Source organism: Catenulispora rubra (assembly GCF_015356825.1).
GTDB lineage: Bacteria > Actinomycetota > Actinomycetes > Streptomycetales > Catenulisporaceae > Catenulispora > Catenulispora rubra.
On record NZ_JAACYW010000058.1, the window covers coordinates 1 to 49356 of the forward strand.

Here is a 49356-nt window from a genome sequence, read left to right on the forward strand (position 1 = left end):
GGATCCAAACCCTCAACCTCAAAGTCGAGAAAACAACCCCCACCACCACAACCCTCCGCCTCCCCTGGAGCCAGAACCTCGCCCGCGAAGGCGGCACCCTCTGCGGCCAAGCACTGATGGCAGCAGCCGACACAGCAACGGTCCTGGCCATCGCTGCGGCCCGCGGCGCCTTCTGCCCGATGACGACCGTCCAGCAGAACACCACCTTCCAGCGCCCGATCAAGGAAGCGGACGTCCTCATCACGGCCCACGTGACGAAACTCGGGCGCACGCTGGCGTTCACGGACATCACGATGACGCCGGCGCCGCCGGTCGGCGGGGGAGCGGGGACGGAGGCGGAGCAGCCAGCGGGGGAGGCGTCGGCAGAGACACAGCTGGCCCCGCCGGCAGCGCACGCCACAACCGTGTACGCGCTTCTCGGCTGACCACCCAGCCCCGCCGCACCCACCAAAACGGTGGCGCAACCCCCACCGCGGACCTGATATCGTCTCTACGTCCCGAGCCCCCGTAGCTCAGGGGATAGAGCACCGCCCTCCGGAGGCGGGTGCGTAGGTTCGAATCCTACCGGGGGCACATATGATGATCAGCTAATCCGAATGACGACGTCCGGCGTGATCGTCGGAGGCTTGTTGAATCTGCGTCGCGGGGTGCGAGCGACTGGCATGTGCGCTGCCCGAGGGCTGAGGTATGAGGCCCGAGCGACCTAGGACCGGACGCTGCCGTCCTGGAGCGTGATGTCGATTCGGTAGCTGAGCAGTGCGGGCATGTCGGGGGCGCACGTGGTCGGGTAGGGGGTCACCTTGTCCACAGCCTCGAGCAGGTCCCGCTTGGTCCACGTCGGTGGGCGTACCGGCGGGCACGGCGACGACTACGGTGCCGATGGCCGGGTTGACCATCTCGATCACCGGGCCGTCGACGGGCACCGCGCGGACGTCGATCCGGTGCGTGGGGGCGGGGAATCTGATCTCGTTGATGTCCATGCCCACCAGCGTCAACGGGACCGGCGGCCGCATCCAGGGACAAGTGATCCGGTGACAGCAGACACGCACCTTGCGTGCGGGATACAGGTCCAGCCTCAACGAAGCGGAGTGGACGCATGAACCGTGCCGAACTTGCCGACTTCCTGCGCACTCGTCGCCAGGCGCTGAAACCAGAGGATCTCGGGCTGCCCCGCACTCGCCGACGCCGCACGAGCGGCCTGCGTCGCGAGGAGGTCGCCGAGCTGAGCAACATCTCGACGCGATTACTGCAGTCGCATCGAGCAGCAGCGCTGCCCTGGGCCTGGCGAACAGATACTCACCGCCGTCGCCCGCACTCTGCGCCTGGCCCCGGGAGCGCGACCACTTGTTCCGCCTCGCCGGCTACCCGAGGCCGCAGCGCGTCGCACGGACCGACCACGTGAACCCGGGCATGTCAGCGATCTTCCACAGCATGTAGGAAGCTGCGGCGATGATCTTCAATCAGCTCGGTGAAACCCTCGCGCAGAACCACTTCGCCACAGTGCTGTTCGGAGATCAGACCACGTATACCGACGTGCGCCGTGCCCTGGCCTACCGGTGGTTCATCGACCCGGTCGAACGGGCCCTGTTCCCCGAGCAGGACCACGCCCGGCACGGACGCACCATCGCGGCGCAACTGCGTGGAGCCCAGGAGCGCGACTCCACTGGTCCTCGCGTCCAGGCGCTCGTCGACACGCTACGACGCGCGAGCCAGGAATCCGCGCAGATCTGGAGCGACCACCCGGTTGCAGGCCTGCACCGCGCGCCCAAGCGCATCGAACACCCCCGGCTCGGCGTCCTCGATCTTCATGGACAGAGCCTGCTTGACCCCGACCAGTCCCAACTGCTGACCGTCTTCACCGCCCCGGTCGGCAGCGGGAGCCTCGGCAAGCTCCTGCACCTCGTTGGGCAACCGGCCTGATCGAGGCAGCCAACAGGGATGACCCGAAGCGGTGGTCTTGACGCGGGGGAGTAAGTTATAGAGCGACCACTAACCTAGGAGCGAACGTGACAGTGAACATGACAGCCAAGGACGACGGCGCCGACACCCGGACTGCTGCGCAGCACGCGGTGGCCGAGCACCTGCGCCTCACCGCCGCGGGGAACACTGCCGAGTGGGTGGCGCTGTTCGCCCCGGACGGGGTGCTCGAGTTTCCGTACGCGCCGGTCGGCGTGCCTCGGCAGGTGAAGGGACGGGAGGCGTTGTTCGAGCACATGAGCCACTTTCCTGAGACGTTCGACGTCGAGTTCGTCGACCTGGTGTTCCACGACACGGTCGACCCGAGTCTGGCGATCGCTGAATTCCGCTCGAAGGGCACTGCGCTGGCGACCGGCAAGCCGTACCGGCAGACGTGCATCTCCGTCGTCCGCACCGATGGCGACGGGCTCATCACGCACTACCTGGACTACTGGAACCCGCTGGTGGCGATCGAGGCCCTGACGCCGGACGACGCCGCGGCGGTCCCGGAGCCCGCCGTGACTTTTGGAGGCTGAAGAACGGCCGTGTTTAACTGATGCCCATGCCCGCCGCCGGCAGCAGTTCCAAGAGCGACGAACGACGCCAGGCCATCGTGGCCGCCGTAGTCGGTTGCTTCGCGCAAAAGGGCTTCTACGGCACGACGACGCACGAGATCGCCGATTGGGTCGGCGTCTCACAGCCGTATCTCTACCGCCTGTACGCGAACAAGGAAGCGTTGTTCGCCGCGGCTGTCGACCACGTGTCCGTCGTGATGACCGAAACCCTGCTCGCGCACTCCCCGGCTCCGGGCGGCGGGGCCGAGCCGGGATCCGAGGCCGCGCTGGACGCGGCGCGCGGCGGCTACGCCGCCCTCGTCGCGGACCCGGCAATCCTGCGTTTCCTCATGCACGCGAACTGCGCAGTCGGGGAGCCGCTGGTGGCGCAGGCCGTGCGCCGGTGCTACGCCAAGCAGGTCGACACCGTCCGGTACATGCTCGGCGGCGACGACGAAGCCGTGCGGCGCTGGTTCGGCGCCGGAATGCTCGACAATGTGGTCACGGTGCTGGGTCTGGCCGATATCGACGAGCCGTGGGCGCACGTCCTGAGGGCCGACTGACTCGACAGCGGGGTCGGCGTCAGCTCCAAAGATGCTGTTCAAGCATCGCGCCTCATCGCGTCCGGAGGAAGGGCAAGCGTCGTGGCCCGCTCTTTAAGCCTGTGGCAGTGGTTCGTCGCCTTGCGTCATTCGAGCTTGTACGTGTCGAGCCGGCCGCACATGCCCAGGGCCCGACTCGCGGCCTCCGGCGGCTGTTCGCAGCGCAGCGCGGCCTGCAGGAGGTGGTCGGTGCGCCCAGCTCGCAGAGTTCTGAGCTGCTCGGCAGTCTGCTGGGCGGCCGCGAGCGGCCCCGAGCGCCATACCGTCTCCCAACGGTCCAGTCGGTCGGTGCGCAGCGCCACGGCCTGCCGGTAGAAGTGTTCGAGCGAGGCGGTGCGTCCTGCGGCCAGGTCGGCGCCGAGCGCGGAGTAGCCCTCGATCGCGAGGTCCCGGCGGCGGTGGGCGTCCGCTTCGGTGTGCACCTGGGCCGCGCGCTGGTAGGCCTCCGGGTCGGCCAGGATGTCCGGGGGGAAGGCGAGTACGGCGTCGCCGGCCTCCGGCAGGCCGCTGTTCTGCATCACCACCACGACTTGCAGTGCTCCGTCGAGGTTGATGGCGCGGTGGATCGTTCCGGGACCGAACCAGACGACGGTCCCGGGCCGCAGCTCGGTTCGAGCCGGGCCCGCAGCGGTCAGCGTGTGCAGTTCCCCGCGGCCGCCGACGACTACGTACGCCTCCGTACAGGCGAGGTGGACGTGGGGGGAGCCGCCGCACAGCCCGTCCGCGGCGTCCCAGTCGTAGACGTGCAGCCGGGAGACCGCGGTCCCGCCGGGAAACGTCGACGTCATGTGCTGAGCTCCGCGGCGATTCGCTGTGCCGCGCGAACGGCGAGAGCGACGCTGGTGATGGTCGGGTTGCAGGCGGTCGATGTGGGGATCACGTTGTTGCCGCCGATGACGAGGTTCTCGATGCCCCAGACCCGGCCGTAGGTGTCGCAGACGGACTCGCCGTCGTCGGCCGGGCCCATCCGCGTGCTTCCCTGGTAGTGCAGCGACGATCCGCCCGGCATGAACGCCGGTTCGCCGAGGACGAACTCACCCACCAGGCGCCCGGCTCTGACTGCCTCCTCGCGCAGACGCTCGACTGTCTCCGCGTCGCGCGAGGTGAGCGTGTAGTGGATGGTCATCGCGGGCATTCCGAATGCGTCGGTCTCGGTGTCGCTGAACTCGATCGCGTCGCTGAACTGAAGTTCCTTCGCGCCGTACCAGGCCAGGCCCGCGTTCGGCACACGCGCTCCGTCCACTCCGGTGTCGTATCGTCCGGTCGGTGCGACACCTGCCGCAAGGATCATCGGGCTGCGTGAACCGGGGTGGACCTGGCCCTGCATGGGGCGGATTCCCTCGACGTAGGGAATCAGGACCGCGCCGACCGGGCGGACGCCGTCGGCCAGCGGCTCGACTTTCCCCGACAGCGCGTCATGCAGCCTGATCGCGCCGATCACTTTGAGATGGTCGTTGAGGTAGCGGCCCAGCGCGCGGGGCCGGATCTGCGAGGCGAACAGCAGTTGCGGCGTCCGCAGAGCGTCGGCGGCCACGACGACGCGCGTGGCATGTACTTCGTAGATCTCGCCGGAGCTCCGGTCCATCAGCTCGACCCCGACGGCCTTCCGGCCATGAAGGACGATCCGGCGGGCCAGGGTATCCGGCCGGAGCTCGAAGGCCCCGTCACCGCGTGCGTCGTCGAGCAGGTCGCCGAGAATCACGTTCGTGCCCGAGATGCGTGTTCCGTCCGCGTCGTTGGTGACCGCGAACGGTGTGAGCTGGACCGGCGGAGCATCGGGCGCGGTGCCGTCGAACGCGTCCCCGAGCAGCGATACGAGCTTCGCCAGGAGCGGGTCCCCGCCGTCGAGGTCGCGCGATACGTGGAGCAGCCGGTCGGCCTCGGCGTAGGCGGCTTCCAACTCGTCTTCGGGAATGAAGTCGATCCGTTCGGATCCGCTGGGCCGGGGCACCGACGCCGTCCAGTGCACGCCCATGCCTCCCACGCCACTCGACATGCCGGCGGCGGGCAATCCGAACTCGCCGGGCAGGCGCGATCGCGGTCCGGCCAGGAAGAGTGCCGGACGCAGAAGCAGCGCCGGGTCCGAGTCCGGCTCGACGGCCCGTCCGGCCTCGTAGAACGGTGCCTCCACGTGCGGACGCCCTGAATCAGGCCCCTGTGCCGACTGCTGAGCGGCGCTTCGCTCGGCCGCGGACAGGTTCTGCACGTGCTCGCCGATGCGGGCGTTGAGGACGGGGCCGGCTTCGACCATGAGGACTCTGGCATGCGGCGCGCTGTCGGCGATCACCCTCGCGAAGGTGGAACCGACGGGTCCGCTTCCGACGATGAGGACGTCGACATCGTTCCCTGATATCCGCTTCGACTCACTCACCTGCGACACGTCCGTTCGTGAAAGAGGTGACGCTGAGCCCCGTCGGATCGCCTTCGAAGGCGACGCGGACCGGCTCACCTGGCCGCAGGTCGAGGTAGTTTCCAGAGAACGTCGCATCGGGTGCCTCGATGCACGTGAAGTAGCTGTACCCGTCCGCGGTGAGCGTGATCTCGTTCGACCCGGTCACGGTCGCCTCCACCTTCGAGGCGGGGAACGCGATCTCCTTGAGACGTCCGAAGAAGCACCGGTTCGAGGGCAGGCCGTCGAAGGACACCCAGGCGACCCGATCCGGTCCCGTCCCGAGGTCGGCGAGGTCGGCCGACCAGACGGGCACGGAAGCACCGGGTCCGAGGCGGGCTTCGACCGACGCGCGGACGAGGGCGCCGCCGTCGATGGTCGAGACGTCGACGGCGAGCGTCGAGGCGAAGTCGGCGACGCCGCTGTTGGTGACCCACAGCTCCAGGCCCCGGACGGACTTGAGGAAGGTCGCGATGACCGGGGCGAACGCCCGCTGCACGAAGAAGTACGCGGCCTTGGGCGTCAGCTCGTGGTCGATGATCGACCAGCTCATGCCCGGCCAGGAGTCGTTGAACTGCCAGATCAGCGCACCGCTGTTGTGCGGTTGGCGTCGGCGGTAGTGCTCGATCCCGTATTTGAGGCCTTCGGCCTGGGTCGCCATCGTGAAGTCGACGTAGCTGTCGAGGTCGGTCGGCAGCCCGGTCTCCACCGCGAGCAGGTCGTCGGCTTTGCGTTTCGGCGTGTCCTTGATGTGGGCGTCGAACGCCGGGCTGTGAAGCGTGAGCTGTCCAGGAGAGATCCAGCGCTCGAGGGTTGATCGCGCCGGAGAGGCGTGCAGTCCGAACTCGCTGATGAACTTCCCGGTGTCGTACTTGTAGCGCTCGAAGTGCATCGCCTCGCCTCGGCTCGCGTACGTCTCCGGCGACGTGGCTCCGACGTTGACGCCGTGCCACACCTCCCACGCGTGACGGTCACCGTCCAGGACGCCGTTCGTGCGCCCGGGGTCGTTCTCGCCGTACGGGCTTCCCGGCCAGTACGGAATCTCGGGTGAGTGCTCTGCGATGAGCGCCGGGAACAGCTCGTGGAAGAACCCGTATCCCCAGTTGCCCGGTGCGAAGTCCCCGTAGACCAGCTGGTGCTTGGGGTGGACCTCGTTGTTGCCGGCCCACAGCGCGAGGCTTGGATGATTGCGCAGGCGCTTCACCTGGAAGTCCGCCTCGAGCGCCACTTCGCGGGCGAAACCGGGCTCTTCGCTGGGATAGTCCATGCAGGCGAAGAGGAAGTCCTGCCAGATGAGGATGCCGAGTTCGTCGGCGGCCCTGTAGAAGGCGTCGTCCTCGTAGATCCCGCCGCCCCAGACCCGCAGCATGTTCATGTTGCCGTTCTTCGCCAGGCCCACCAGCTCGCGGTAGGTCTGCGCGGTCGTGGTGCCGAGCATCATCGTCGTCGGAACGGTGCACGCGCCGCGCGCGTAGACGGGGAATCCGTTGAGCACGAACCGGAAGAGCCGGCCGCCGTCGGGATCGTCGGACCGGTCGAGCTCGATCGTCCGGATCCCGACGCGGGCCGTGACTTCGTCCCCTGACGTCGCGACGCGTAGGTCGTACAGCGCGGGAGTCCCGAGATCGTGCGTCCACCACGGCTGGACGTCCTCAAGCGCGAAGCACACCCGGCCGTCGACGGTCACGCCTTCAACCACTGCACCGGTCGGGGAGGTGAGCGTGACGGAGGCCGGCCCGTCGGCGACCACTGACACGACGACGGTCGCCGTTCGCGCCTCCAGGTCGACGGCGGAGGTCGAGAAGTGCCACTCCTCGATGACCGGGCCGGACGTGCTGACCAGCTCGACCGGCATCCAGATGCCGACGGACGGCAGCCGGGGTGCGAAATCCCAGCCCCAGGAATACGTCGGCTTGCGCCGCATCGTGTAGGCGAGGTCGTTGAAGTTGGCACCGGTGCCGTCCTTCTGCGCCTCCTCGACGGCCTCGGGGGCGATGGCGGCGAACGCGATCGTCGAGCGTCGGGCCGTCTCAAGGATGTTCTCCGGCACCTCGATGCCTTCCAGCGGCGGCGTGAACATCAGCACGAGCTCGTTCTCGGCCCGGACCGCGTCGGTGATGTCGAACCGCGCGGGCCGGAACATGTTCTCGTGGTGTCCCAGCACCTTGCCGTTGAGCCACACCGTCACCACGGTGTCGAGGCCGTGGAAGTCCAAGCGCAGGCGGCCGTCCTCGGCGACGGGCGGCGAGGCGAACCTGGTCCGGTACCACCAGGTCTTCTCCGCCACCCAGCCGGCGAGCCGTTCGTTATCGTCGAGGTAGGGATGCGGCAGCCGGCCTGCTTCGACGAGCGAGGCGTGGACTTCGCCCGGCACGGTCACCGGGAACCAGTCGAGGTCCGCGATGGCGGTCACCGGGACCGGCGCGTCGGTGAACGCCAGCTCGAACTCGCTCAAGGGCGTGTGTTCCGTCATCAGAAGAGCCTTCCGTAACCGAGTTCCACCAGGTTGCGCTGCGACAGCGCGACGCAGTCGAAGGGGTCGCGGCCCAGGAGGTCTTCCTGTTCGACGATGAGGTACCCGACGTTTGCGGCGAGGCTCGCCTCGATGATCCCGGCCATGTCGAGGGCGCCTTCGCCGACTTCGGCGTCGTGGACGAGCGCGGCCAGCGCCGCAAGCATGGCGGGGACATCACCCGACGCTGCTGAGGCGAAGGCATCCGGCGGAATGCGGTCGACCCGGTAGTCACGCAGGTGGACCAGGGCGACCCGGCTCGCGTGTTCGGCGATCAGGCGAGCCGGATCGACTCCGCCGCGGTAGGCCCAGTGCACGTCGATCTCGAACGTGAGCGACGGCGCGTGCTTCGCGATGAGATCGAACTGGCTGACACCGTCGAACCTCGCGAAGTCGAAGTGGTGGTTGTGATAGCAGAGCTCGATGTCGTGCCGGGCGAGGCGCCGCGCCATCGCGTCGGCTGCTTCGGCGAACTCGATGAGTCCCGCCGTGGACGTCATCGCTTCAAGCGGAGGCATCGGCATCCGCACCGTGGACGTCCCCAGGGACGCGGCGTCCTCGACGATCTTGTCGAAGTCCTTGGTGAGCGACGCCGCCGTCATGCCCGGTGGCGTCGTGAACAGGGCGGATATCGCGGCGACCGTCACTCCGAGTTCCGACCGCGCGCGGTTGAACTGCGCTACGTTTTCGGCGCTCAGCGGGATCTGGGAGATCTCGAAAACCGAGTAGCCGATCTCCGTCGCCTTCTTGAGCGTATCGAAGGCACCCACCTCGGAGACGCTCTCCTTCAGCATCATCGTTTGCAGACCGATTCTCGGCATCGGATTCAGCCTCTTTCTTCGAGATGGGCTCGTACGGCCGTGACGACGTCGTCCTGCCAACGCCGCGCTGTCGGGAGCAGCCCGGTGAGGATCTGCGAGCCGTGCACCAGGCCGGGATAGACGGTGAGCGAGACCGGGATTCCGGCCTCGACGAGGCGGTCGGCATAGCGGCGGCCGTCGTCGGCGACCGGGTCGTACTCGGCGACGGTGATGATCGCCGGCGGCAGGCCGGTCAGGTCTGCGGCGTGGAGCGGCGATGCGAGGGGGTCGGTGCGGTCGCGGTCGCCGAGGTACTGCTCGACGCACCAGCGGAGGTCTTGCTCGGTCTGCAGGAATCCCTTGCCGAAGGCGGCGACGGATGGCGAGGCCCAAGTGAGGTCGAGGGCGGGGATCTCCAGCAGTTGCAGGCGTGGAGCGGGCTCGCGGCGATCGCGCAGGAGCAGGCAGAGCGCTGCGGCGAGATTCGCGCCCGCGCTCTCGCCACCGACACCGATCCGGTCGGGGCCGATGCCGAGCCGTTCGGAGTTCTCGACCGCCCAGCGCAGCGCCGCGTGGACGTCATGGAGCGCGGTGGGAAACGGATGCTCGGGGGCAAGGCGGTACTCGACCGACACCACCACGATGCCGGCGCCGGCGGCCAGTACTCGGCAGCGGCGGTCGACGTCGCCGAGGCCACCCGACCACCAGCCGCCGCCGTGGAGATGCAGGAGCGCGCCCCTGGCGCCGGCGTCGGCCGGACCGTCCCGGTAGATCCGGAGGGTGATCTCCCCAGCCGGCTCTTCGACCGGGACCAGTTCTTCCCAGACCTCTGCGACGCCGACCGGAGCCGCTACGAAGCCCGCGTACAAAGCGGCACTGCCGTGTCCGCCTCGCACGCGTCGTCGATCGGCCGCATCGGTCCAGGCCGGTGTCGGCAACGAGTTGTAAACATCGAGCAGGGGAGCCAGCAGGGGGTCCAGAGGCATGTCGCACTCCAAGGTGGTGGCCGCACTCCAAGGTGGTGGCGGAGATCCGCCTACAGCGGTCACCGCCCGAAGCAGCGGTGCGCCAACACCTAGTGATACTAGCTTTTCGCGGAGCGCGCCAGTCCGCCCGTAATCTCGAACGAATTTCCTTAAATCAGTCGGTCGAGCCGCCGAGGGCCTCGTAGAGTCGCTTGAGATCCGCGACCATGTCCACCGACGACGGATCGCGCAGCCACTGGATGCCCAGGCCCTCCATGGCGGCCAGCATGACCCGCGCCTTCCAGGGCTCCTCGTCGCCGAGGTTCTTGCCGATCATCGCCAGCACCACCTCGGACCGTGCCTTCATGAAGTCGTGGGCCGCGTGCTCGGGCGACACCGAGGCCGTTGCCATGTCCAGCAACAGCTTCACCAGGCCGGGGGTCTCGGCGGCGTGTTCGAGCAGGGCCCAGGCGCCTTCGAGGGTGGTGAGGTCGAAGGCCGCGACGTCTGCGCGGTCGCGAGCGGCGAGGATTTCGACCAGGAGTTCGTCTTTGCTGTCGAAGTAGTGCAGGACGCCGGCTTCGGTGAGGCCCACGGTGTCGGCGATGCTGCGCAGTGACGGGCCTTGTGGTCCGGAGGAGGCGTAGGCGGCCAGGGCGGCGTCCAGGATCTGGGCCCGGCGGGCCAGGCCTTTGGCATAAGGGCCACGCTTCGCAGGAGCATCCATTTCGCCATCCTAACGAGCCTGCGCCCGGCAGGCTGTGGCCCTTTGGCGTCTGTGACGGCCGCCGGAGCCCTACCGGCAGCCCCCGGACCTGCCTGTTCACAAAAACCGAGTGAGCTTAATTTTTCCTGCCAGAAACCTAGTACTCCTGGGTTTTTGCGAGTACGGTCGCCAGACATCGGGTCGACCGGCAGCGGTCCCCGAGGTGAACCGCCCGCGAAGAGGAGCTCCGGATGCCCCAGCAACGCCCTACCGCGACCCGTCAGCCGGTCGTGCTGGACCGTTTCGAGCTGGCCGCGACGCCGGATGACGTCGCCGACCCGGCGGCGCTCGCGGCGGCGGACCCGCGGTGGATGCCCGCAGTCGTGCCGGGCGGAGTGCACGAGAGCCTGCTGGCAGCAGGGGAGATCGAGCACCCCTACCTCGACGGCAACGAGGAGGCGGTCGGTTGGGTGGAGCAGGGCGTCTGGTGGTACCGGACCTCGTTCGAGCTGGCGGACCCGGTACCGGCCGGGGACCGGCTGCGGCTGGTGTGCCACGGCCTGGACACCGTGGCGACACTGTGGCTCAACGGCGCCGGACTCGGCACCCACGAGACGATGTTCCGGCCCGCCGAGTTCGACGTCACCGACCTGGTGACCGCGCACAACACCCTGATCATCAGGTTCCGGCCCCCGCTGGACGGGCTCAGTGTGCCGCCGGCGATCGCCGAGACCGCCGCCCGGGTCCGCGTCGCGCTGAACTCCCTGACCGAGGTCGGGACGGAGTCGGACGAGAACGAGAACCCGCCCGGAATCCTCTCCGGGAACCTCGCGCTCACCCTGCGGCGCAAGGCCACCTTCTCCTGGGGCTGGGACTTCGCGCCGCGACTGCCTTCGATGGGCCTGTGGCAGCCGGTCGAACTCGTCCAGGACCACGGCGCCGTCATCACCGGCCACCACATCCGCGTCACGTCGCTCGACAAGCAAACCCGCGAAGTGCAGGTCGCCGTGTCGGTCGGTGTCGAAGCCCTCGCAGGGACTGGAGACCTCGACGCGTCGATCGTCCTGACCGCACCCGGCGGTGCGCGTACCGAACTGCGGCTCGAACTGCCCGCGACGCAGGGCGCCGACCGCGGTGCCGAGGGATGGGTGGTCATCCAGGAGGCCCAGCTGTGGTGGACGCACGACCTCGGCAGCCAGCCGCTCTACGACGTCGTCATCGAGATCGGCGACGCGAACGGACCGCTGGACCGGGCGACAGACCGGATCGGACTGCGCACGATCACCTTGGACCGCAGCCAGGACGCTGTCGAAGGCGGACGCCACTTCCGATTCGTCCTGAACGACACGCCGCTTTTCGCGCGCGGCGCGAACTGGGTCCCGGCGTCGATGCTGGTCGGTTCCGTCACCGCTGAGGACCACCGCTCGCTGGTGCGGACCGCGCGCCACGGCAACATGACGATGCTGCGGGTCTGGGGCGGCGGCGTCTATGAGCCCGACGCCTTCTACGAGGCCTGCGACGAGCAGGGAATCCTCGTCTGGCAGGACTTCATGTTCGCCTGCATCGACTACCCCAGCGACGACCCGCACCTGTACGCCGAGGTCGTCAAGGAGGCGGAGTTCCAGGTCAGCCGCCTGCGAAACCATGCCAGCCTCGCGCTGTGGTGCGGCAACAACGAGGTGCACGCCCTGCATGGCGTCGTCTACGGCAACCTCGATCCCGGCGGCTGGGGATGGTCGTTCTTCCACGAGGTCCTGCCCGACGCGGTCCAGCGGTTCAGTCCCGGAACGGTCTACTGGCCCGGCAGCCCGTGGGCTGATTCCGACCCGCGCGGCGTCAACGGCGTCGCCGACGGCGACCGGCACGCCTGGGAGGTCTGGCACGGCGTCGACGTCGGAGCCGGCGGCCCCACGGAGTTCGCCGGCAAGGGCGAGTCCGTGCACTTCGGCCGCTACACCCACGACCGAGGCAAGTTCATCAGCGAGTTCGGGATCCACGCCGCCCCGGAACTGCCGACACTCGAGCGCTGGACACCGGGGGAGGAGCTCAGCCTCAAGTCGGAGGCGTTCCTGCGCCGGATCAAGGACAAGCCGAAGAACAAGGGCGACGAGCTCATGGCCTTCGAGACCGGTCTGCCCCACGACCTCGGCGAGTACATCGACTTCTCCATGGCCTGCCAGGCCGAGGGGCTCAAGTTCGGGATCGAGCACTACCGCCGCCGCCAGCCCCACAACAGCGGCACCCTCGTCTGGCAGCTCAACGATGCCTGGCCCGGACTGAGCTGGTCGATCATCGACTTCGACCACGTACCGAAGGCCGGCTTCTACTTCACCCAGCGCGCCTATACCCCGCTGCTGGCCAGCTTCCTGCACCAGCCCGACGGCAGCCTCGAACTCTGGCTGACCAACAGCGGGATCCAGGCAGCGGCCGGTGAAGTGCGCATCGAGGTGGCGACCTTCGACGGCAAGCACGTCATCGACGAGCTGATCGCGGTGACCATCGACGCGCTCGACTCCGGGCCGGTGTGGCGGGCGGACGCCGAGCAGGTCGCGGCCGGCCCCGACCGGTTCGCCTGGGTCTCCAGCCCCGACGGCCTGATCGCGGACAACCGCCTGTTCTTCGCTCGGCTCAAGGACCTGGCCTTCGGCGAGCCCAGCCTGCAAGCGACGGTCACCCGCGTGGACGCCACCAGCGCGTCGGTGCGGATCCAGGCCCAGGGCTACAACTACCTCACCCGCGTCACCAGCCTGATCGCCGGCGCCTGCTTCAGCGCCAACTACTTCGATCTCCGGGACGGGGAGCATGCCGAGATCGCGGTGACCGGCCTGCCGTCCGGCTTCGACCTCGCAGCCCTGAGCATCGCCGCCTACGGCCCGCGACCCGCGACCACCACACGCATCGAGACCTGACCCGCATCACCCGCGCCGCCAGCACTGCACCAGCACTCTCGCATCGCCCACAGCACCAACGCTCACGACCGTGAGCCCCGACCTGGAGGACAACGATGGCCATCAGACGCGCAATCGCCTGGGCATGCACCGCAGCACTGACCACCGCCGCGCTCGCCGCGTGCGGCGGCACCTCCGGCACGAGCGCGGCGGGCGGATCCACCACAGCCGGGGCCGGAACGCTGTCCCTGGGCGGACTTTTCTCGGCGGTGAACTTCAACCCCTGGCTGTCCCCGAACGGGCCCAACGCCAGCTTGGACTACACGACCGCGGTCTACGACTCGCTCACCAGCCTCACCGGTCCGGACACCGTCGGGCCCGACCTGGCGACCGCCTGGACCTTCACCACGCCCACGACGCTGCGGATGACGCTGCGCACCGGCGTGACGTTCTCCGACGGCACCCCGCTGGACGCCGCAGCGGTCAAGGCCAACTTCGACTACGCCAAGACCGCCTCACCGCCGGGCCAGCTCAACGCCTACGTCGCCGGCCTGACCAGCACCGTGGCGGACCCCACGACCATCCAGTTCACCTCGCCCGTCCCCGAACCGGACCTGCCCTACGACTTCGCGACCGGAGCTGGGTTCATCGTCAGCCCCAAGGCCCTGGCCCAGCCTGCCGGCTTGGCCACCACGCCGGACGGCAGCGGCCCGTACACCCTGTCCGCCAGCGGAACGATCACCAACCAGAAGTACTCGTTCGTCCGCCGGACCGGGTACTGGAACACCGCGGCCTTCCCGTACGACAGCGTCGCGCTGAAGATCTTCAGCTCGACCCAGGCCATGGACGACGCGCTGCGGTCGGGACAGATCCAGGTACAGCAGGGCACCCCGACGACGGACAAGGCTGACAAGGCCGCCGGGCTCAACACACTGCTGGGACAGCAGAACACCGACGTCGGGATCTGGCTCAACGACCGGTCCGGCAGCATCCTGAAAGCCCTGGGCGACGTGCGGGTCCGCCAGGCGTTGAACTACGCGATCGACCGCAAGACCATCATGACCGCGGCGTTCGGCACGAACGGCACCGCCTCATCGCTGGTTGTCGCGTCCGGTGAGGACGGCTACGCCGCCAACGCGGCCGCCTCCTACCCATACGACCCGGCCAAGGCCAAAGCCTTGCTGGCGGAAGCCGGATACGGAGGCGGCTTCACGCTCCCGTTGCTCAGCACCCAAAGCGGCGACCTGCTGGCCCAAGCCGTCGCCGGCTATCTGAGCGCCGTCGGCGTCACGGTCAAGATCTCCGACCACAACACCGACTTTGTCCAGCAGGCATTCGCCGGCACCTGGCCGTCCATGGTCTTCGAATACAGCACACAGCCGGTCGCCCAGGCGATGGCCGGGCTGCTGTCGCCCAAGGGCTTCGCCAACCCGAACCACTCCACCGACCCGCAGATCGACGCCCAGATAGGCACGGCGCTCGCGGCCTCGGGCACGGACCGGACGACGGCGCTGAACTCCCTCATCGCCCGGGTCAACGACCAGGCCTGGTTCCTGATGGTCGGATCCTACGGGCTGCCCTACGCGACCGCGAAGGACGTCGCCTGCACCGATCTCGGTGCGCTGACCTGCACGCTGCCTTCGCTGCGGCCGGCCAAGTAGCCCGTTTCCGGCAACCGAGAACGGAGGACGTCATGTGGAAAGTCATCGCCCGCCGGCTGGCGCTGGCCATACCCCTGCTCTTGGTCGTGCTGACCGCGACGTTCCTGTTGCAGCAGCTGATTCCCGGCGACCCGGCGGCCTTCGTCCTGGGCAGCTCGTCGACCGCCGATCAGCGGACGCAGCTCGACGCGTCCTTCGGGCTGCACCGTCCACTGCCGGCGCAGTACTTCTCGACGTTCGGGCACGCGCTGAAAGGCGACCTGGGCAAGTCCTGGACGAGCGGAGAGTCCGTGGCGCACGCGGTGGCCACGGCGCTGCCGGTCACCTTGTCGCTCGCGGTCCTCGCGACGCTCCTCACGTTCGTCCTGGGCACGGCCTTGGGGATGCTGGCGGCGGTGCGCCAGGGCGGACGCGTGGACAGGGCCGTGCAGCTGGCCGCCGCTACCGCCAGCGCGATCCCCGGCTTCTGGGTCGCTATCGGGCTGGTGTTCCTGTTCGCCATCAAGGCCGGCGCCTTTCCGGCGACGGGATACGTCCCGCTGTCCCAGTCGCCGGGACTGTGGCTGCACTCGCTGGTCCTGCCGGTCGTCGCGCTGGCGCTGGCTCCCCTGGGACCGGTCGTGCTCCAGGCGCGCAGCGCGATGGTCGACGTGCTGGGCCGGGACTACATCAGATCACTGCGGGCCCTCGGCCTGCCGCCGTGGCGCATCGTCCTCAAGCATGCGCTGCGCAACGCGGCCGCTCCGGTGGTGACCACGATGGGGTTCAACCTGATCGGGCTTCTGGCCGGCACGGTCCTGATCGAGCAGGTGTTCAGCCTGCCGGGGCTCGGCAGTGTGCTGCTGACCGGAGTGCTGGGCCACGACGTCCCGGTCGTCCAGGGAGTCGTGGTGTTCTTCGCGGTCGCCGTGGTCGTCGTCAACCTCGCAGTCGACCTCCTGGTCGCGCTGCTCAACCCGAAGGCGCGGCAAGCATGAGCGCTTCTGTCTCACCGCCGAGCTCACCCGTGGTGAGTCAGGGCACACCGATGCAGGCCGCGCCTTCGAAGTCCGCGACGCCGTCCGCTCGCGCCGCTCGGGCACTGCGCAGTTCCCCGGCAGCGCTGCTCAGCCTCGCTTGGCTGGCCGTGCTGGTGATCGTCAGCGTGTTCGCCGGATATCTCGCACCGGAGAACCCGCTGACCCAGCACCTCACCAGCCTGCTCCAGACACCGTCCGGCGCGCACCTGCTCGGCACCGACAGTCTCGGGCGCGACATCCTGTCGCGGCTGATGCACGGCGGCGGCTCGATCCTGTGGGGCGCGGTCGAAGCGTCGGTGATCGCCGTCGCCATCGGCGTTCCCGCCGGATTGACCAGCGGATACCGCGGCGGGGTCGTGGACGCGGTCGTCTCCTGGTTCTGCGATCTCGCCTTCGCGGTGCCCGCCTTCGTCGTCCTGGTGGCCGCGGCGGTCATCTACCCCGACAACACGGCGCTGCTGATGGGCGTGCTCGGCGTGATCATGGCCGGATCGGTGACCAGACTGGTGCGCAACTCCACGCGGGTCATGCGCAACGAGTTGTTCGTCGACGCCGCACGGGTCTCGGGCCTGTCCCGACGCTCGATCATCCGTCGGCACATCCTGCCCGGGGTCCTCGCACCGATGGTCATGCTGTCGGCGACGAACACCGCGACCGGCGTGCTGGTGCTGGCGTCGCTGTCGTTCCTCGGTCTGGGCGGATCGCCGGAGTCGCCGTCGTGGGGTCAGATGATCTATGAGGCGTCGCAGAACATCGCCGTCGACCCCTGGCTGATGGTGGCGCCCGGGGCGGTCTTGGTCCTGACTGTCATGGCGTTCAACGTCATCGCGAACACGATGCGCGACTCGCTGCCCGGCAGCCGAAGCGCGATCGCCCCGGCGCGGGCCGTGCCGCGGGTCGGACGGCCCGCCACCGATGAGAGCTCCGCGCTCGACGTGTCGGGGGAGGCATCGGTTCTCGCTGTCGACGGGCTCGTGGTCGGCTTCCCGATCGGCGGTCGGCTACGGCCGGTGGTGGACGGTGTCAGCCTTCGGATCGCGCCCGGCCGGACGCTGGGTGTGGTCGGGGAGTCGGGCTCCGGCAAGACGGTCACCGCGCTCTCGGTTCCGGGTCTGCTGGCAGCGCCGGGGCAGATCATGGCGGGGACGGTCCGCTTCAACGGATCGCTGCTCACCGGCCGCACCGAGCGGCAGCTGCGACGGGTACGCGGACGCGGCATCGCCTACGTCGCGCAGGAGCCGATGGCCGCGCTCGACCCGTCGTTCACCATCGGCAGCCAGCTCGCCGAGGCCGTCCGGCATTTCGGGACCGCTCGCCGTGCGGCTCCCGCCCGCGTCCGGCAGTTGCTCGCCGAGGTCGGGATCAGCGATCCGGGCCGCGTCGCCAAGTGCTTCCCGCACCAGATCTCCGGCGGCATGGCGCAGCGGGTCGCGATAGCGCTCGCCCTGGCCGGCGACCCGTCCCTGATCATCGCCGACGAGCCCACGACCGCGCTGGACGTCACTGTGCAGGCAGCGATCCTCGACCTGTTCCGCGATCTGATCGGCGGCGGTCGGCGGAGCCTGCTGCTGGTCACGCACGATTTGGGTGTCGTCGCAGACCTTTGTGACACCGTCGCGGTGATGTACGCCGGCCAGATCGTCGAGCAGGGGTCCACCGCCGACGTGCTGAGCGCCCCGCGCCATCCGTACACCGCGGCGCTGCTGGCGTCGATGCCCGCTTCCGGTGGTGACGATCGGCTGCGCACGATCGACGGGACAGTGCCCGCGCCCGACATGTGGCCCGGCGGCTGCCGGTTCGCCGACCGCTGTCGGCTGGTCCAGGACTCGTGCCGCCAGGCGCCGGTTCCGCTGCGGGAACCGGTCCCGCTCGACGATCACGGCCTCGACCCCGACCCCACCGCCCGGCTCACCCGGTGCCTGCGCAGCGACGCCGTCGAAAAGGAGTTCACGCGATGACCGCATTGCTGGAAGTCGAGAACTTGTCGGTGCACTACGGACGATCCCGTCGACGGCCGGGACATGCTGCGGTCGACGGAGTCAGCCTCACCGTCGGACCGGGAGAGGCCGTCGGACTGGTCGGTGAGTCCGGGTCGGGGAAGACCACGATCGGCCGCGCCATCCTCGGACTGGCCGCCCCGACCGGCGGGAGTCTCCACTTCGACGGCGCCGACGTCACAGACGTCCCGGCCGAGAAACGCGCCGGCCAGGCTGCGGATCTGCAAGTGATCTTCCAGGATCCCTACGGATCACTCAATCCCTCCCGAACCATCCGCCAGATCCTCACCGAACCGCTCACCGCACGCGGAGCGCTGACCCGCGAGGCCGCGAACCAGCGGGTCGGGCGGCTTCTGCACCAGGTCGGCCTGCCCGCAGACGCGCTCGACCGCTATCCCGCCGCGTTCTCCGGCGGTCAGCGACAACGCATCGCGATCGCCCGCGCTCTGACCAGCGAACCCAAACTCGTCATCTGTGACGAGCCGGTCAGCGCGCTCGACGTGTCGACGCAGGCCCAAGTCCTCAACCTCCTCGCCGACCTGCGCTCGGAGCTGGGCCTGGCCTACCTCTTCATCGGCCACAACCTCGCAGTTGTGCGCAACGTCTGCGACCGCGTCGTCGTCCTCTATGAAGGACGCGTCATGGAGAGCGGACCTGCGGCCGAACTGATCGTGACTCCTCTGCACCCTTATACGCGCGCGTTGGTCGCAGCCGCACCGGTGGCGGACGTCGCCGCTCAGCGTCTGCGCCGTGAAGCTCGCCGGGCGACTCTTGCGGCGGCACCAGACCTTTCCGAACCCGTCGCGGGCTCGTCGTCCTGCCCCTTCGCGTCGCGTTGCCCCGACGCCGAGACCGTCTGCGGGCTGCGGCGACCCCGTGTCTTCACAGTCGGCGCTTTCACCGTGGCGTGCCACATGTACGACCGGGACTCCGGCCACACTCAGATCCGCGACTAGCGCGTCCCACCAGGAGGCATCGATGACCACCATCCACGGCTTCGCCGACGAAGGATTCGGACCGGTGGCCGACGCGTTCGCCGAGAACTTCCGCCTCGGTACCGAACTCGGCGCCGCCTGCGCGGTCTACCACCACGGCCGACTCGTCGTCGACCTGCACGCCGGCGTCGCCGACGACCGCACCGGCCGGCCCTGGACGGACGACACGCTCACCGTCGGCTTCTCGGTCACCAAAGGGCTGATGGCATTGTGCGGCCACCTTGCGAGGCAGCGCGGCCTGCTGGATTTCGACGCGCCGGTCGCCTCGGTCTGGCCGGAGTTCGCGGCCGGCGGCAAGCAGGACATCGCCATCCGTGATCTGTTCAGCCATCGGTCCGGCTTGATGGCCCTGGACGTCGATCTCACCATCGACGACGTGGCCTCGTGGTTCCCCGTCATCCACGCGATCGAAGAGCAGAAACCGCTCTGGGAGCCCGGGACGACCTTCGCATACCACGCACTCATGTTCGGCTGGCTGACCGGAGAGGTCCTGCGACGCGTCACGGGACTGCGGCCGGGCCCGCTCATCGCCGACTACCTCACCGGCCCGCTCGGCGCCGACGCCTGGATCGGACTGCCCGAGTCCGAAGCATCGCGCGTCGCTTACCTGGCTGCCCCGCCTGCGGCGCTCTCCTCGGCGTGGGTGGAAATGGCACTCGCGCTGCCGACTGTGGTCCGCTCAATGACGCTCGGCGGGGCCTTCCCGCCGCTTTTGATCGACGACCGGCATCCGTCGGACTTCAACTCCCGGGTCGTGCAGGCCGTCGAGGTGCCCGCCGCCAACGGCATCATGAGCGCTCGGGCCCTGGCGCGGATCTATTCGGCGGCGGTCTCCACCACCGATGGCCGCCCCAAACTGCTCGACGACGCGAGCATCATGGACGCCTTGACCGTCCGATCGATCGACAACCCGTGGCCCGGCGCACTCACCCCGCCGGGTATGCGGTTCTCCACTGGATTCCTGACCAATGGCATCCCGCACCGTCCGTTGCTTTCCGACGCGTCCTTCGGACACGACGGCGCCAGCGGCAGCCTGGGCTACGCCGACGCGGACCACGAGATCGGCTTCGGCTACGTCAACAACAGCCTCGCCGGTGCCGTCGACGGCCGTGCCAACCGGCTGACCGCCGCATTGCGCTCCAGCATGGGGCTTTAGTGGTTGTCGACACCAAGCGTGGTCCTTATGCCAAAGGCCTGGCCCGCCGGGCTCAGATCCTGGAAGCTGCCTTGGCCGCCTACGCCTCGTCCGGACCGCAAGGCCCGTCCCTGCGCAGCATCGCCGACACCGTCGGCCTCACCGAAGCCGGCGTCCTGCACTACTTCGACAGCAAAGACGAACTCCTCGTCGAAATCCTCGCCGCCCGCGACCGCGCAGACGTCGCGGCCTTCGACCTCACCACCCTCGAAGGCGCCTGGGCCCTGCTCGAACACGCCACGCACACCCCGGGCCTGGTGAAGCTGTTCCTCGACATGACCGTGGCCTCGGCGTCGGCCGACCATCCCGCGCGCGAGCTGATGCAGCGAAGAGCACACACCATCTTCGACATCATGGGCCGGTTCTACTCCGAGGACGAGCCGTGGAAGCCGAGAGTCATGCTGGCCGCGGCTGAGGGACTGCAGATCCAGTGGCTGCGCGATCCGTCCGTCGACATCGTCGCCGACCTCAGGCTGCTGCACGAACAGCTGCTCGGCTGTCCCCGCGAGCGTCCGTACACGAAAGGAGCGTGATGTGGCCGCGAGCCACTACCGCAGCAATCTGCGAGACATCCATTTCAACCTGTTCGAGGTGTTCGGGACTGGAGACAGTTTGGGCCGTGGGCCGTTCGCCGAGCTCGACGCCGCCACCGTACGCGACATCCTCAGCGAGGCCGAGCGCCTTGCCGTCGGACCGGTCGCGGCATCGTATGCCGAGTCGGACTGCAACCCTCCCGTCTACGACCCAGCGACGTGCAGCGTGTCGATGCCGGATGCGTTCAAGGCTTCTTACCAGGCATATATGGCAGCCGAGTGGTGGCGACTGGATATACCGGCCGCCCTGGGCGGCACCGGTGCGCCGCGCGCGTTGTGGTGGTCGATCGCGGAACTGATCCAGGGCGCCCAGGCCCCGGTCTTCATGTTCGGATCCGGACCGGGCATGGCCGGCCTGCTGTGGCGGTTGGGCACCCCGGCCCAGCGGCGCGTCGCCCAGATCATGATCGAGCGGCGCTGGGGCGCGACGATGGTGCTGACCGAGCCCGACGCGGGCTCCGACGTCGGGGCCGGGACCACGAAGGCGACGGCACAGCCCGACGGCAGCTGGCACATCCAGGGCGTCAAGCGGTTCATCACCTCCGGCGAGCACGACCTGGAGGAGAACATCGTCCACTTCGTCTTGGCCCGACCCGACGGCGCGGCCCCGGGTACCAAGGGCCTGTCGATGTTCGCGGTGCCCAAACACCGCAGTGTTCCCGCGTTCGAAGGAGATGTAGCCGCCCAGGAGATATGCCGTCCTTTCTATAGCCGGCCACTGCTCCGCTCTTCAGCAGGTCATCGCCTACTCGATGTATTGGGCCGCGCGCACTGCCGGCGCCTGCATCGGCCAGTGCGATGTTCAACTCTGCTCCCCGCCCTTGATGAGTTCTTTGCGGGATAGAACGCCGAGTTTCCGATAGGCCTTGTTCAGGTGGTAGCCGACTGTGCGGGGGCTGAGGAACAGGCGGGCCGCGATCTCCTTGTCGGAGAGGCCCTCGGCGGCCAGGCCGGTGATCTTGCTTTCCTGCGCGGTGAGGCCGCCGGCCGCGATGCTCTCGGGCGTCCTGCGGGGTTTCGTTGCTTCCAGTTCGGTGGCCGCCCGGTCCGCCCAGGGGCGGGCTCCGAGGGATTCGAACGCTCCAAGGGCGGCCGACAGATGGGTGCGGGCGTCGGCTTTGCGCCGGACGCGGCGCAGCCATTCACCGTAGAGGAGTTCGGTGCGGGCGTGTTCAAAGGGGCGTGAGTCGGTCCGATGGAGCTCGAGCGCCTCCAGATAGAGATGCTCGGGTTTCTCCGAGATCAGGGCTTTGCAACGGTTGACCAGCGCGTCGACAGACGGCTGTCGGATCTGCGCGGCCCAAAGCTCCAGACGCTTGGTGGCAGGAATCGCGTCGTCGTGACGGTCGAGGCGGACGAGGGCTTCTACGACGTCCGGCACACTGTGGATGGCCGGTGTGTCGAAGCTGCCGACGCCGTAGGCACGGAAGTCGAGGCGCCGCACGGCGGAGTCTGCGCGGCCGGCTGCCAGGTCCTGAACGGCGAGTGCCCATTGCGGCCAGCTGTTTCCCGGCATGGTGTGCTCGGTGACCGGGCTGCCGAGTGCCTCGCCGGCCGCCTCGAGGCAGCCGGCCTCATCGCCTTCGACTGCGGCCAGGTAGGCCAGCGTGCCTACGGCGTGCCGGAGCCATTTGCCCAAGCCGACATCGCGTGCCAGGTCCAGCGCCTCTGCGGCACAGGACCGGGCCGCCTTGTGTTCGCCGAGCAACAACTCGCAGCTCGACTGAAGGCACAGCATCGCGACGAGCCAACCGATCCGCCCGCTCAGCCGGCTCTCCTCGGCCATCGCGGCCACCACGTCCCGAGTCGGGCGTTCCTGGCCTGCGACAAGCCCGCCGACCGCGATGAACGACAGATCGTAGGGGCAACGCACCGAGGCCTGCCGAGCCTCGGCGATGGTCTGGCCGGGCGGCGGCATATCGGCGGTCGACCAGCCCGCGGCCAAGGCGGTCATCCAGACCAGAAAACGATGGACTGATGCCATCGGGTCGCGCTCCGGCAAACGCAACGCCGACAGTCGCTCGTTGGTGACGGCAAGCAGTTCGGGATCGCCGACGGACCACGCGGCGTTGGCCGCGGTCAGGTGCATCCGCAATTCCTGATGCGGATCCGTGCCTGCGATATGGACCGCGCCCTCGGTGAGCAGCGCATGGGCCGAACGTGGCCGGCCCTGCTTGAAATCGGCCGTCGCGCGGACTCGGGCGATCCTGGCGCGCAGTTCGGGCTCGCTGGGGAGTCGCGCGGCCTGCTCCGCCGCGGCCCGAGCGTCGTCGAGCCGAGCGGTCTCTGAGGCCATCTCGCCAGCCAGGGTGAGCCGTCGCGCCTTGTCCACCAGGACCGAGCTCAGCCGTGCGGCTTGGCTGTACGCTGCCGCGGCGGCCTCGTATCCACCGCGCTCGCGGGCACGTCTGGCGGTGTCTTCGAGCTCGGCCGCCACCCGGTCGTCGAGTCCTGTCGCGGCTTTTGCGCGGTGCCAGGCGCAACGATCCCGGTCTCCGGGGTCGGTGAGCGCGGCGGCGAGAGCGGTGTGCGCGGCGATCCGCGCCGACAGCGGTGCGGACTGGTAGACGGCGGCGTGCACGATGGGTTGACCGAACGCGATCCCGGTGCCGGTGAGCGTGATCAGGCCGGCGTGTTCCGCGATTTCCAGATCGGCGAGCGCGGCGCCGGATGCGCGCAGGACGACGCCGAGGTCTCCTGTGCCGTCCGCTGCGGCGATCAGTAGCAGTAGACGTGTTTTGTCGGGCAGCACGCGAAGACGTTCCTCGAACGCCGAACGGAGCCGGCGGGTCAATGGCATATCGGCTTCCTGCGGCTGGAGCTCGAGCAGAGCCAGAGGGTTGCCTGCGGAAGCCTTCAAGACTCGCAGGCGTGCCGCGCCTGCCAGATCGGGACGGTGCCGGGCCAGCAGCGAGGCGGCACCCTGTTCGCTGAGCGGTCCGACGTCGATGATCCGCACAGAGCACTCGCGCGGATCATCGTCCCGCGTGGCGATGAGCAGGACGATGCCTTCGGCGTCGAGCCGGCGGGCGGCGAAGTACAGCGCCTGCATGGAGGCGTCATCGAACCAGTGCGCATCGTCGAGCAGACACAGTAGCGGGCCGTCTTCGGCCGCAGCAGCCAGCAACGACAGAACCGCGAGACCGAGCAGGAACCGGCTGTCCGGATGGTCGATGCCGCCGGTGCCGAAGACCGATCCGAGCGCCGCTCGCTGTCGTTCTGGGAGTACGTCGAGATAGCCGAGCAGCGGTCGCATGAGCAGGTTCAGGCCTGCGTACGGCAGGTCGCGCTCGGCTTCGATGCCGTCTGCGCGTAGGATCCGTGCCCAGCCCGGCTGCTCCAGCGTGTATTCGAGCAGGGCGGTCTTGCCGATACCGGCCGGGCCGCGGACACAAAGCGCACCGCTGCGTCTTTCATGTGCCGCCGCGAGGAGCTCGTCGATCGCCGCCCGTTCGGCATCACGCTCGATCACCATGCGCTCGATCTTATGGAACTACCTAATGCATGACAGATTCCGCCCGCGTCCGTGGCTCGTAGCGTCGTGCCCGGCCCGAGCGCTCTCATCGACCTGATCGAGGGAACCGCGGCGGGATCCCAGAGCCCTGTGATTTCGAAGGACGAGAACGACTGAGAGGTTTCCCATGTCCAACAACACCTCCCCGCCGCGACGCTGGCGCCTCGTGCTGGCGGCGGCGGTGAGCGCGGGAGTGCTCGCCGTCGCCGTCGGTACCGGTGCCGCCGCCTCCGCCGAGCCGGTGAGCAGTCCACATACAGCGGGAACTCCTCTGGCCGGTTTCCATGACGGATACGTGACCAACGACGGGATCCGGATCCACTACGTCACCGGTGGTCACGGCCCCGCGCTCGTCCTCCTACATGGCTGGCCGGAGACCTGGTACGCATGGTCGGGTCTGATGCCGTCGCTAGCTCGGGACCACACAGTGATCGCTCTCGACCTACGAGGGCTCGGCAACTCGGACCCGGCTGGGTCCGACGCGGGCTCCTACGAGGCCCTGACGCTGGCCACCGACGTACACGCAGTCGTCCACCACCTCGGCTTCACCACCACACAGGTGGTCGGCCACGACTGGGGCGGCGCGGTCGGTCTCGCCTACGCGGTCGAATATCGGGCTGAGGTCGCCAAGCTAGCCGTGATAGAAGCACCGCCCACCACCGACTATCTCAACACCGTGAAGCAGAACCCGGGAATCCTTTGGTGGGACTGGTTCATCAATGGCCCGCAGGCCGGCGTCGCTGAGGAACTCGTCGAACCCGCCCCCGGGGTCTTCTATAACTCGATCTACCACGGCGCGCTACCCGCCGCGACCGTCGACCGCTACCTTGCCTCCTATAGTCGGCCCGCTGTCACCCACGCCGGGTTCGAGTACTTCCGGCAGCAAGACCAAGGCGAGACCGAAGTCGACCAGCTCATTGCCGAACACGGCAAGCTGACCATCCCCGTGCTCGGCGTCGGCGGCCAGCACAGCATGGGTGCGCAGATCGGCCGAGACATGGCCCGGGTCGCCGACTACACCGCCACCGCGGTCGTTCCCGGCGCCGACCACTGGGTCATGGAGGAGCAGCCTGACTATGTGCTGCAGCTCTTGAATAGCTTCTTCGACAGGTAGGGCCAACCGGGACTCGGCCTTCGTCGTCGGCCCGTTCAAGGGTCGCATCCTGGACGAAAAGCCCTGAGACCAACTGGCGTCTAGTACATAGAGAGGGCCTCCTGCGTAGTACCGGATATGTACCTGGTGATCCATCCCAGCTGAAAGGCCTGGCCAGGGCCCGTGACGTCGTGACCTCATGGCGTCACGAGCTCACGGTGTCGTCGGCCCACACCCCGATCTCGATCAGAGCGTTCTCGTCTCCGCATGGCCGAATCTACGCCGGCTGCTGGTCGCCGAGGGCGCGCTGATTGGAGATCTCGGCTCGTTGTTCAGCTGAGTCCGCCGGAGCCACGCGGATAAGCATGTGAACGCCCGGGGCCGTCGTAACTGGCCCCGGGCGTTCTGCTAGTCGGCGATGGTACGAAGGCCGGCGGCAGCGCTCTGGATGGTTTCGATCACCTCGTCAAGGCTGGCGACGGCGGCCCAGGCATCCCCGCTTGCCTCCTCCGCTTCATCTCCGTTAAGGGTGCTGATCCATCCAGCGGCGCTGTCAAGGAAGTCGCGGAGCGGAGCGAGGGGACCGTCAGAATCGGCAAGGGAGTCCAGGGTATTGGCGACGTAGTCCGCACGATCACTCAGCATGGATTCGCTGAGCCGCCGAAGAGCGGCGGTCGCGTCGGCGATGGGGCCGGCTGTGTCAGTCACGCGAGAATCCTTCCCGACCAAATGGCGGGGAATCTGGCGTAGGCCGCAGCGCAGGATTGTGCGCGGACACGCCTGCGTGCCGCTCGGCACGACGTGCCATGGTGACGCTTGGACGACCAGGCCCCAAACAGGCCACGCCATCGCAACGAAGGAGTTGATGGCGACGGACACTCCACTCGCCGACCAAGGAGCGTCCGAAGGAGTGTCCGACAGGCGTGAGCGTTCCTACCTGCCCGTTTCCATCATGCTGGGAGACAGTCCAATCCATATCGCCGGGTTGGGGTAGGTGCTTGCGCGCCAAGTTCATCAGGGTTCGAATGTACTTCTGACCTCGCCGGGGCGACATCCAGACAGCTTGGCAGGCTTTGACTGGGTTCTGTCAGGTTCGAATGCAATCAGCGTAGGGGTAGCCGGGTCAGCATGGCCCGATGGCCTGGACCTCTGTGTGAAGTGCTGGGAGACGGACAACCCGAGCGGAGGCGTCGGTGACGGCCCTGACGGTCCTCCTCGCCCGGAAGGGCCTGCGGGCCCGTGGCGATACGCGCCGCGGACCCGCAGGGTGGGGGGAGGGACGATCTAGCAGTTGTGGATGTCGCTCGTTGAGGAGGCGAGCACCACGTCGAGCAGACCGAGCGCCTGGATGTGCACGGCGTTGACGGTCAGCGACCCCGGGCCCTGGATCTGCTCGTTGAGGGTGATGGTGATCCCGAGGATCGAGATCTTGGTGTTCGGGCCCGGGTGCAGGTTGATGTTCAGCGGGATGCCGCCGACCGAGATCGACGCCACCGTGGCGTCACCGGTCGATCCGGTGCACATGGTCTTCGACGTCGATGTCACCGCCCCGATGTTGATGACCGGCAGTCCCAGCACGCCGATGTGCGCGTTCTGCGCCGAGGCCTTGGCTGTGGAGGCGCCCGGGTTCACCGCGGTGTCGACGCTCGCGCACAGCGTGCCGGCGCTGATCAGGCCGCTGATGGTGACGACGCAGGGCGGCGCCACGTGCTCGGCCGTCGCGGTCTGCACCGGTCCGGCCTCCGGCGTCTTGGAGATGCCCACGAGGCCGCTCGACGCGATCCCGTAGGCGTCACCGGTCATGTAGGTGAAGCCGACGGTGACCGTTGCCGCGGTGGCCGGGAGGTAGTAGGCGTCTCCGGCGAACACGGCCGAGGCCGGCACGCTGGTCGTCGAAGAGGGCTGGTTCACCGACGCGATGGTGCACGCCGCCGCGCCGGTGTTGTCGGTGGTGCCGGAGCAGCTCTGCGCCGAGGCGGAGCCTAGGGTGAACGTGACCGTCCGGTTGGCTATCGGCCCGGCGCCGTCCTCGGTCAGCGTGCCGGACATGGTGAAGGGCTGGCCGTTGGCGGCTTTCGTGCTGCCGGTGTAGACGAGTGACGTCTCCTCGTGGGTGACGGTGAAGGCGCCGCTCGCGGAGCTGGCGAGGTCGGACGCGTCACCGCCGAAGGAAGCCGTCAGCGTGTACGTCCCGGCGGCCTCGCCCGGGGTGATCGAGCAGCTCGCCGTGCCGGTCGCGTCGGTCGTGCCCGAGCACGTCTGGGCGCTGTTCAGCGTGAATGCGACGGTCTGGCCGGCGATCGGGCCCGAGCCGTCGGTCAACACCGCGGACACCGTGGCGGGGTCGTCGAAGTCGCTGGTCCCGGTTCCGGTGATGGTCACCGTCGACGCCCGCTTGACCCAGGTGACCGTCACGGTGTTGGAGGTGATGGTCCCCGCCGGGTTGGTCGTGGTGGCGACGACCGAGTCGGACCCGAGGACACTGCCGCTGTAACTGAACGACGCCACCCCGTTGATGTCGGTCGCTGCGTCACCCGAGGCCGAGTTCGCGCCCGAGGCCGCGAAGTGGATGGAGGCGCCCTGCAGCGCGGTGCCGCAGGTGTTGGTCAGCGTGGCCTGGACTGTTGCGGTCGAGCCGATTTCGGCGGTCTGGCTCGGCGGCGCCAGGCTCAGGATCGCACCCGGGCACGCCGTGCTGCCGATCGAAGTCCACTGGGTGGACTCGTTGCCCTGGCACGCCTTGTCGTAGCCGCCGGTGTTCAGGACCTGCCCGCTGTCCGTGAAGGTCTGCGCGACGCCGTCGATCGTGGCGCTCACCACCGGGATGATGCCGTCCTGGCTGGGACAGCCCGGGAGGAACCCGATATCGGAGCTGTCGAACGTGGTGCCCGAGGGGGTGCAGTTGTTGGCGAAGTTCGCGTCCAGCTGCGTGTAGATGAGCTGGCCGCCGTTCGCGGGTATCGAATGGTCGTGCCAGAGGCTGAAGGTGCAGGGGCCGACCTTGGCCGACACGGAGCCGACCGACACCGGCAGCGGGGAGTTGTTGACGATCCGGATCGCCCCGGAGTCGTAGGTGCACCCGGTGCACCCGTCAATGGTGACGCCCGGCGCTCCCGCCCACGGCGTCGGGAAGTTGGTCGGGTTCGCGCGCAGGTTGTCGGCGTACCCGACGAAGACCTGGACGCTGGAAGGGGCGTGGGTAGTGACGTTGGAAGCGGCGTTGGAAGCCGCGTCGGCCTTGACCGACGGTAGGAATACCGCCATCAGCACCAGCGCCAGCACGCCGAGCAGCGCCGTCGTCCGGCGCAGCCCGTGCCCGATGTTCGACATCCGCGTACTCCTTAGAAGGAGACTGTGAGGGACCCCGTGCGCGGGTGACTTTATGCGAACCCTGATTCACTGTCAGTGCTGGCGAAACGTGGCGTAACCTGGCACTTCGTTGCTGGACATACGTGCGATGACCCATCGCCGCTGCGGAATTCGCGAGCGCCGGCTACTATCCGCGGACGTAGTGCGGGCAGCAGTATCACCGCTACCCGCGTACCGACGAGGTGTGCAAGTCGTACGCCGTCTTACATCAAGCGACCGTCGGTGTCTCGGACGATCTGCGCAACCACCACGTCGCTGACGGCCGAGGAACCGCCGAACACCGAGACGGTGCCGTTCCACTCGAACAGGTGCCACTGTTCCAGCGGCAGGTCGCCGGACACCTGGTGCGGATCGGTGAGCGCCAGCGGCTGGCCGGCGTTGGCGGCGAAGGCGCCGCCGGCCAGCGCGTCCGGGAAGTTCACGGCCGAGGCCACCGCCGTCGAAGCTCACATCGCCGCCGGGGGTCCTGCCCGGCGGCACGAGGACCTGGGCTTTCTGGACGTCGATGTCCGGCACCTCGATCGAGGACGAGGACGACACCTTGAGCGCTTGGCTGGACGTGTTGAAGAAGTGGAGGCCCCGCAGCGCGACGTCGTGCCGTCCCGCGATGCCGGGTTGGACCATGGCCACGCCCACGCTTCCGCAGATGGCGGCGGCTACGACACGTCGTGCGTACACGATACGAGGTCCCTCGTGTCGCGGCAGCTGGAAGCGGGATCTTGCGGAGCGGGAAGATTCTTTCGATGCCGGGTGTTGCAGTCAACGAGTGGCATCCGTGGCCCGACCGGTGCTAGCGTCTAGGAAGCACCGAGATTCGCCGCAGAGTAGGCACTGGCCACTGTTGACTGCGGCGCTCGCTGCTTCTGACGCAGCAACCCAGTAATCCCGGTCTGCTTGTTCTTATCAGCGGTCCAAAACGCTGCGGGTTTTCCGAGCGCGCCGTGCGCTTTCATCGCCGGCCTGCCACCTCATCAACACTCTGGGATCAATGCCGCGCCGCTTCCTGCGGATCGCGAAGCCGCCGCCAAGGCGGATCCCCCCATGTGAAAGGACTTTTATGTCCGTCCCCACTCTTGAACGTCCCGTCTCCACCCGAGAACATCAGAAACAGGACCTCGTCCCGGTCACCGGGATCGTCGACCGGCAGGACCAAGGCGGTTTTCTGCGCGTCGGCGGCTATCTGCCGGGTCCGGGAGACCTCTACATCCCGCCGGCTTTGATCCGACAGTACGGGCTGCGGCCCGGCGACCTGATCGAAGGCGGTGCGTCGAACAAGCCGGATCGACCGGACAAGGCCGCCAAGGCCGATCCGCTGATGCGGGTCGACACCGTCAACGGCCTGCTCGCGCGGCCGGGCATGGTCCGGCCGCAGTTCGCCGCGCTGACCCCGGTGCATCCGCGGCAGCGGCTGCGGCTGGAGTCCGCGCCCGGGCCCGGGCAGCTGATCACCCGGGTCGTGGACCTGCTCACGCCGATCGGCAAGGGCCAGCGCGGCCTGATCGTCGCTCCGCCGAAGACCGGCAAGACGGTGCTGTTGCAGGCGCTGGCGAAGGCCGTCACGCGGAACCACCCCGAGTGCCATCTCATGGTCGTGCTCCTCGACGAGCGGCCCGAGGAGGTCACCGACATGCAACGCTCGGTCGACGCCGAGATCCTCGCCTCCACCTTCGACCGCCCGGCGCACCAGCACATCGCGATCGCCGAACTGGCCGTCGAGCGTGCGAAGCGCCTGGCCGAGCAGGGTCAGGACGTCGTCATCCTGCTCGACTCCATCACCCGGCTGTGCCGCGCGCACAACGCCAATGCCAAGTCCGGCGGCCGCACCCTGACCGGCGGTGTCGACGCGTCCTCAGTCGCCGCCCCCAAGCAACTCTTCGGTACCGCCCGCAACCTCGAAGAGGGCGGCTCGGTGACCATCATCGCCACCGCCCTGACCGACACCGGCTCCCGCGCCGACGACTACTACTTCGAAGAGCTGAAGGGCACCGGCAACATGGAGCTGCGGTTGGACCGCACTCTGGCCGACCGCCGTGTCTTCCCCGCCGTCGACATCGCCGGCTCCAGCACCCGCCGCGACGAGCTCCTGGTCCCGGCCGACGAACTGGATGCCATGTGGCGCCTGCGTCGGGTGCTGCGGGGGCAGAGCAACCAGCAGGGCATGGAAGTCCTGCTGGAACGTCTCAAGCAAACTTCCGGGAACAGCGAGTTCCTGCAGCGGATCCGACAGACGACGCCGTCAGGGTCCTGAGTTTCCGGAGGGCGCCGGATCTTTCTGAAGTCCAACCGCTCATCCTCAGGGAGAGTGCGCTCCGGGTTCTCGGCGTGGCCGATCGTTGCCACCATGCTCGCCCCCCCGACCCGGCGGACGGTGTGGCCGAAGTCCAGGGCCGGCAGCGGCGCCGGGGCTGGTCGAGCCGCCGGAGCCGTCCAGGCACATGCTGCGACCAGGTCAGTGATCCGGCTCCGGCCCTCGTGTCTCGGCCTCGGCGAGCCGGGCCTGGACGCGTCCGACGTCCCGTCGCATGCCCAGGCGCTGGTAGGTCTCCAAGGCCTGATTCAGGTACGCGACGCCCTGGGTGGGGTCGCCGGTGGCGAGGTGGTGGTCGGCGATGCCTTCCAGGGAGATGGCTTCGTCGTCGACTTTGTGGTGTTCCCGGTTCAGGGCCAGGGCCTGGTGGTAGAGCGTGAGTGCGTGGGGGCGGTCACCGAGCGCGGCGACGGTGGCAGCGTAGAAGTTCAGGGCCCAAGCCTCGTTGCCGCGGTTGCCGAGTTGGCGGAAGATCTCCAGGGCCTGGGTCTGGGCCTGTACCGCTCCCGGCAAGTCGCCGGACAGCTGCCGTGCGCGTCCCAGGTGGGTCAGTGCGCCGGCCTCGCCGAGGCGGTTGCCGAGCTGCTGGTAGATCTCCAAGGCCCGCGCCTGGCAGTCCGCCGCCCCGGGGACGTCACCGGACATGAACCGTACCCGCCCCAGGTCGATCAGGGCGGTGGCCTCACCGAGACGGCTACCGAGCAGCATCGGGGTGGCGGGCGGTCGATCCGCTCCTGTTGGACACCGCTGGACATTTCCGGACGCCTCTCAGCACGTCCCGCTGTCCGTCTTCGGTGAGTCCCCTGCTCCGGCAAATGGCCGGGGCCGCCAGGCACATGTGCCTGGCGGCCCCGAGGTGGGCGTTCCCCGCTACTGCGGCAGCGTTGCGGTGTAGAGGTTCTGCACTTGGGTGCTGTTCAGGGCGCTGGTGTAGAGGATGACGTCGCTGATGTCTCCGTTCAGGTAGTCGGTGGGGGTGCCCTGCCAGAGTGCGCCGCCACCGATGGTCATGTTCTGGGCGAAGTTGACTGTCGCGTGGAAGTTGGTGCTGGCAGTCAGGGTGCCGTCGACGTACAGGTAGATCTTCTGCGCCGTGGCGTCGTAGACGCCGACGAGGTGGTGCCAGGAGCCGTATTCGCTTCCGTTCATGACCGGGCCCCGGGCTTCCCAGTCGTTGCCGGTGGTGCCGTCGGCGGCTTGCATGCCGAATCTCCATTGCTGCGAGGAGCGCTGGAATGCGAGTTCGTAGCCGAACTCGTTGGTGCCGTTCTGCGCGACCAGGGATTCGGTGTCGGTACGCGGGCTGCTTGTGAGGTCGACCCATGCCGACACGGTGAAGCTCTGGGTGGTGTCCAGTGGTGCGTTGGTGGTCAGGCCGTTGGGGTCGGGGATGTTGATGGTGGAGTCGGTGCCGTTGAACCGGGCGGCGGTGCGGCTGCCGCGGTCGTTCGCGATGAAGTTCACCGTCGGCGATGGGATGCCGTTGTAGGTGCTGTTGAGGGCGTCGGTGCCGTCGGCGGTCAGGGTGAACCAGTCGCTGGCCCCTGACGGGACCGTCTTCCACGGGGTCGCCGCGGTGATGGTGGTGGCCAGCAGTTGCAGGCCGGCGTCGTTGGGCATCGCGTGGTCGGCGTTGTCGTAGGCGGCGGCCAGCTTGCGGGCGTCGGCGCTGTCGGACAGCACGCTGGTGGCCCCGCCGTCGGCGATGATCGCCCCGGGCAGGTTGCCCGCGGTGGTCCAGGCGCGGATGCCGTTCCAGTAGCCGGGCTCGCCGGTGGCGTTCCAGGTGCCGGCGGTGTCGAACGGGGTCACCGGCACGATCAGCGGGGTGGCGCCGCAGTGCTGGAGGATCTGGCTGATTCCCGACAGGCCGCCTGCGGCGTTGCCTTCTATCGCGACGTCGCTCTGCCCGTCGTGCAGGTCGTTGTCGCCCTCGGCGACCACGACGGTGTTCAGGTTCGGCAGGTCGCAGACGTCGCGGTCCAGCCGGCTCAGCGCCGACGGGCCGCCGGAGCCGAGAGCCTCGTCGGTGAGCAGCCGGTTTCCGGTGGAGGAGACGTTGACCACGCCGGCGGTGCCGGGCAGGGCTTTGGCGATGTAGTCGCTGATCCGGGCGTTGGCGTCGACGGCCGTCTGGTCGCCGTTGCCGATCTGGTCGCCCATGATCGCCAAGGTGCCCAACTGGTACTGGCCGGCGGCCGGGGTCACCTCCACGTCGTCGAGCAGGGCCCAGCCGGTGGCGGTAGTGGTGAAGCCGGTGGCGGCGGAGGCGCCGGTGGCGTTGCCGGCCGCGGTCCACACGGTGGCCCGGGTCGCGGCGTGCGCGGCCACGGTGGCCGCCGAAGGCAGGTCCAGACTGACCAGCAGCGTGGACCCCGAAGGCACGGTGAGACCGGCCGGGTCGGAGTAGACCTGCCCGCCCGGTGGGATCGTCACCGATCCGGAGCCGGCGAAGGTCAGCGCGGTCGGCGTCGCGCTGGTGCCGGCGCCGGTGGACTGCAGGCCGACGCCGGCCGCGCTGATCGTGATCGGCGCGGTGGCGTAGGGGTTGTCCAGGCGGATCCGGGTGCTGGTGCCGCCGATGCTGACGTGCACCGGCATTCGCAGAGTGCCGGCCGGGACGGCAGCGGTGGTGTCCAGTGACGTCGCCCACGAGGCGACATACGCCGAGCCCTTGGTCGCCGGCCGCATCCCGATGGAGAAGATCTTCAGTGAAGACGCGGCGCCTGCGACGCTCGGGCTGACCGCGGGCAGATCGATGCTGGCGACCGGCACGTTCTGGCAGTTCAGCGGGATGATGATGGAGTACAGGCGGTTGGACCGTGCCCCCCAGCCGGTGCTGCTGTTCCACGGCAGGCCGGAGACTGCGGCCCGGTCGGCGGCCGAGGCGCTGGTGTCGCCCCAGTCGGGGACCGGCGCGATGGTGTAGGCCTGCGTGGTGGCGCCGTTGCAGGTGCCGTTGTAGGTGATCTGGCCGGTGCCGCCGCGCGCGGTGTAGGACAGGGATCCGAGCAGTCCGATCGCCGACCCGGTGGCGTTGCCCATGCCGATGGTCTGCCCCGAGGCGACCATGTCGTCCGCCGTCCCGGCGGCCGCGGTGGGTATGGTGAACGGCACTCCGTCGATGGTGATCTTCTGGCCGGGGCCGTAGCCGGCGTTGGCCAGGCCGGTGGCGTCCAGGCTGTTGCCGGACCCGTCGAAGTCGCCGTTGGCGACCGTGGTGCTGTCGGTGATGCCGATGTTGTTGAACCCCGAGGCCAGGTTGGCGTTCGGGTCGGTGGAGCCGGTGTAGCGCACATGCAGGGGGATCAGCCGCAGCTGGTAGACCCCGATGTTGTAATACGGGGACACGGTCGAGCTGGTGCCGGACGCGGTGAACGTGAACCGGTACGCGGTGCCCTTGCTCAGGTTCGCGCCGCCGAAGTCGAACGTGGCCCGAGAGCAGCAGGAGCCTGAGTCGCCGTCAAAGATCTGCGGAAGTGTCTGGGTGGTGCCGGCGATCGGGTTGCCGCTGCCGTCGAGTTGCGTGACGGAGGCTTGGACCTTGCCGTAGTCGGTGGCCTTGGTCATGACGGCCTGTACCGCGTAGTTGCCGGAATCGGCCGGGGTGTCTTTCAGCCACAGCCCGGCGCCGTTGGGTGCGCCCCAGAGCAGGACCTGGTTGTAGGTGCCGTAGGCGTCGGTGACTTGTTGGGGCCCGGTGGCGACGGTGGTGTTGACCGAGGCGTTGGTCAGGCCGGTGGCGGCATCGGCCTGTGGGCTGTTCGGGGAGATGAAGAAGTAGTAGCGGGGCGAGAGGTTGGAGAGGTTCCCGGCCACCGAGACCGATTGGGCGGTCAGCCAGTGCAGGCCCGGGGTGGTGAACGGGTTGTAGGCGCAGCCGGAGCAGTTCAGGCCGAACCCGGACGCGGCGCCGTTGGTGGTGCCCTGGTCCCAGTAGCTGTTGGCGTTGCCGTCGGCGACGATGTGGTACTTGACGACGTGCCCGGAGTTCGCACCGGGGGTGACGTTGAAGGACCCGCCCTGGGTCAGGGTGTTGCCCCAGTCCTCGACCGGGAAGTCGAACGGGGACGTCACGGACGGACTGCCGGGGGTGACCGTGTCGACCTGGAAGGTGCACGCGGCCGAGGTCGCGGGCTGGTTGGCCAGATTGGTGGCGCTGACGGTGACGGTGATGGTGCTGCTGTCGGCCTGGAGCCAGCTCTCGTTGAACCCGGGGGAAGTCCACGGGACCGCGCTGCCGATGCCCGAGGTGTACACGTTCTGCGTCTGTGAAAGTGCCGCGTTGTTGTGGTTGTCGGTGACGTTCGTCCACACCTTGAGGAAGTCCCCGCCGGCGTCGCCGAACACGTTGGCGTGCACCAGCAGCGGGCTGGCGTTCAGGTCGGAGACCTTGCCGGCCCAGCCGCCGCACGGGACGGTGGTGTTGCCGAACGCGACCGAGGTGATCTGCGGGGCCACCGCCGGGGAGGTCCAGGTCACGATGAGATCCGGGGCGTATCCGGCCTTCACCGACTCGAAGATCTTCCACGAGGAGGAGTCGGACTCGTTGTCGGCGCGCAGACCCATCGTGATGTTCGCCCAGCCGCCGTTGGCGGCGTTGGTGACCTGCTGGATGGGGTTCATCGAGACCTGGGCGCCGGGGCAGGAGGAGGTGTATCCGTGGGCGAAGGTCTTGTCGTCCATCTTGTACGCCCAGCTCGGCTCGTTCCGCCAGGTGGTCGACGTGCTGATCGAGCCGGTGGCCCACAGCGACACCGCGGTCCCCGAGCACGACGCCGAGTAGCTGTCGAACAGCAGCAGTGAGGCGCTGCGCACCGTCTTGCCCGAGATCACCCCCAGGCCGTCGAAGTTCAGGAACGACCTGTTGGTCTGGTAGCGGGAGTTCGTCCCATCCCATACGTAGCCGGACCGCAGCGAGGAACCGTTGTTCAGGTAGTTGCTGTCGGGGGCGACGTCCCACACCGTGTCGTAGGCGGCCAGGTGCGTGAAGGAGGTGTCGGGGTCCAGGATCAGCGGGAACACCGCGGCGGGGTTGGCCAGCAGCGAGGCGTCCGGGGTGACGGTGACCGTGGTCGACGCGGCCTTGGCCGGGGCCTTCAAGCCCATCAGCGAGAAGCGGGCACCGCTGGGCGCCTGACCGGGCGCGGCCGCGGCCTCGGTCGCAGAGCCCGACGAGTCCCACATCGTCGGCGCGCCGCCGTGCAGCACCGGTGTGCCCGAAGCGTCCAGCACACTCAGCGATCCGTCGGCGTCGGTGGACATCGTGCCGCCGGACACGTTCACCGGGAAGTTCAGCGCGGCCAGCGCCGGGTTCGCGGCGGCGGCTTTGGTCTTGACCACCAGGACCTGCTGGACGCCGGTGACGGTCGCCGTCAGCTTGAGGTCGACCCCGGGCAGCACCTCCCCATAGGTGGCGGTGTCCCCGGCGATCGTGGGCTTGGGAAGCGTTCCCGGCCAGGAGGCGCGGTAGGTGGTCGAACCGCTGGCCTGGGTCACCATCGGCTGGTTGCCGCCGCCGGAGAACGTCACCGGCGCCGGGACGGCGGCCGGGGACAGGCTGCCGTCGGCCTGCACCTTCAGGCCGGTGTCAACCGGGATCCAGGCGCCGTTGCGCATTATCCGGGTCGGGACAGTGGTCGTCGATGTCGTGAACGAGCCGTCCGGGTTCGCCATTGTCGTCGAGGTCTGCGATGTCAAGGCGTCCACAGCCACCGGCTTGCCGGTCTGACCCGCCTGCGCTTTAGCCGCGGACAGCTTGGCAGGGGTCGTGGAATCCACGGTCGCGGTCTCCGGCCCGGCCGGGTCAGCCGCTGATGATGCAGACTTTGCGGACTGCGGCGCGGACGGTGCCGATGACGAAGTGCCGGGTGTCGGCTGCGTCGGCGACGAACTGGACGACGTGCTGGACGACGTGCTGACGGCCTCGGCCCAGGCCCGGTCAGCGGTTTGGCCGATGCCGACACCGCACGCGGTGGCGACGGCCACTGCTAAAGTGCCGGTTTTGGCTGCCAGCGACCGTATTCGTGTCTTTCTTGACATGACTACCCCCACGGCTCGGAAATGTGCCCGAGAAATGTAACCCCGTGATGCCGCCACATCCACCATCCACCCAGATTTTAGCTGTTCGACGGCGGGTATTTTATCAACGACTTGGCTTTATCTATCCAAGCCGACCTTTGCCGTGGTAGCTTCCTTCGCCGCATCTGGCTAACTCTGGGAGGGGGCGGTTATGGTCCGCTGGCTGGGCAGGCGCGTATCACCGGAAACCAACACCGCGAGGGCGAAAGTCGGTGTCGTCGGCCTTGTGGCAGTCGCGATGACCGCCACCCTCGGGGCTCAGGCTCCGCAGGCCGCGGCCGCGAAAGCAGTCGGCAAGCGCCCCGCCGTCCAGGTCGAGAAACCGGTGGCCGGGACCAGCTATGTGCCGAAGGCCGCCGTGCACTTGGGGGCCCTGCCCACAGCAGCCAAGGCCACCGCTGCGTCGAACCCTGCGTCGAACCTTGTGTCGGGGTCGGCGACGGTGGCCCTTCCGGCGGGGGGCGGCACCGTCCAGGCCGGATCATTGCCGGTGCGTGTTGGCGCCGCCGCCGGTTCGGCGGCGACCGGCAGCCAGGTGACGGTAGCCGTGGCAGACGGCCAGACCGCCCAGGCCGCGGGTGTCAATGGCCTGATGATCTCGCTGACCCCGGCGTCCGGCGCGGGCGGCGCGGTGAGCCTGGACGTCGACACCGCGGCGATCGCCGGCCGCTTCGGCGGGGACTACGCCTCCCGGTTGCACCTGGTGAAGCTTCCGTCGTGCGCCCTGACCACTCCGCAGATTGCCGCCTGCCGTGTCCAGACCCCGATGACCGGGACGAGCGCGCGCGTGGCCGCCCACACTTTGACCTCCACAGTCGCGCTTGCCGCCGCAACACAGAGCCCTGTCTCGTCGCGCGCCGCAGGAACCACTGCGATGACTGGCAGCGCAACCGCGGCGCCGGCGACGATGGTACTGGCCGCCACCGGCAGTGCCAGCGGGCCGACCAGCAACTTCACCGCTACCACGCTGTCGCCCAGTTCCCAATGGTCGTCCGGTTCGGAGAGCGGGGACTTCACCTGGTCCTACGCGATCGATACCCCGACGCCGTTCGCCGGTGCGGCTCCCAGCGTCGCGCTGAGCTACGACTCCGGAGCCGTGGACGGGCACACCGACTCCACCAACAACCAGACCTCCCCGATCGGCGAAGGCTTCGATCTGGCTACCGGCGGCTTCATCGAGCGCTCGTACCAGACCTGCTCGCAGTTCACAGACCTGCCCACCGCCGAGCAGACCGGCGATGACTGCTGGGCCGGCCAGATACTGAACATGTCGCTGGGCGGCAAGTCGACGGCGTTGGTGTGGGACCCGGTCACCGGTGACGTGCATCCGGCCGACGACAACGGCGAGCGTGTGCAGCTGCTGAAGAACGCCAGCAACGGCGCGTACAACGGCGAGTACTGGAAGATCACCACGACGGACGGGACCCAGTACTTCTTCGGCCGCAACCACGGCCCCGGCTACACCAACCAGGCCAACACCAACTCGGTGTGGACCGTGCCGGTTTACGGCGCGCACTCCGGTGACCCGTGCTACAACGCGACGTTCACTGCCGCCTCGTGCAATCAGGCATGGCGGTGGAACCTGGACTACGTCGAGGACGTCCACGGCAACGCCACGATGTACTACTACACCCCGGAGACCAACTACTACTTGCCGGACAACGGGAAGAACGGCACTACCACCGCCGCTTACACGCGCGGCGGGGTGCTGGACCACATCGAGTACGGGCTGCGTGACGACAACGGCACTGTCTACGCCAACCCGGCGGTCGACAAAGTCACGTTCACCGCCTCCGAGCGCTGCATACCGAACGAGAACAACGACGGCTTCAACTGCGACCCGTCGCAGTTCAACGCGACCAATGCCGCGCACTGGCACGACGTTCCGTTCGACCAGTCCTGCTCGTCGGGGGCGACCTGCTCCAACTACTCGCCCAGCTTCTGGTCTCGCAAGCGCGTTACCGCCATCACCACGCAGGTGTACAACGCGGGTGCATACCAGAATGTTGATACGTACAGCCTGGCCCAGTCCTATCCCGACACCGGCGACGGCACTCCGTTCGCCCTGGCCCTGGCTTCGGTCCAGCGTTGCGGTACCGACGGTGCCACGTGCACCCCTGCGGTGAAGTTCCTCGGTGGGATGATGCCCAACCGTGTCCCGGTCGCAGGCCAGGACTCCACCTACTACCCGGCGATCAACAAGTGGCGTCTGGTCGAGATCGACACCGAGACCGGCGAACAGATCCAAGCCGCCTACAACACGCCGGCCTGCTCCCCGACCAATCTGCCGGCCTCGGACTCGACCAACAGCCTGGACTGCTTCCCGGAGTACTGGACGCCGCTCGGCCAGCCCACGCCGATCAAGTCGTACTTCTACCACTACACCGTCAAGCAGGTCACCGAGACCGATCCCACCGGCGGTTCACCGAACAAGACCACGAACTACACCTACCTGGGTGGTGCTGCCTGGCACTTCGACGACTCCGAACTGTCCAAGGCCAGCCAGCGTACGTACTCCCAGTTCCGTGGATACGCCCATGTGCAGACCCGCGCCGGTGCCAATCCGGTCACCCTGGCCGACACTCTGTACTTCCGCGGTATGGATGGCGACATCCTGCCGTCGGGCAAGCGTTCGGTCACCGTGTCCGACACCGAGAACGACGACACGGTCGCCGACGCCAACGCTCTGGCCGGGCAGGTATTCGAATCAGACGTCTACACCGGTGACGGCGGCAGCATCGACCACGCCACCGTCACCGACTACACCACCACCGGGCCGACCGCGACTCGGCCCCGCACCGGCCTGAACTCCCTGCAGGCGCTGATGGTTCTGCCCACCCGGGCGCGCACCCGGCAGATGCTCGCTTCGGGCGCGTGGCGACGCACCGTGGCCAACACCGCCTACAACAACCTGGGCATGGCCACGCAGGGCGACGACGAGAGCGACGGAACCCGGCCCACCTGCACCCGCACCACGTACCTGAGCAACACCACCACGTGGCTGACCGTGCCGTCCCGGGTCACCGTCACCGGCGAGGTCTGCCCTACCGGCACCCAGGCCGGCAAGCTCGTCTCCGACACCGAGACCAGCTACGACAACCAGGCTTACGGAACCGTCCCCACCGTAGGCAACCCCACCAGCGTCATCTCCGCCTCCAGTTCTTCAGACGGCACCGCCACCGGCACCCTCACCTGGGCCCCGGCTACGACCGCCACGTTTGATTCCTACGGTCGTCCGCTCGTCTCGACCGACCCCATGGGCCGGCAGTCCGCCGTCGCCTACACCCCGTCCACGCTCGGCCCGGTGACCCAGACGGTCAAGACCACCTTGGCGTCCACCGATCCGCTGTCCCGCGCCACCACCACCGTCACCGACCCGCTGCGTGGCCTGACCACCGCCAGCGTCGACGTCGCCGGACTGCGTACCGACGCCACCTATGACGCCCTGGGCCGGCTCACCCAGCTGTGGCAACCCGGCCGCTCCAAGTCCGGCGGCCAGACCCCCAACTCGCAGTTCACCTACGCCGTGTCCACTACCGGCCCGTCGGTGGTCACCGCCCAGCGGCTGCTGGACGACAACAGCTACTCCTCGACCGTCACGCTCTACGACGCGCTGCTGCGCGCGCGGCAGACCCAGACCGACGCCGAAGGCGGCGGCCGGGTCATCACCGACTCCGTGTACGACAGCCACGGCTGGATGGTCAAGGCCAACAGCAACTACTTCGCCACCGGCGTCCCGACCGGCACCATCTACTCCGTCGGCGACTCCGCCGTCCCCGCTCAGAGCATCACCACCTTCGACGGCCTCGGGCGTGTAACCAAGGTCGCGCAGTACCACTACGCCAACTACACCTGGGAGACCGACACCGTCTACGGCGGCGACCGCACCACCAGCATCCCCCCGGCCGGCGGCACATCGTCGACCACGGTCACCGACGCCCGCGGCGCCACCACCGCCGCCTACCAGTACACTGCGACACCCGCCGTCGCCGGCAACACCGTCACCGGTCCGGTCAACGGCTCCGGCACCGTGTACGGGTACGACTTCGCCGGCCGCACGAGCTTGATCACCGACCCGAGCGGCAAGAACACCTGGACCTACGGCTACGACCTGCGGGGTCGGAAGACCAGCCAGACCGACCCGGACGCCGGTGCTTCGACGTACACCTACGACGACGACTCCGAGATGCTCACCTCCGCCGACGCCCGCGGCACCGCCGGCACGGTGGCCTACAAGTACGACAACCTCGGCCGCAAGACCGGTGAATACTCCGGGTCCGCCACCGGTCCGGCGATCGCGCGCTGGACCTACGACTCCGTGATGAAGGGGAAGCCGACCGCCTCGGCCGGCTACGCCAACGGCCTGGCCTACGTCTCCACCATCACCGGCTACACCAGCGCCGGCCTGCCGACCGGGACCAAGGTCACCATCCCGTCCGGTGAAGGCGCGCTGTACGGCAACTACACCACCAGCTACGGCTACACCCCCAACACCAACCAGGTCCAGAGCGTCACCGAGCCGGCCGCGGGGCCCTTCGCGGCCGAGACCGTGACCACCGCCTACACCCGACTCGGGCACCCGGTCAGCACCGAGGGCAACAACTACTACGTCTCCAACACCGCCTACAGCCCCTATGGCGAGCCGCTGCAGTACACCCAGGGGCCCTCGTCCAACCCGGTGTGGCAGACCCTCACCTACGATGACCAGACCCGCCAGCTGACCGAGGACCGCATCGACCAGCAGGCCGCGCCTCCTCAGGTCGACAAGGTCGACTACACCTACACCGCGGCCGGGCAGGTCACCCAGATCGCCGACACACGAGGCAGTGCCACCGACACCCAGTGCTTCGGCTACGACGGTCTCGGCCAGCTCACTCAGGCATGGACCGCCACCGACAACTGCGCCGCCAACCCGGCTTCCGCGGGCAACGGCACCGTCGGATCCGGCATCGCGCCCTACTGGACCAGCTGGACCTTCGACACCGTCGGCGACCGCCTCACCCAGGTACAGCACGCCCTGCCCGGCGCCACCGGCGGCGACACGACCACCGCCTACGCCTACCCGGCCGCCGGCTCGGCGCAGCCGCACACCCTGACGAGCACCACCGTCAACAACGCGCCCAGCCCGACCACCAGCTATCAGTACGACCCGGCCGGCAACACCACGACCCGGGCCACCCCTGCCAACGGCTCCCAGACCCTGAACTGGGACGCCGTCGGGCACCTGACATCGGTCGCCGGCACCGGCACCACCAGCTACGTCTACGACGCCAACGGCGCCCAGCTGATGCGCAAGGATCCCGGCAAGAACACGCTCTACCTCGGCGACACCGAGCTGTACCTCAACACTTCTACTGGTGCCGTCACCGGCACTCGCTACTACAAGCAGGGCGGTGCCACCGTCGCCGCCCTGGACTCCACCACGGGTCACGTCACCTACCAGATGCCCGACCGGCAGGGCACCGCCGACGTGTCCCTGGACTCCACCACCGGCAACGCGACGTTCCGCAACTACACCCCGTACGGCGACATCCGCGGCGCCGCCCCGGCGAGTTGGCCGGGTCAGAAGGGCTACCTCGGCGTCGGCACCGCTGACGCCGCGACCGGCCTGACCGATGTCGGAGCCCGCGAGTACGACCCCACGACCGGACGCTTCATCAGCGTCGACCCGGTATTCGAATCCGGCTCGGCCGCACAGATGGGCGGCTACACCTACTCCGGAAACGACCCGATCAGCAGCTCCGACCCCACCGGCCTGTTCTGCTGGGGATTCTGCTCCTTCGGCCACACCGTCGGAGGCTGGCTGCGTACTGGTTATGTCTCTGCGGACGAGACGGCGGGGAACATCGCCTTCGGTACAGCAGAATTCTGTTTCAAGGACGGATCGCAAACCCAGAACTGGCTGAAGAAGGAACACGCCGCATACAACGCCAGCGACGACGCCGCGCTCAGCACCGGACAGCAGCGCGTCGCTCACGACATGAGCAATGCGGAAGGCATTGCGCTGTTTGTTGATGGCGGGTGGAACTCCTTCAAGCTCGGAGGCAGCCTCTTCAGAGCCGGTGCTGAAGGTTTCAACACAGCGCCGGCGGCTGCGGCGGCGGCATCCGACCCGGCGGCGGCTCTCACCCCGGACCAGGCGTTGAAGAACGCGATCGATGACGGCCGTACCAAGGCCGGCGCCGACTACCGGCACCAGCATGCCGCGGCCGCCGAGGAGATGGGTTGGCAGGAATCCCTGGCCAAGGGCGAGATCGGCCTCATCGGCCCGTCGAAGGTGAACGGTCCCGGCCCCGACTGGGTCACCTATGATCCGACGACAGGTAAGATCAAGGTCTACGACTCGAACTGGTCGTCGAAGGGGGACTACAAGACGTTCCCGGACAACAAGATGGGCGGCCCAAAGGGCTGGATGGACAAGTGGGTCAAACCGGCAGTCGACAGCTACAGCGGGCCGTACGCGGCCGACATACAGCAGGCGTTGGTAAACAACGACGTTGAAGGCGTGGTTTACACCAGCGACATAACTGTTACCCTCACCACCGCAGATAGCGCGCCCCTTCCCCACGGCGCGGGACACTCGAGAGACATGGCGGAATGATGGGCAACGACATCCAGAAGCTGATCACGTTGCCGGCTTGGACGCCGCGCGCCGAGTTCTCACCTTCCCGGCTTCTCTCGGATGGCCGTCTCGTATCGATCTTCAGCTGCGACAACGGGCTGTATCTCATGACGAACCGGAACTTCGGCGACAATGACCCGGTGTGGGCCGTCGGCTGGGCTGAGAGTGACCACTGGGCGCTCCGCGTCTGGGGCAGCCCGACATATGCCGGCGACCTGAAAAGCCCACCGGCACAGTGGGCGCTGCCATCTTTGGTCGAAGTCGGGCGCCCCGGCGATCTGTCGTACGCCAGCGTGGTGGCGTACGAGAAAGGCCATCCAGAGGGCAAGGGAGCGGCTGGTCTGGTCACCGCAAAATTCCGGTTCACGGATGGTGAGATCCTGCATAGCGACGTCAACGGGTACGCCGGGGTGACGTACTGCTACGAGGCCGCAAAACCGAAGGCCGCTGATCTGCCGACTGCTATCGAGTTCCGGCTGCCCGGGTAGCCGGCGCCGACCTACGGGTCAGATGGGAGTCAGATCGTGGGTTTGTCGTTGGTGCCAGCCGATGATCCCGAAGGCGAGCTCAGGGCGGAAGGTTCCTACACCGCCTTCAACGACTTCCGGTTCCAGGTCGCGGCTGCCGACGGGATCGACCTGGCCGCGATGGACGGCTACGGCGGCGCCAGAGCCTGGGTGACGAGCAGCAGCCCTCTGGTGCCGCTGCTCGATCATGCCGATAGCGGTGGCGAACTTACCGCGGATGAGTGCGCGCGGATCATTCCTCGCCTTAGCGAAATCCTTGAGCTGTGGTGGGATACCGATCCGGAGCCGGCGGATCCGGCGTCGCCAAGGCCGCAGATGCACGTTCCTTATGGTCGCAGGCTCGTTGAGGTGATGCGGGCTTGTGTTGGACGGCAGGTTTCGTTGCTGTTCGCGTGATACGTGGGGGCCGACGCGCCCGAACCGCTGAAGCAACGACGGGCGCGACGCTGACGCCGGAGGTCAGCCTTTCGCGCCGATGGCACACAGGCTCAAGGTGAGGCCGTCGGTCCACAGTATCCAGGTCTCTCCGTCGGGTTTGACGTCAGCTCCCTGGCATCCTGTGGAGCCGCCTCCGTGGATGTCGGCCAGCCAGACTGCGCCGACTCGGTTGGCGATCACGGATCCGTTGACCAATTGGCCGCATTGGTCGCTGGGCTGGGTCGGCGGACCCGGGGGCCAGTCGGAGAGGCACGTTCCGATTGGATACATCCCGAGGACCAGGCGTGCTGGCGTCGGCAGGCAGGAGTTGATGTCGGCGACGGTGACGTCTTGGAGGCCCGGCTTCACGGCGATGCCGCTGCCGGCCTCAAGGCATTGGATGCTCGGGCTCGGTTCGGGCGATGCCGGTGTCGACTCCGTGGGTTGATCCGGTGGTGCGGATTGGGGATCGCGGGAGGTGGTGCCCGGCGACCAGGTGGTGGCTGGTTCTGTGGGCCGTGTCCATGGAGTGGTAGGCGCCGTCGGTGTGGCTGCCGGCGGCGGCGTGCCGTGCAGCGGCGAGGCCGCGGTACTTGTCGTGCCTGATCTGAGCAGGAACAGGCTGGTGGCCAGGACGGCGGTGATGGCCACTGCCACAGCGGCGGAGGCGCGCCCCAGGCTGACTGGACGTGGCTGATATGCGCCGTCAGTAGCAAGCGCGTGGCGGGGTGCCGGCTTGGCAGGCCGTGGCTCGGTGAATCGGGGTCGGTGGACGGGCAGCAGCGCGCCGGCCGGGCCGAGGATGGGGGGTACGTCGCTGTCGCAGGGGATCGTGCCGTTGTAGGCGATGATGCGCGTCAGCTGGTCGTAGGCCTCGGCAGTCGGCATCCTGTCGGCTGGGTCTTTTTCCATGAGGCCGGACAGCAGCTGTTCGAACACGGGGCCGCGGTGGAGTTCGTCGGCGGGCTCGAACAGCACTGCGGCCGAGCTCGCCATGAAGCTGTCACGGCGGAACGGCGAGCGGCCCTCGACCGCGAAGTACAAGGTCACGCCAAGAGAGAACAGGTCGGAGGCAGCGGTTGCCGGACGCCCCTTCATCCGCTCGGGCGCCATGAATTCCGGGGTGCCGACTGCGATCCCGTTCGGTGTCAGGGTTCCCACCGCGAGGTCGTAGTGGCCTCCGCCGGCGGCGATGCCGAAGTCGGTGAGCAACACCCGGCCGTCGTCGGCCAGCAGGATGTTGGAGGGTTTGACGTCCCGGTGGACGATCTCCTTCACATGGCAGGCGGTCAGCGCCATCAGCACCTTCTTGCCGATGTGCGCGACCTGGACCGGCGGGAGCGGCCCGTACTGGGCCACCGCCTGGGCCAGGGTCTTGCCGATGACGAGTTCCATGACGATCCAGGGGCGGCCGTCCTCCTCGAAGACGTCCAGGATCTCGACGATGTTCGAGCTCTTGGCCACTGACAGCCCGTGCAGCGCCTCCAGCCACGCCCTGCTCAGATACGACTTCCGGTCGGTGTGCCCAGCCATCGTGTCGAGGCGCACCTCTTTGAGGGCGACGTCGATGCCCGACCGCTCGTCGTGGGCGAGCCACACCCGTCCCATGCCGCCGGTGCCGAGCAGGCGGCGTAAGAGGTACCGCCCGCCGACCACGGGGCGGCTTTGATGGGATTGGGTCGATTCAGACATCTTTTCCCCTAGTGCTGTCGACGCTCGCGGGGTGCGGGCCACCGCGACGCTGACCCCGCAGCCGATCGACGGCAGCGCGGTCCAGGGCGCGGTGAGGCGCTTCGTCCGGACCACGGATCGGGGGCAGCGAGCATCCGCTCGAAAGGTACTGGTCAGTAGGAAACGATCTACGCGGCGGCTACTCCGGTCCGATTACCGCTCGGCGCGATAAGCCTTGAACAGGGCTTTGAGATAGCCTGCATGTCGCCGCGGCCCGCGCACAATTGTTCGCAGTTGCGTCGTCGGGCGTGCGTCGCTGCCAATGATTCCGAATATCGGCGCGCATTCCTGGTCCCCCTCGTAGAGCCGGAAAGCGGACGCAGTACGGGTGGCAGCCTGTCGTACTGCGGGATCGGGGTACATCTTCGTGATGGCGGCGAATAGCCGATGCGATGCTATCCAGCCACTTCGTGAGGCTCTTCCCCTCGCATCCCCCCATCGGCCGCCGGCATCAAGGCGACACCGGCGAGTGAATCATAATCCTGATCCACCCTGCCTTGCACGCAAATCAGTACCCTGCAGGATCTCCCCGCCGATCGGGGAGGTCGGGGAGGTCGGGGTCCGTGTCAATGTGCTGCGACAATCAGGGTACGTAGAGGATCTTTACTTTGAACTGCGGATGCTGGGCGCCGAAGCTTTGGAGTTTCGCCGCCAGCACCTTGTCCGAGACGACGATCCGGATCGGGACTTTGTTCGAAGTGATGATGTGCTCGAGGATCTTCAGGCTGGCCTTGGCCTGGGGCGACCACTCGCCCTTGGCCGGCAGTCCGGTCAGGCCGTAGAGGTCGGTGGTGCGGTTGATCTGGCTGCTGACCGAGTGCAGATCGCGGTTGGCGATGCCGGCCAGGAGCGACATGTTGAGGTTCAGGATGCCGGACGGTGATGAGGCGACGATTGTCGGCTGGCCGTCGGTGTAGACGCCGAGGCGTTGTTGGGCGTGCAGTTGGTGGCCGTAGTCGGCGACGAAGGTGTGGCGGCCGGTCCACAACTGGGCCCAGGTGGAGTCGGTGCCGGGCTGGAACCGGGGCCAGTTGATGTAGGCCGGGGCGAAGGCCACGGCGCCGGCGGCGAGGGCGGCGGTGACGGCGGCGATCGCGTTCTCGGCCTGGCGGATCGGCCAGGGCTTGGCCTTCGGGCGCGCCTGGGGCCACAGGTTCGCCAGGCCGCCGAGGCCGACGAGGCACATCAGGACCAGGCCGTTGAGCGACTTCTCGACGTAGTAGCGGGTCGAGCTGTGGCCGACGAGGTCGATCTCGAGGGCGATCTGGACGGCGCCGGTCGCCGCCAGCGCGCCGAGCGCGGCCTTGGCGTGGGGGAGCCGGCGGGTCGCCGGGTTCGCCAGCGCGATGGCCGCGGCCACGCCGACGGTCAGGACCACGTGCCAGGGCAGGGCGATGATGAAGCCGTCGGTGTGGAACCGCGTGCCGATGTTGAGCCCGGAGACGGCGAAGAGCGGCGCGGCTACGAGCACTGCGACACCCAGCGTGCCGATTGCGAAGGCGAGTTTGCCCCCGATGCGGTTCTTGATGAACCTTCGGCGATAGACGACGAGCGCGGCCACCAGAACGAGGGTGATGTGCGGCAGCAGCAGCGGGTGGCCGAAGACCACGGCGAGGAACGCGCTGCCCGCCAACAGCACCTGTTCCCAGACGTTCCGCGGCGGCCTCAGGATTACGGCCATGCCGGCGACCAGGAACACGCAGGCGAAGACGACACTGTCGAAGCCCTGCCACACGTAGCTGAGGAAGTACCCGGTGGACAGGAACGCCCCCACGCCCGCGGTGACGAACACCGAAGGCAGCCGCAGCCGATCCGCGACCATCGGGCCCACCATCCGGCGGGCCGCCCACGCGGTCGCCAGCACCAGCAACCCGAACGAGATCAGGGTGTACCAGTAGTAGCGCACGAACTCGTCGAGCGGTGCGCCCGGCTTGGCGTCTCCGTGCGCGAAGCAGTCGACGATCGCGTACACCATCTGCATGCCGGACGGATAGGTCCGCGTACCGGGCAACGCCTGCGCGCTGATCCGATCGAAGTGAGCGAACGCATAGGAGTGCCCGGAACGTACTACATCGAACATCGCGAACTGCCGCAGGCGGTCGGCGAGCAGCGCCGAGTAGTCGAACTGCTTCCAGAAATCGCTGTGCAGGGTCGGCCACGCGGCGATCACCGTGGCCGCCGCCCCACTGAGTATCGCGATGGCATCCGCGGCGGCGAAGCGCTTCGGCAGCCGGAAGCGACGACGGGCCGCGAACGAGACGAGGACGAGCACGCTGAGCGCGAACCCGCCTACCGCAACAGGTTCCAACCCCCACGGCCAGTAGCTGATGACGAGGCCACCGACGATGGCCGTCCCCGCGAGCAGCACGACCGCGGCCATGATCCGGTCCAGGACCGTGGACCCGTAGCGGTTGAGAGCCGCGGTGCCCAGGACGATGACGAGAAGCGTCGCGAGGTCGAGGTGGACGGCGTGGGCCGCGTACGCGAAGAGCCAGACTGCGGCGACGGCCGTGGTGGCTTGCACCGGCCGCGATGCGGCGATGTGGGCCGCGCCGACGGTTCGCGCGTGGCGATGGCGGCGCGGTGGGGGCGGAGCGTCGGCGTCGGCGGAGGTCTCGGCTTCCGAGCCCATCGCCGGGTCCTCGGCCGCAGCGATGTCGCCGACGGCCTCAGCATCTGTCGCGGTGGCGATCCCCGCAGACGCGGCCTCCGCATCGGTCGGGACCGCCGACAAGCCGGCCGCGGCGGGGTCCGCCGCGGCCGTGATCCGTTCGCGCACCTGTCAGGCGCCGCTGGGTGTGCCGGTGCCGGACGTGCCGGACGTGCCGGAGGCCGGGCTCGACGGGGTCGAGGTGCCGCTGG

At 68.2% G+C, this 49356-nt stretch carries 31 protein-coding genes, 1 tRNA gene and 2 pseudogenes; 20 read left to right on the plus strand and 14 right to left on the minus strand.

The window, feature by feature from the left end:
- Positions 1 to 2: 2 nt before the first annotated feature.
- The 6 genes and pseudogenes from GWK61_RS18400 (at position 3) to GWK61_RS18425 (ending at position 3073) form a co-directional block, all read left to right on the plus strand.
- Complete coding sequence (locus tag GWK61_RS18400) at positions 3 to 425, plus strand: PaaI family thioesterase (protein WP_369125591.1); 423 nt, start codon at positions 3 to 5, stop codon at positions 423 to 425.
- A 76-nt stretch (positions 426 to 501) separates the two neighbouring features.
- Positions 502 to 573, plus strand: a tRNA-Arg gene (locus tag GWK61_RS18405).
- A gap of 306 nt (positions 574 to 879) precedes the next feature.
- Positions 880 to 1035: a hypothetical protein gene (locus tag GWK61_RS18410; RefSeq protein ID WP_194909628.1), complete on the plus strand. Its 156-nt coding sequence runs from the start codon at positions 880 to 882 to the stop codon at positions 1033 to 1035.
- A 61-nt stretch (positions 1036 to 1096) separates the two neighbouring features.
- Positions 1097 to 1920, plus strand: a pseudogene (locus GWK61_RS60800) (helix-turn-helix transcriptional regulator).
- Positions 1921 to 2018: 98 nt separating this feature from the next.
- Positions 2019 to 2492, plus strand: coding sequence for a nuclear transport factor 2 family protein (locus GWK61_RS18420; RefSeq protein WP_194909675.1), 474 nt, complete (start codon positions 2019 to 2021; stop codon positions 2490 to 2492).
- A gap of 26 nt (positions 2493 to 2518) precedes the next feature.
- On the plus strand, positions 2519 to 3073 hold the full coding sequence (locus GWK61_RS18425; protein WP_194909629.1) for a TetR/AcrR family transcriptional regulator: 555 nt from the start codon (positions 2519 to 2521) through the stop codon (positions 3071 to 3073).
- Between the two features lie 125 nt (positions 3074 to 3198).
- Here GWK61_RS18425 and GWK61_RS18430 read toward each other — a convergent pair whose 3' ends face one another.
- From GWK61_RS18430 to GWK61_RS18455, 6 genes are all read right to left on the minus strand, one after another.
- A complete protein-coding gene (locus GWK61_RS18430; RefSeq protein WP_194909630.1) occupies positions 3199 to 3900 on the minus strand; it encodes a cupin domain-containing protein in 702 nt (233 codons plus the stop codon).
- On the minus strand, positions 3897 to 5483 hold the full coding sequence (locus tag GWK61_RS18435) for a GMC oxidoreductase (RefSeq protein WP_194909677.1): 1587 nt from the start codon (positions 5481 to 5483) through the stop codon (positions 3897 to 3899). Before GWK61_RS18435 ends, GWK61_RS18430 begins: the two co-directional genes overlap by 4 nt.
- A complete protein-coding gene (locus tag GWK61_RS18440; RefSeq protein WP_194909631.1) occupies positions 5476 to 7974 on the minus strand; it encodes a beta-mannosidase in 2499 nt (832 codons plus the stop codon). Before GWK61_RS18440 ends, GWK61_RS18435 begins: the two co-directional genes overlap by 8 nt.
- On the minus strand, positions 7974 to 8834 hold the full coding sequence (locus GWK61_RS18445; protein WP_194909632.1) for a sugar phosphate isomerase/epimerase family protein: 861 nt from the start codon (positions 8832 to 8834) through the stop codon (positions 7974 to 7976). Before GWK61_RS18445 ends, GWK61_RS18440 begins: the two co-directional genes overlap by 1 nt.
- Before the next feature lie 5 nt (positions 8835 to 8839).
- Entirely contained in the window at positions 8840 to 9799 is a 960-nt protein-coding gene (locus tag GWK61_RS18450) for an alpha/beta hydrolase (protein ID WP_194909633.1), read from the minus strand.
- 154 nt (positions 9800 to 9953) lie between these two features.
- Complete coding sequence (locus GWK61_RS18455; protein ID WP_194909634.1) at positions 9954 to 10505, minus strand: TetR/AcrR family transcriptional regulator; 552 nt, start codon at positions 10503 to 10505, stop codon at positions 9954 to 9956.
- Between the two features lie 230 nt (positions 10506 to 10735).
- On the opposite strand from GWK61_RS18455, the gene GWK61_RS18460 reads away from it, so the two are divergent.
- The 8 genes and pseudogenes from GWK61_RS18460 to GWK61_RS59590 all read left to right on the plus strand — a co-directional run.
- Positions 10736 to 13393 (plus strand): beta-mannosidase, encoded by a 2658-nt coding sequence (locus GWK61_RS18460; protein WP_194909635.1) that lies wholly within the window; start codon positions 10736 to 10738, stop codon positions 13391 to 13393.
- Between the two features lie 95 nt (positions 13394 to 13488).
- Positions 13489 to 15033 (plus strand): ABC transporter substrate-binding protein, encoded by a 1545-nt coding sequence (locus tag GWK61_RS18465; RefSeq protein WP_194909636.1) that lies wholly within the window; start codon positions 13489 to 13491, stop codon positions 15031 to 15033.
- Positions 15034 to 15065: 32 nt separating this feature from the next.
- The gene (locus GWK61_RS18470) at positions 15066 to 16010 is read left to right on the plus strand and encodes an ABC transporter permease (protein ID WP_194909637.1); all 945 of its coding nucleotides are present in this window, start codon (positions 15066 to 15068) and stop codon (positions 16008 to 16010) included.
- Complete coding sequence (locus tag GWK61_RS18475; RefSeq protein WP_194909644.1) at positions 16007 to 18010, plus strand: dipeptide/oligopeptide/nickel ABC transporter permease/ATP-binding protein; 2004 nt, start codon at positions 16007 to 16009, stop codon at positions 18008 to 18010. Before GWK61_RS18470 ends, GWK61_RS18475 begins: the two co-directional genes overlap by 4 nt.
- Positions 18007 to 19005, plus strand: a complete 999-nt coding sequence (locus GWK61_RS18480; RefSeq protein WP_194909646.1) for an oligopeptide/dipeptide ABC transporter ATP-binding protein — start codon at positions 18007 to 18009, stop codon at positions 19003 to 19005. The genes GWK61_RS18475 and GWK61_RS18480 overlap by 4 nt, the downstream gene beginning before the upstream one ends.
- A gap of 22 nt (positions 19006 to 19027) precedes the next feature.
- The gene (locus tag GWK61_RS18485) at positions 19028 to 20200 is read left to right on the plus strand and encodes a serine hydrolase domain-containing protein (protein WP_194909648.1); all 1173 of its coding nucleotides are present in this window, start codon (positions 19028 to 19030) and stop codon (positions 20198 to 20200) included.
- Positions 20200 to 20772 carry a TetR/AcrR family transcriptional regulator gene (locus GWK61_RS18490; RefSeq protein ID WP_194909650.1) on the plus strand — a complete coding sequence of 191 codons (573 nt, stop codon included), beginning with the start codon at positions 20200 to 20202 and terminating at the stop codon, positions 20770 to 20772. The genes GWK61_RS18485 and GWK61_RS18490 overlap by 1 nt, the downstream gene beginning before the upstream one ends.
- A 1-nt stretch (position 20773) precedes the next feature.
- Positions 20774 to 21481: pseudogene (locus tag GWK61_RS59590) on the plus strand (acyl-CoA dehydrogenase family protein); the annotation flags it as partial.
- A gap of 153 nt (positions 21482 to 21634) precedes the next feature.
- Here the strand turns inward: GWK61_RS59590 and GWK61_RS18500 are convergent.
- Positions 21635 to 24307, minus strand: coding sequence for a LuxR family transcriptional regulator (locus GWK61_RS18500; RefSeq protein ID WP_194909654.1), 2673 nt, complete (start codon positions 24305 to 24307; stop codon positions 21635 to 21637).
- A 166-nt stretch (positions 24308 to 24473) separates the two neighbouring features.
- On the opposite strand from GWK61_RS18500, the gene GWK61_RS18505 reads away from it, so the two are divergent.
- Positions 24474 to 25460, plus strand: a complete 987-nt coding sequence (locus GWK61_RS18505) for an alpha/beta fold hydrolase (RefSeq protein ID WP_194909656.1) — start codon at positions 24474 to 24476, stop codon at positions 25458 to 25460.
- A 387-nt stretch (positions 25461 to 25847) separates the two neighbouring features.
- Here the strand turns inward: GWK61_RS18505 and GWK61_RS18510 are convergent, their stop codons facing one another.
- The 3 genes from GWK61_RS18510 to GWK61_RS18520 form a co-directional block, all read right to left on the minus strand.
- On the minus strand, positions 25848 to 26147 hold the full coding sequence (locus GWK61_RS18510; protein WP_194909657.1) for a hypothetical protein: 300 nt from the start codon (positions 26145 to 26147) through the stop codon (positions 25848 to 25850).
- A gap of 576 nt (positions 26148 to 26723) precedes the next feature.
- Positions 26724 to 28769 carry a choice-of-anchor P family protein gene (locus tag GWK61_RS18515; protein ID WP_194909659.1) on the minus strand — a complete coding sequence of 682 codons (2046 nt, stop codon included), beginning with the start codon at positions 28767 to 28769 and terminating at the stop codon, positions 26724 to 26726.
- Between the two features lie 242 nt (positions 28770 to 29011).
- Entirely contained in the window at positions 29012 to 29242 is a 231-nt protein-coding gene (locus tag GWK61_RS18520; RefSeq protein WP_194909661.1) for a cell wall-binding repeat-containing protein, read from the minus strand.
- Positions 29243 to 29865: 623 nt separating this feature from the next.
- On the opposite strand from GWK61_RS18520, the gene rho reads away from it, so the two are divergent.
- Positions 29866 to 31056: a transcription termination factor Rho gene (gene rho, locus GWK61_RS18525; RefSeq protein ID WP_194909663.1), complete on the plus strand. Its 1191-nt coding sequence runs from the start codon at positions 29866 to 29868 to the stop codon at positions 31054 to 31056.
- A gap of 201 nt (positions 31057 to 31257) precedes the next feature.
- Here rho and GWK61_RS18530 read toward each other — a convergent pair whose 3' ends face one another.
- Positions 31258 to 31761, minus strand: coding sequence for a tetratricopeptide repeat protein (locus tag GWK61_RS18530; protein WP_194909665.1), 504 nt, complete (start codon positions 31759 to 31761; stop codon positions 31258 to 31260).
- A 225-nt stretch (positions 31762 to 31986) separates the two neighbouring features.
- The gene (locus GWK61_RS18535; protein WP_194909667.1) at positions 31987 to 36897 is read right to left on the minus strand and encodes a LamG-like jellyroll fold domain-containing protein; all 4911 of its coding nucleotides are present in this window, start codon (positions 36895 to 36897) and stop codon (positions 31987 to 31989) included.
- On the opposite strand from GWK61_RS18535, the gene GWK61_RS18540 reads away from it, so the two are divergent.
- From GWK61_RS18540 to GWK61_RS18555, 4 genes are all read left to right on the plus strand, one after another.
- Entirely contained in the window at positions 36887 to 37198 is a 312-nt protein-coding gene (locus GWK61_RS18540; protein ID WP_194909669.1) for a hypothetical protein, read from the plus strand. The two genes, GWK61_RS18535 and GWK61_RS18540, sit on opposite strands and share 11 nt — an antisense overlap.
- A gap of 225 nt (positions 37199 to 37423) precedes the next feature.
- Positions 37424 to 43798 (plus strand): RHS repeat domain-containing protein, encoded by a 6375-nt coding sequence (locus tag GWK61_RS59595; RefSeq protein WP_194909670.1) that lies wholly within the window; start codon positions 37424 to 37426, stop codon positions 43796 to 43798.
- A complete protein-coding gene (locus GWK61_RS18550) occupies positions 43798 to 44307 on the plus strand; it encodes a hypothetical protein (protein WP_194909671.1) in 510 nt (169 codons plus the stop codon). Before GWK61_RS59595 ends, GWK61_RS18550 begins: the two co-directional genes overlap by 1 nt.
- Positions 44308 to 44343: 36 nt before the next feature.
- Positions 44344 to 44742, plus strand: a complete 399-nt coding sequence (locus GWK61_RS18555; RefSeq protein ID WP_194909672.1) for a hypothetical protein — start codon at positions 44344 to 44346, stop codon at positions 44740 to 44742.
- 63 nt (positions 44743 to 44805) lie between these two features.
- Here the strand turns inward: GWK61_RS18555 and GWK61_RS18560 are convergent, their stop codons facing one another.
- Entirely contained in the window at positions 44806 to 46455 is a 1650-nt protein-coding gene (locus GWK61_RS18560; protein WP_194909673.1) for a serine/threonine-protein kinase, read from the minus strand.
- A 622-nt stretch (positions 46456 to 47077) separates the two neighbouring features.
- Positions 47078 to 49126, minus strand: coding sequence for a TgpA N-terminal domain-containing protein (locus GWK61_RS18565; RefSeq protein WP_228562524.1), 2049 nt, complete (start codon positions 49124 to 49126; stop codon positions 47078 to 47080).
- Positions 49127 to 49356: the final 230 nt, after the last annotated feature.

Excerpts from the sequence above, each read along its gene's own strand:
- GWK61_RS18475 (WP_194909644.1), top strand. The coding sequence starts at position 16,007 with ATGAGCGCTTCTGTCTCACCGCCGAGCTCACCCGTGGTGAGTCAGGGC.
- GWK61_RS18485 (WP_194909648.1), top strand. The coding sequence starts at position 19,028 with ATGACCACCATCCACGGCTTCGCCGACGAAGGATTCGGACCGGTGGCC.
- GWK61_RS18450 (WP_194909633.1), bottom strand. The coding sequence starts at position 9,799 with ATGCCTCTGGACCCCCTGCTGGCTCCCCTGCTCGATGTTTACAACTCG.
- rho (WP_194909663.1), top strand. The coding sequence starts at position 29,866 with ATGTCCGTCCCCACTCTTGAACGTCCCGTCTCCACCCGAGAACATCAG.
- GWK61_RS18470 (WP_194909637.1), top strand. The coding sequence starts at position 15,066 with ATGTGGAAAGTCATCGCCCGCCGGCTGGCGCTGGCCATACCCCTGCTC.
- GWK61_RS18560 (WP_194909673.1), bottom strand. The coding sequence starts at position 46,455 with ATGTCTGAATCGACCCAATCCCATCAAAGCCGCCCCGTGGTCGGCGGG.
- GWK61_RS18420 (WP_194909675.1), top strand. The coding sequence starts at position 2,019 with ATGACAGCCAAGGACGACGGCGCCGACACCCGGACTGCTGCGCAGCAC.
- GWK61_RS18455 (WP_194909634.1), bottom strand. The coding sequence starts at position 10,505 with ATGGATGCTCCTGCGAAGCGTGGCCCTTATGCCAAAGGCCTGGCCCGC.
- GWK61_RS18565 (WP_228562524.1), bottom strand. The coding sequence starts at position 49,126 with ATGGGCTCGGAAGCCGAGACCTCCGCCGACGCCGACGCTCCGCCCCCA.
- GWK61_RS18460 (WP_194909635.1), top strand. The coding sequence starts at position 10,736 with ATGCCCCAGCAACGCCCTACCGCGACCCGTCAGCCGGTCGTGCTGGAC.
- GWK61_RS18505 (WP_194909656.1), top strand. The coding sequence starts at position 24,474 with ATGTCCAACAACACCTCCCCGCCGCGACGCTGGCGCCTCGTGCTGGCG.
- GWK61_RS18465 (WP_194909636.1), top strand. The coding sequence starts at position 13,489 with ATGGCCATCAGACGCGCAATCGCCTGGGCATGCACCGCAGCACTGACC.
- GWK61_RS18500 (WP_194909654.1), bottom strand. The coding sequence starts at position 24,307 with ATGGTGATCGAGCGTGATGCCGAACGGGCGGCGATCGACGAGCTCCTC.
- GWK61_RS18550 (WP_194909671.1), top strand. The coding sequence starts at position 43,798 with ATGGGCAACGACATCCAGAAGCTGATCACGTTGCCGGCTTGGACGCCG.
- GWK61_RS18515 (WP_194909659.1), bottom strand. The coding sequence starts at position 28,769 with ATGTCGAACATCGGGCACGGGCTGCGCCGGACGACGGCGCTGCTCGGC.
- GWK61_RS18430 (WP_194909630.1), bottom strand. The coding sequence starts at position 3,900 with ATGACGTCGACGTTTCCCGGCGGGACCGCGGTCTCCCGGCTGCACGTC.
- GWK61_RS18440 (WP_194909631.1), bottom strand. The coding sequence starts at position 7,974 with ATGACGGAACACACGCCCTTGAGCGAGTTCGAGCTGGCGTTCACCGAC.
- GWK61_RS18425 (WP_194909629.1), top strand. The coding sequence starts at position 2,519 with ATGCCCGCCGCCGGCAGCAGTTCCAAGAGCGACGAACGACGCCAGGCC.
- GWK61_RS18480 (WP_194909646.1), top strand. The coding sequence starts at position 18,007 with ATGACCGCATTGCTGGAAGTCGAGAACTTGTCGGTGCACTACGGACGA.
- GWK61_RS18445 (WP_194909632.1), bottom strand. The coding sequence starts at position 8,834 with ATGCCGAGAATCGGTCTGCAAACGATGATGCTGAAGGAGAGCGTCTCC.
- GWK61_RS18410 (WP_194909628.1), top strand. The coding sequence starts at position 880 with ATGGCCGGGTTGACCATCTCGATCACCGGGCCGTCGACGGGCACCGCG.
- GWK61_RS18530 (WP_194909665.1), bottom strand. The coding sequence starts at position 31,761 with ATGTCCGGTGACGTCCCCGGGGCGGCGGACTGCCAGGCGCGGGCCTTG.